This is a genomic window from Paenibacillus allorhizoplanae (assembly GCF_927798215.1).
In the GTDB taxonomy this organism is placed as follows: domain Bacteria; phylum Bacillota; class Bacilli; order Paenibacillales; family NBRC-103111; genus Paenibacillus_E; species Paenibacillus_E allorhizoplanae.
Genome location: NZ_CAKMMW010000016.1, coordinates 115343 through 173013 on the forward strand (window position 1 = coordinate 115343; position 57671 = coordinate 173013).

Here is a 57671-nt window from a genome sequence, read left to right on the forward strand (position 1 = left end):
AATGGCAAACGTTTGAAGCACATGTGCAAAGCTGCCGGATTGTGTAATCGTAACGGTTCTATCCATCGAATTCAGCTCCTTTAGATATAAAGAAATGTACAATCTATCCTATGTATTATACCTGTAATTCATGAAAACCGCTACAGGGTGCGGTTGGACATGAAAACACCCTTCTCTGAGAAGTCAGAAAAGGGTGTTTCGAGCGATGCGATCAAGAGGACTCGAACCTCCACGGGGGTAAGCCCACACGGACCTGAACCGTGCGCGTCTGCCAATTCCGCCATGATCGCGTTTACAAAATTAATATACCATGTGACGCAAAAGCTCGTCAATGAAACTTTTGTCACTAGGTATAATTCGGTGACCACTTCCTAAACCTAATCCCAAAGGAGGTATGACCTATGAATGAAGAAGAAATCAAAGCACTAGAGCCGAAATATACGGGCAATCAGCGTCATTTGACCGAGGGTGAAGCTGAGGGGATCGTTCATGATCCGAATTTCAAAAACGAGAATGAAGATGACGATCTCTCTGACATGGATGCGCTAGCGACAGGCCTCGGATACGGTGTGTTCCGCAGAACGTAACTAAGCCAACTGCATAAACGAGAAGGGTTCCTAACCATCAATGTGGCAGGGGCCCTCTTTTAGCATTAAAAATGCAAAAGTACATCCTTTTTTATCCAAATTAGCCTTTCAAATTAGTCATTTTAAGCCAATTTTCACAAAATAAGTGCACTTTCGCATCTTTCCGCGTTACCCTTGCGAATGCGCCGCAGCGCGCTTGCTCATTTCAAGCTCATATAACTGGCCAGAGGCTAGGATAGCTTCATGCACCGTTCTACCAATCATGTACCCCACCGTCGTTGCTGTACCTGCATAGCGGAATGTTGTTCCTCTGCCCGTAGTCGCAATCAACACGGCATCTGTCGTCGTTCCTGTTGCGATTTGACCATCCACGGTAATATGCAATGACTGCAAAGCGGCAGCTTTCGCTTCCGTCGCGGTAATAACCGCATTTACCATCGCCGCATCCGTCAAACTACCTTCGATGACAATAATCGTATTAATCGTTCCTGGATAGAGCGAAGTAACTGGCAATATGGCACCTGCTCGTGCTTTATTCCCCAGTCCGACAGTCACCCATGCAGCAACACGAAGTGATTCGTCCTCATTTACCGCAGCTACAGGCTGCACATTTTGTTCTTCTTCAAGTGGCCATGCTAACTCACTAAATCCAACATCATTCACCCACGCCGCGGTGAGCATCCCAGCCGTATCTTGAGGCTCCAGCCCTTCTCGAGCAATAAAAGCCTCCATCTCCACCAACGGGTCGGTCTCGTTATATGTCTTGTCCACTTGTCGGTTCATCAACACCCGGTTGTGACCAAAACCACCACCCCACGGAGAGGAATTCAAGGTTCGCAAGGGATTTTCGCTTGTAATCTGCATATATCGTCCGTGTGGCGATACCACTTGCTTCATCTCAACACCAGCAATTAAACTTCTAGCTGAAGTTCCCTCTCTCTCACTCTGCATCATCGGATAGATCATCCGGCGTTATCGTTTCCTGAGGCAACATGAACGCTGGCGGCCTTTCATTCTCATAAGGCTGATACACGTATCCGCGGGCAAGCTTGACGACTCTCCGATTTTTTTTGCGAATAAGAACCGTCTCATCATCCCAAGCCACAACAATGCCACGTACATCGTTCGCTGGGCTGACATCTCGAATGACACGCAGCAGTGTGCTATCTACGCGATATTGATCCAATTGTTCTTCTGTAATCATCTATGTAGCACCTCCATTATAGGCATGGTTAAAATCATCTATCCTTCTTAGCATACACCAATTCGAGATTCGATGAAACTTTACATAAATCCACACATCTTCGGTTAACTTAACGAGGACGAGGCACGCGATAAGGCAAAGGCTAACTCATGCCTACCGTAAGGGGGATATTCCAATGGAGAAGAGAACGTACTACATCAATGTAGGCACGGGAGAAGTACTCGAAGACAGCACGGCACTTGATTATGAATTCGAAATATCCGCAACGGAAGATGATATCGCCAAGCTGCAGGAGCTTTTTGAGGAAACCGACAATTCGTCTCAAGGCAGCTACGCAACTTCCTGGCTTCCCTGGAAAGTATATTACTCCAACGAAACGAATCAGGAATATGATTACTATTTAACCGAAGTGTATCGTACGCTGCACCGGCTTGGTACTGAACAAACGAAGCGGCATATCGAAACCATGAACGTGTTAGAGAATGGCATCTAGCTGGAAACATTGAAAAGGCCAAGAATCCCTATGGAATTCATTGGCCTTTTGTCATATATGGGTTATTTAACTTACATGCTCTTTCGAATCGTTCGTTTCAAACCAGAAATCAAGGACTTTGCTTGACATCACACGTTTCTTAATATAATCCGATTGTGCAACAGAGAACTGCTGCTCCCACTCGATTGTTAGCTCCGTACAAAGCTTTACGATTGTTAACAACTCGGACCAGGCTACATAGCGCTTATACCAGAAAAATTGAGGGTGTTCAATCATATACGGATACAGGTCATCAAACTCTGTATGTTTACAATCAAGCGCACGTTCAAAGTGAGTCTTTGCTTCCCCTAGCTTTGTCATAAAATAGTCAATGGAACCATTTTCGATACCCATAGATGTCAGCCTCCTCTCTTACCTTGTAATCATTATAAAGGATAAATCGGTTTCAGGGAAGTCATTCTCATGATGTAAAATCAGTCAAAAATGATCTTCCCGTTTGCAAGTGAAGCAATCCGAGCAAGTGACTCTACGCGAATACCACGTTCACGAATGGATTTACCGCCATTTTGAAAGGATTTCTCAACAACAATTCCGACTCCTACAAGCTCTGCTTCTGCTTTTTCCACAATGCGAATTAGGCCGCGTGCAGCATCCCCGTTGGCGATAAAGTCGTCAATCAACAGGATTCGCTCCCCTTTTCCCAGCAAATGCGAGGACACCATAATATCAGTAACAATTCCTTTGGTAAAAGAAGGAACACGTTCACTATACGTATCTTGATCCATCGTCAACGTCTTCTTGCGACGAGCAAATACCATAGGAACGCCAAGTTGCAAGGCTGTCGTATACGCAATAGGAATACCGGAAGATTCCACAGTTAACACTTTGTCTGGCTTGGTCTCTCTAAACAATCTTGCAAATTCTTTCCCCATCTCCATGATGAGAACAGGATCTACCTGGTGATTCAGGATAGCATCAAGTTTAAGTACTTGATCAGATGCAACGACACCGACCTCTAAGATCCGCTGTTTTAATAACTCCATGAAATCGGCCCCCTATAGCAGTCTATTATGAGTAAGTTACCATATTGCTCCCGCCTGTTTCAAGTCCATTTAGAAAATAACAAAAAACACTGAAACTTTTTGGTCTTCTATGGTGTCTATATATATATAAGGATTTCATTCAATTGGAATTCGTTCTAGAATTGCTCACATTTGGGCACGAAGATGCATTGAAAACCTTCGATAAAACAGTATCATTAATCTTACTACTATTTTCACAACAATAACTACTCTTCGGAGGAAAGGATAGATGGCAATGAACAACCTAATTAAACCCATTCTTATAGGCTGTATGCCTGTTGCAATTGCATCATTCTTGGTGACTGGATGCCAAGAATCATCTGCTCCTGCTCCAAAGGCTACCATAGACGTAACTTCAACTTATGTACCTTCACAGGTTAACCAGGAATCCTCACCTCCGATTATCGTCGCAACCCCGACAGCCACACCTTCGGTAGACGAGAGCATGAAGCATGAGGCACAAGTAGCTGGTATTACCAAAGTAGATCAAGGCGATACACCCGCATCGCAAGTGTACACAAGTCCAAAACCAACCGCTAAACCGAAGATTAAAGCTGAAGATGCTTACCAGCAAGAAAAGCCGACCTTGATGGGATTAAAGCTAGGCACCCCAAAAGCTTCAGTCTTGGAGCGATTTGGTAAAGTGAAGAAGCAATTCGTCATGGAAGAAGATAACATTGAAGTTTATGATTTCAACGACTTTTCGGTTGGTTTCAATAGCAAAGGAACGCTTGAATTCGTAGATGTGCACTCGATAGATATTGACCCAGGGTTACATGGCTTACGTTTAGGGCAAAGTCAGCAGGATGCAATCGCCATCCTAGGCAAGCCTGATTCGAACTCCACCTATGTGCTTTCTTATAAAGCGCAGGGCACTTTACTTAAGATCGATATCGACCCTCATGACAATACGATCCAATCCATTAAGCTTTTTGCAAATTCGTAGCCACTACATTCAACAAATCAAACAGAAGACCATGAATTCAGCCTTATTGGTTGAAATTCATGGTCTTTTTTTCGGCTTTCGTTTCAGTATAACAATGTGATGTTTGCGAAAACGAAGATAGATCAATACACCAATCGCAGCTAGTATGACCAATATGAATAATGATATACCCATATAGGTATGAAACAAATGTAAAAAACTTTCAAAATTATTGCCGATAAATCGGCCCAGCGTCACAAAGGTTGTACACCAGAGCAGTGCCCCCGTTCCCGCATACAAAATATACTTATAAAACTTCACACCGCTAACACCAGACAAATAACAAGTGAAATGACGTACGCCAGGTACGAAATAACCAAAGAAAACCGTCCAAAGACCGTACTTCTTAAACCAGCCTTCTGCTCTCTCGATTCGGCTCGGTGTCAGCTTTACCCATTTGCCATACCGATTGAGAAATGGTTTACCTACGCGATGACCAATGAAATAACTAACCGTCATGCCTGTCATTGTTCCTGCATAAATAACGGCTAGTGTGGGACCGAAGTCAAACGGACCTCCCAAAGCGGTCAAAGAACCGATAAAGACCATCAAGGTCTCATCAGGAATTGGAACGCCAAGCATCCCAGCGGACAACAAAAGATATAAGGCAACATAGCCATATTGGCTAATAAAATCAAACAGGAATTCCTTCACAACCTACACTCTCCTGAGTTTAACTTCAACTGCCTCTTAGCTGCACAATGGGACTTAAGCAAATCTCGTCCTATGTAACAGTCATGCAAGCTTATGTACAAACATACCTTGTACTATATCAAACGAAAGAAAGCGAGGCAATATATGCGAAATCATGCACAGATTGTCCGTGTCGCCTTCACCTACATCGGAACGGTCGTTGGGGCTGGGTTTGCTTCCGGGCAAGAAATCCTTCAATTTTTCACTCGCTATGGCTCGCTCGCTGCTTTAACGATCGCTTTATCAACCGTGTTGTTCATATGGATTGGCATACAACTTATGCTTATGGCACATGACTTGAAAGCAGAATCCTATGAGGATTTGAATAAAGTTCTTTTTGGAGAAAAAATAGGAAAATGGATTAGTTTATTTATGATGGTTGTTCTTTTTGGCATTACAACTGTCATGTTAGCAGGAGCAGGAACAGTTTTTGAAGAACAGCTCCATCTCTCGTACACCACGGGACTTCTAATCACGCTCGTACTTTCTTATGTCATTCTAACGCGTGGGATCAAAGCCATCATGACCGTAAACTCAATTGTTGTCCCCATTATGCTGCTCTTCAGCTTCATCATTGTCGTGTACACCTGGCATTCACCAACGTCTGGCAACTGGCTGCGCATTTCAAGCGAAGATTCTCTTGTACGCGTTTGGTTTGCACCATTTCTTTACACAGCCTTTAATTTAGCCATGGCACAAGCTGTACTCGTTCCAATGGGAGGCGCGATTCGAGATCGCTCTGTGCTCTATTGGGGTGGTTTGCTTGGAGGTGCAGGAATTGGGTTACTTCTACTAGCGGCACATTATGCACTTTCCGCACAAATGCCGGGCATCGCACAATTTGAAATTCCGATGGGTAATATTATGACCAAACTAGGCTATTTCCCGCAAGTCGCCTATTTGCTCGTTATTTATGGCGAAATTTTCACGACCTTTATCGGAGATGCCTATGGCTTATCCATGCAGCTCCAGCAACGCATCAAGATACCTCCCAAATTGTTGCTCATCGCCATTTTACTTCTCAGCTATGCCATCAGCCACATCGGTTTTAAAACGTTGTTAACCGCTTTATATCCGCTATTTGGCGTGGTGAGTGTCGTTTGGCTCGTCTTGATGATCTGGCGTAATCGCCGGAGTACGCTGTAGGGCATTCCCTGGCGGGAAGCTGAGTACGATAATCAACCGTATGAACAATAGCAGCATTCCCATAGCAGAAAAGATAATACCTGTAAGTAAATAAGCCCAATGGAAATTCGCGATTTCCGTATGATCTCGACCAACAGCTACTAGCATGGCGATCATAAGAAGAAGTCCTATAATAAATAAACCAACGACAGAGTAATCCATGATCGTCCATCTGGAGAAATAGGTAACCGCAATCTGGGCTTGGCCGACAGCTCTTGGCGAGGCAGCTTGCTGCCTCCATAGCTGATGCACCGTCCAAGCGGTATAGATGCTGGCACCCGTCACAAACAGACCGACCACCGCACCTAGAATAGCTAAAAATAAATTCATTCATGTGCCCTCCTTTCATCTGACCTTGAGCTAGTGTTGACGCAAGCCGTAGATGAGCAATAACGTGCAGCCGAAGCTAATGACTGGGAGCGCATAAAGCAACGGAAGGATCATCACATGAGGAAGCTTCATCGCAGGAAACCACAGCACCTGCAGACTTTTCCTCTCCATCTCCCCGTCCTCTTGGTTACTCTTATGAGCTCGTAGTGCGTCTGTCGCTCCCTCATTCCACTGTATCTTGCCTTTTTTCCAACCGACTTGATAGGAAATTTCTCGGTGATCCTTCCTCTTATCGTTTCCTTCCACGTTCGATGCCTCCCATCCCATGTTTCTATAAGAGCGTGTTCAGAAGTCCATTTCGGACAACCTCTATAATTGAATATACAGGTGATCAGGAATTACATGTGCTGCCGCATCGCGAACATGCCCATGACAGGTAAATAGCAGAACCTGATGACGCTTACTCAAATCAGCGAGTACACGCAAACAACTTTCCATCCGTTCCTCATCGAAATTCACGAGAATATCGTCCAAAACCAGCGGTAAAATGGCTTTGCCGCCGTACTCTTCTACAAGCGCAAAACGCATGGATAAATACAATTGCTCAGCTGTCCCGCGACTAAGTTGATTCGTGTCCACTTGTTGTCCATTTGCTCTTACTGCTAGTAATCTTTGCTCTCCGAATGGTGCCTTAACAGCTTCGAATGCTCCGTTCGTCATCATTGCGAAATACGCAGAAGCCCGCAAAAGCACGCCTGGTTGACGATCCTTTTCGTACATATCACGCGCCTTTTTCAATAAAAGCGCAGCAAATGAAGCTACCGCATATTGATTTACTTGCTGAGATAACGTCGTTCGAATCCCTTCCGCCTGCAGTCGCAGATTCGCCGCTTCAGCCCCCTGCTCCAGCTTCTCAATCTGCCCCGTCATCTTGCCAATGACCTCTCTGTGCTCATTCGTTTGCTTGATAGTCTCCGACAGCTTCTGTTGCAGCGAAGCAGCTAGAAGAGCCAGATCTTCTTCTCCCTGTGATTCCATCAACTCTATAAAGCTTGCCATTAATGAACGGGTTACTAACGATTCCAAGGAGGCTTCAAGTATGCTGCTTTCATCTTCAAGCTTCTTGCGTTCCAGCTGTTCCCGTTCCAAAATTCGCAGGTGCTCACCGTCTTGCGCTGATGCATCCTGTAAGAGTTGATGTAGACGCGCCTGTATCCGATCCATATGTTGCTGAGCTAGCAGAAGCATTTGTTCCGTCTCAGCGATCAGCTGTTCTGTTTGTCTGCGTTCCGCGATATGAATGTTCTGCCGTTGCTCATCTTCTTTCCACCGCTTCAATGCAAACAAATAATCTTGATTGGACGTAGGCAATTCAAGCAGTTTTCGAACTGTTTCTTCAAAGGTATGAACGTTTTCCGTTAACATGTCTAACTTGGAAGTCATTTTGTGAAGTTGACGCAGCCCATCTTGAGCTAACTCGATGACCTGAATCGTTTCTAGCAAGGCATCTGTTGATAGATGTGTGCCTACCCCTAGACTGTGCAACCATTCCTCCCAAGCCGTGTGTAACTGAAGAGTGTCTTTTTTGACTTCGTTTGCGTAGCGGATACGCTGCTCAACTTGCTGCTGAAGCAGCTGCAAGTGTTCTCGGGCATCACTTAATTTCTCGAGTTTACGCAGCTGCTCACTATGTACATGCTTACCCTGATCTACCTCACGGAACCAAGCATCCAGATGTGGCTGAAGATCTTGAATCGACACACTCGCATTTCGATAGGATCCATGCTTAGTAAATTCTGTAGCCGCAGCCGCCTCTTGAAGATTAAATTGTTGATAGTGGACTTGCTCAAAATGGCGCAGCTGCTCCTGAATGCGGCGTTCCAGCTGCATGAGTTCCTGCTCCAAGCGATGATCTTGGACAATGGTGGAGGGCATGGCACGAGCTGCTCTGCTCCCTTCCACTTGACGACCCATAAGCCAAATATAGCAAGTCACTCCTGCGAAAATAAGGAAAACACAAGCAGCTGCGAGCCAGTTACCCTGCCATCCGATAAGTAACGGAGTGACAAATGCTAGAAAGCCTGCTGCGATCATCATACGTTGACGAAAAGCACGCGTTGCCTCTCTACCGGTTTTCGTTGCATCTTCGAGACTTTGCAGGTAGAGATTTTGTTCTGCTTGGCGTTCTTGCAGATGTGTAAATTGACTTGTTACTAGCTGCCAACGTCCATAATCAGATGCCAATTTCTGTAATAAAATAAATGGATCAGAGTCAATCATCTCCGAGCTTGCTTGTATTCCTTTGCATGCTGTTTCAAGATGAGCGACCTGCTCTTGTCCACGATTAACTTGCGTATGTAAACTGTCCAGTTCTGCTCCAATGCGCAGTTCAAGTTCGGAGCGATTGCGGAATTGCTCTTTATAAGTACGCACTTGTTCACGAAGTGAAATCGTCACAGCGAATGATGTGACATCGGTTTCATCCCATTGCACATCCAAATTGGCTAGCAGTCTATCCACTTGAGCACGTTGGTGTGCAACCTCAACCTGGAGCTGCTCAATCTGTCGCTTATGCTCCTCATAGCTAGCCGCTTGCTCCAGCAAGTGGTTCAGCTCGATTTGATGCGCGAGTACCTTCGGCTCCAGCAGGAGCGCAGCCAAATCTCCGCGCAAGCTCTGCAAACGCAGCTGCAACTTGTCTCGCTCCGCTTGGAGGCGCTCCTGCTCGGCCTCGAGCGCCTCCAGCCTTGCGGTGGCTTGCTCGGGGAAGCCCGGCCGAGCTGGCAGGCCCTCCAGCTCGCGGCTGATCTGCCGCAAGCGGAGCCAGCCGCTGCGCGCCTTGCCTGCCAGGCCGAGCTTGTGCAGCTCCGCGCGCAGCGCCTCCTGCTGCCCCTCCAGGGCAGCAGCGCGCGCCTCCGCGGCGCGGCGCTCTTCTTGCAGCCGATCATAGTCGGCTGCGCCATCACGGCTGCGGCGCAGCGACTGCTCCAGACCCTCGAGCTCCTTCAGGAGACGGTTCATCTCCTGATTGCGTCCGCGGGGTCTGTACAGGCCGTCGGCCTGCGCCGTCAGCTTGCGCTCGGCCTCCATGATGGCCGAGCCGCTTACACCAAGCCCAGCGCTATACAGATAGCCGCTGAGCTCGTCCGTCTGCAGGGAGCGAAGCTCCTGCAGCTCGGTTAAACCAAAAGCGAACAAGCTGCGATAGAGGTCGGCCGAGAGGCCGCCCAGCAGCGTGTTCAGCAGCTCTTCGCCGCCGGTGGTGCCATCGGCGAGCGTGACCTTGACGAGCCCCGCAGAGGCTCGTTTGCCGCCTGTGGCGGGCGCGTCGTAGCGCTCGACGCGGATGCGCTGACCCTGCTCATCGAGCAGGGTTAGGGCGCCCCCGTGGGCGCCGCCGCCCAGCGGCTCGTAACGCTCCGACCGATTCGTTCGCGTCGGAAAGCCGAACAGCACCGCGCGGACGAAGCCCATGAGCGTGCTCTTGCCCGCTTCGTTGGCGCCATAGAAAACAGCCAAATTACTGTCCGTATGCAGCTGACGATCACGCAAGCTGCCAAATCCATCGACTTGGATGGCGATAATTCTCATCCAGGTCCCCCTCCATCCGTAGTTAGCAGATCAGCGACAAGCACTTCTGCGGAACGCAGCCAATCGCGCAGTTGTTCAGGCGTTGATGCAGCTGGATTCCCCGCGAATTGAGGCAATCCCTGCAGCGCAGCAAGAGCTTCATTTGCGAAGTTCTTCAAGGCGGATTCGTCGATTTGCAGTGTCGCCGCATACCTTAACAGATCGCCTAGGAAGCTCTTCTCTTCCAGAACTGCTGCCAGATCAAGCTCACTAGCCGTTCGATCTTCGATCGATTCGATCCACACGAAGCTGCTCCGCTCCACTTCGTCTTCTCTTAACTCATCCATCAATTCTTGTAAGGCACGGCCTTTACGCAGTCGTTCATGGATTTCGCTACGGCCTTCCAAAACGATGCGTACAATTCCATCTCGGCTGTTAGCGTCTTGACGAAGCCGATCTAATAAATCGCCTAAGCGATCTTTCAATATTTGCTCCGACGGAATTGAGCTCACCGAAAGTGTTTCTTGAAACCACCGAACCGTATCTAACGCGTGAAAAATAAGCTCCGCTCGTCCACTATCATCTATGTCTACGAGATAACAGCCTCGTGGCCCTGTTTCCCGAATACTTCTGCCTTGGATGTTGCCAGGGTACACAATCGCTGGCTGGTTGTTCATAACCTGTCTTGTATGTACATGTCCAAGGGCCCAGTAATCCATGCCAGCATCGATTAAATCCTGCTTGCTGCAAGGGGCATAATTATCATGATGAGGATCTCCATCAACATTCGTATGCAAGAGTCCAATCTGACACACTTGTTCTTGTCCTCTTTTAAATTTCAAAGCAAGATTCTCTGTTACCGCTGAGCTCCCATAGGATATCCCATGAATTTCGGCGATTATGCCGCGATCTTGCTTCACAACCTGTAAGGTCTCCACATGATCAGACGCAAAAAAATGAACGTCTGCCGGCCAAACTAACTTTGCGGCACGTCCATCCTCGGGGTCATGATTACCATGTATGATATAAGCAGGAATGCCCTCAATCGCCAAATGTTCCACTGCTTTTTGAAAACGAATTTGTGCGCGCAGTGAACGATCCGATACGTCATAGACATCCCCGCTAATCAGTACAAAATCCACCTTTTCTTGTTTCGCAAGCGCCACAAGCTCCTTCAACGCTTCGAACGTCGATTCTCGAACTCGCTCTCGAACCCGTTCAGGAAGCGCCGACATGCCTTTAAATGGGCTATCTAAGTGCAAATCGGCAGCATGTATAAACCGCAGTCGTTTCATGGCTCTAACGCCTTCCTATATGAACTTTATTCCTGTTGACCTGCTTCTTCTTTACCTGGTTGCTCCGTTACTTGATAGCGTTCATACACACTTTTCAACTGACGAAGCACACGATTCAATGAGTAGGTTTTTTTTGCCTTTTCCCAAGCAGCTCGTGCTAAATTGTAACGGAAGCTAGGATCTATGACGACTTTCTCCAAAGCATGGCTCAAGGCCATTGCATCCCCGACAGGTACAAGCAATCCATTATGACCATGCTCAATTTGCTCAGCAATCCCGCCAACATTCGTACCGATCAAAGCTAACCAGCACAGCGCTGCTTCTGCAAATACAGACCCGAAAGCTTCGGCACGAGATGGCAAAACAAACACATCGAAGAATGGCATGAATTCTTCTGGATGAAGCATATACCCATAAAAAATTGTATCTTCATAAATATTATGCTCGATAGCTAATTTCTCAAGTTCCTCACGGCTAGGTCCATCACCAATAATATGTAAAACAAAAGGATGTCCGCGTTTCTTCAGCTCGCCACATGCAATCAGCAATGTATCCAAGCCCTTCGCAGGAACTAAACGACAAACCGTAATAAATTGCGTGACTTGATTTTCATGTGAAATCGGACGGAATCGCTTCTCATCAAAGCCATTTGGAATGACGCCAATGCGTTCGCTGTCCTGCACATATTCAGCCATGTACTGCTTAAACGAATTTGAGACCGTGATAATCTGATCCACTTTCGCTTCTAACTCCCCATAGATCTGGGTTAGAAATTGATGTTCCACACCATTCTCAACGATGCGCCCATTTAAAATAAGCTCTCGTTCAAAACTGGAGTGAATGGTCAAAATGACAGGTGTATCTGGATAAATTTGTTTCATAACCAGTGCAGCAATCGGATGATGGGCATGTATAATATCAAATTTCTTAGAAATTCTGAGCTTTGTCCACCATACATAATCTTTATAGGTTTGAATGTATTTATCGATAATTGGGTTTCCGGCATACTTCCGCCAATCGAACGTAGCGAAGGACACGTCCTCAGTTCCCTTGCCGCGAATACGCTTAGGCAGTGAAAACAGTTCCATTTCCCAACCTTTTTTATTGAATCGTTCCAAAATATAGGGAACCATGGATGATACCCCACCCGGTTGTTCCGGGGGGAAAAATAATGCTTGCAATATGTTCATTGCATGAGCCCCTCTCCCAAATCCTTGAGCTTACCACTTCCTATTGTAACCTGTGCCTGGCGAATAGAAAAGAGAACACAACCTCAACAGCACAAATGTTCTATCCCTGCACCGCTTTTTCCTTTATAATAGAGTCTACTTCTGTGGAAAAATAGACCAACTTGGAGGAACTCATGGACATCATGGATTTACTTTTCGGTGAATTAGCTAATTTTTTATCCCATGCTATGATTGTTGTCATGGTTGCGCTCATGTTCGTTATCTCTCTGCGTTTGTTTCTAGACCGACGCAAAAAAGCGTATATGTCCATGACGATATCGCTCATCTTCGTAGGTATCCATTGTTTGCTTCAAATATATTTCATTCTCAGCGGTATCCACACGAGCATCGCTGATTATTCGCAGATCATGCTCAAAATTATTTCATTTGTACTTATAAATATGGGAATTTATCAATTATATAATCGCACGAACCGCAAACAATATACATTTTTCTACGGTTTAATTGTCATGGGATTTGTCGTCTCTACGCTTCACTTCATTGTTCCAAATCTATATAGCGGGACAGATCATCAGGTTCGTCTTCTGCAAAATATTGGACTTGAGTTATATGTATTCGTGCTCATTTTTCTCTGCTTCTATATGATTCCACCCTACATCGGTCAGCAAATGAAATATCAACTGGCTTTAACCGTTTACTTTTTATTTCAGACGTCTCAGCTTCTAAATACGTATGTGTATGATAATGCGCAGCCTGTCCTTATCTTGGCTGTCAATCTACTGCCTGTCATTTATTACTTTCTCTTATTTATGATTCTCTTTGAACGTGTCGTTGAGCTCATGCAAGCCATCTACAATTCATCGATAACGGACGGTTTGACTCGACTCTATAATCGTAAGTTTTTCTACAACCGTGTAACACAGCACGTTCAGCGCCACTTGCCCGTTTACATTTTATTCAGCGATATCGATAATTTCAAAAAGTTAAACGATACCCAAGGACATCAAATGGGTGATAATGTACTCAAGCAGGTTGCGCAAATTATGAAGGACGAAGCCGAAGAATGTGGGATCGCTGGCCGTTATGGCGGTGAAGAAATGGTTATCTTGGTATCCGATCCCAGCGTGAAAATGGATGCGTTCGCAGAGAGAATCCGCAGTCGCATAGAGAAGGAAACGATCGTAACCGCGAGTATCGGGTACAGCAAATATAAGAACGGCTTAAGTGCGGAAGAGCTTATTAAACAAGCTGATGAAGCCATGTATCGCGCCAAAACAACCGGAAAGAACAAAGTTGTGAAGTTTGCTTAATATACTTAGTTGTAAAGTACCGTACCTGGAGGTAAGTAACTCACTTGCTTTTCAGTTCTTATGTCTTCTCGCTCCATGCTTTATAATAGACATGTACAGACAATCCCGTACAAATTATGTTGGAGCAGGAGGCAATACAACCATGCAATATCGGAAACTTGGTAATAGCGGTCTCAAAGTGAGTGAAATTAGTCTAGGCAGTTGGCTTACCTATGGCGGCTATGTAGGGGAAGACCCTGCAGTGCGTTCCATTGAACAAGCATACGATTTAGGTGTTAACTTTTTCGATACAGCCAATGTGTATGAACGAGGTGAAGCCGAGCAGGTTATGGGTAAAGTCCTTTCCGCATATCCTCGGGAATCCTACGTTCTAGCTACAAAAGTTTTTGGTAAAATGGGCGAAGGTCCTAACGACCGTGGACTCTCCCGTAAGCATATTAGAGAACAAGCCGAAGCAAGCCTACGACGCTTGAATGCGGACTACATTGACATTTATTACTGTCACCGTTTTGACACAGAAACGCCGTTGGAAGAAACTTTGCGCGCTCTAGATGACCTAGTAACACAAGGGAAAGTGCTTTATATCGGCGTTAGTGAGTGGACTCCAGCCCAAATTGTGGAGGCTTATGCGCTTGCTGATAAGTTATTGCTTGATAAACTGATCGTAAATCAGCCCGTATACAATATGTTCAATCGCTACATTGAAAAAGATATCATTCCGCTCGGCGAAACGAAGGGCTTCGGCCAGGTCGTGTTCTCTCCACTTGCACAGGGCCTCCTGACAGGCAAATACCGTGCAGGGCAGCCAATCGCCGCCGATAGCCGGGCTAGCAGCAAAAATTGGGATGAAAATCAGCTGAATGAAGCTTCTTTACATAAAGTAGCCCAACTGTCCAGTATTGCGGATGAACTTGGCATTAAGGTATCTCAGCTGGCGATCGCTTGGATTCTGCGTCAAAACAACGTATCCAGTGCCCTTGTCGGTGCGAGCCGACCGGAGCAAGTTGTTGAGAATTGCAGCGCAAGCGGCATTCATTTGACAGATGATGTGCTTAGCAGCATTGAGACGATTCTACAAGGATAAGTGAAACTACAGCTTCTTTTGAGATATGAGTGTCATGGGAAACCTGCCGTTGAGCAGGTTTTTTTGTGTGTTTGAATGGTTTAGTGAGGGTTGGTTGGGTTGGTGTTGACATCTTGTGGTATTGGCGTGGCTAAGTAGACAAAAAAAAGAAGAGCAATCGCTCCTCCTTATTCATTTCCTTCCGAGTAATGCTCCTTACAGAACGCTTCCACGACGGCGACTTCATCGTCCTCTAGGTCGAAATCCAGATAAAGCTCAGTCGTTTTCTCATACAATTCGTATTTCATGAGTGCTGATGTTTCTTCGGTCACATTGTAGATCGCTCGGATATATAGGCCGCTCTCGGAATATAGCTCATCATCTTCCTCGACTTCGATATCGATGATAAATTCATAACGTTGCCCCGTCAAAATCTTAAAAGGATCTCTAATCAATTCTACTGTGTAAGTTGTAATCGTAAACATAGTACCGCCCCTTTCTCTTCTGCACCTGTTAGTATAACCGAAATGCGAGCAAAAGAAAAAAGGCATCCCCAGATTGCTCTAGAAAATACCCCTATCGGTATTCCACACGCGATATACCTACCTTTACTTCACACCTAAAGCATCCAAGTTACGCCCAATTTGCAGCAAATGCGTTTGCACATGACGAATAAATCCTTGAAACAAATCAGCGATGGAGATTTCTTTGCCGTTGTTATTCCCCTTACGTTCCCACTGCTCATCTGTCAAACGCCCGTAGAACAGCGCATTATAGGCAAGTATGGCATCAAACGCAAGTAGAATATCATTCAACTCCGACTGGTTTGCACGCGAGCTCGCAACCCATGCATCTTGATCATAGAGTAGAAATTCATTGCCATTTTCTGCAACAATTTTACGAATGCGGACAGCATGTACGAAGCTGGCATCCACGAGATGAGCTATGATTTCTTTGATGCTCCACTTCTCGGGAGCAGGCTTCCATTCCAATTGTTCACGTGAAAGCTGACTAACGCGTTGTTTAATTAATTCCGAAGTTGCAAGGTAAATATCAATATGAAGCCTTGTTGTCTCACTCACGTTCTATACACCCCATTCTTGAAAAATTTCTTCTGTGTGCTCACCTTTAAGCGGCGGTTTGCGATAAATCTGAAACTCGTAGTCCGTTAGCTTAACAGGATAGCCTACGGTCGTAGTTTGCGTATGATTCGGGAGCGCTAGCTCGTGAATCAAGCCACTTTCCTTCACTGCGGGATCATGCAAAATGTCCTCAAACGTATTAATTGGCGCACACGGGACACCTCGTCCATCAAAAATGTCGAGCCATTCTGCAGCGGTTTTCAGGCTGAATGCTTCCTGCAGAAGCAGGGCCAGTTCCTTCTGATGCTTTGCGCGCAGCGTTTGATTCTGAAAACGTGGATCGTCCGCTAACGCCGGTAGTTCCACCGCATCCACCACCTCACGCCACAGCTTCTCGTTGCCAGCTGCTATAACGAATGGCTTATCACTGCCGTGATAACCTTGATACGGTGCATTACGCGGATGAGCGCTGCCCAAACGCTTCGGTGCCACACCGTTGCCGTAATACTCGCTAGTCTGCAAGGCGGATATCCCAAGCACACTAGCTAACATGGAGCAATCAATGTAGCTGCCTTTCCCGATTCGAGATGCTTGATGAACCGCTGCAACAACTGTGTAGGCACCATAGAGCCCTGCCACGAAATCAGCCACAGGAACCCCGCATTTGACAGGCCCGCCATCCTCTTCACCCGTCACACTCATCAATCCGCTAATGGCTTGAATGGTTACGTCGAAGGCGCCTTTTTGTGCGTAAGCACCCTTTTGCCCGTATCCAGAAATGGAACAATACACGAGCTTCGGGTTCACTTCCACTAATCGGTCATAGCTTAGGCCGAATTTCGCCAATACGCCAGGCCGATAATTTTCCACGATGACATCGGCTTGCGCACATAAATCACGCAATCGTTCAAGGTCCGCAGGGGATTTAAAGTCAATCGCTATACTGCGTTTATTTCGATTTAACGAACTGAAATTGGAGCTGTAGCTCTCTCCTTCTTCGTTCGTGATAAATGGCGGCCATTCTCGCATACTGTCCCCCACATCAGGTCGTTCCACTTTGACCACATCCGCACCCAAATCAGCGAACAACATTCCCGCGAAGGGACCTGCCGCTATTTGACCGAATTCAATAACTTTGATGCCTGCAAGAGGGCCGTGATTGTTCTTGCTCATATGCGCTTCGCTCCTCTTTGTTTGGTAGTTAGTAATCGTTCCTTCTCTTTAGCTAAAAACAGGGATAGTATTATCATGCTTCGTAATCACATCTCGTGCGTTCCCAGAAGCCACGTCATGAATATGCCTAGGCTGTTTGCCGATATCCGTCCCATAAATATGAATCGTAATGGCGGCCTCATTAAATGGATTCGCAACACCGTGGATATCATAATCCGGCGGGTAGACAAAAGAGATGTCACCTTGCGTAGCTGTGACCTCCGATACCTCACGAATGGTGTAGCGTGGCTCAGCAGATTCGCCGTGATCTTCACGACGATACCGTTTTTCCACAATTGACCCGCGGTAAACGCCGACTAACCCCCAAACCAAATGATCGTGAACCGGGGCAACTTGACCCGCTCCCCATACGAATGCGATGACGGCGAAGGATTCGTTCTCCGGCCTATACAGCAAATACTGCGCATATTTATTCGGCAGCGGCACTTGTAAGTCCTCAGGAACCAACTGCTCATTGGTCAGCAATTCTTGCAAATGCGGCCGCACATGATCAATGATTGTCCGATAATCCTGATGACTAGCTAGAATACCTGAAATATTCGCTTCCAACTGATGAAATGCTTGGTTCGCACTCATGGCCATCCCTCTTTCTATGATTGAACTACTGCACTTTTCAAATAAGCACCGAAGTGTTGCTTCACAAACAATGGATAGATGCGTCTCAATTCATGACTTACCTCATATCGAAGTGTCGCTAACTCGATAGTTGAAGGGGGTTCAAGGTTTGGAATCGATGTATCATCTTCGTTGCTCAAACCTAGATCAAAACCAGTTTTCCCCTGTACCTCAGCTGGCTTTACACCTGGAACGGTTGCTGCTAGCTTTAATCTGCCATCGGGCCCGATCGGTTTCATTACCCCCAGCGGTGTATACACACCAACTAATCCGTTTTGATGATAAATGCCTTTCCCCGAAGAAGGTATCGACGTAACGAAATCGAGCGTTTCAGGGAATCCTTTGAGTCCATGATCTGTTTTAAATAAGAAAATGCGTTTGCATGTAAAATAAACAACCCCTGAGCCTGCTCCTCCAGGGAGTCTCACCTTCGGCTTGCCATAATCGCCAATCGTATGCAGATTGATGCGTCCGTAGCTGTCGATTTGAGCACCGCTTAGAAAGAACACATCCATTTCTCCCCGCTGCATGAGATCAAAGAACTCTTTCGTTCCTTGAAAAGGCCAATCACACTGCCCGAGAATATAAACGGAGGCTTGCTTCGCATGCCTCGCTTTGGCAAGTAATGCAGCCGCAGCAGGGATAGGTGAGTTATTGCCGACACCGATAACCTCGTGATTGCGCAGCTCTCTAGCCAAGTAACAAATCATGGCTTCCTCCATGGAATAGGAAGACAACCTAATCTGCTCCATACGACTCATATGATACCTCCCCTCACTACGTGTTAATTAAGCTCTTCACATATTCTTCAAAAGAAACATCCGATCTAGAAGCTTCCATATAAATGGAAATTTCGTCATCATCTACCTCATAGTAACCTGAACAAGCCGTTGGTACAGCACCACCAGGTGCATGAATGACACCGCTGAGAAACAACGATGGGATGAACGCTACACCATGGTTAGCTTCACTTAGCAGCTCCTCAGGAGACACGATCTCTTCCACCGAAGCAAATGATTTCATTGAAGCTTGTGCGAGTAGTCGATTGTTCTGCGCGGGGTGAGCAATTACATTGCCGAGCGTATCCGCCTTATAGCCGTGAAAAATCGCCACATCTGGTCGAATTGCCGGCACAATGGCGATGCGCTCCTCCGCATTGTACGGATTCTTGATTTCGTGGAAATCTGGCCGAATTTGCATATAATCCGTCCCAAGCAGCCCACGCACCGGCGTGAAGGGGATACCTGAAGCACCTGCCCCTATCGCTGCACTCAGCGTTGGACAAGCATGCTCGAATCCCTCAATTGCACCTTGCTCGAATTTGCGCCGGAAGTTCAGTCCAAACCCATACTCTCCCATCGAAATCTGTGAGAATTCAACAGTCGAGACCACACCCGCTCCGATCAGGAGATCGGCATTCACTGCCGCAGCCCCCGCACAAACTAGATATAACTCACGTCGCTTGGCACGGATGATTTCACGAATAAGGGCCATCGGGGACATTTCCATATTGCCGCTAATAGCAAGCTTCGTACCATCCGGAATCTGTGCAACAGCCTCTTGGATGGAAATTATTGTGGATGGCACATCCCCCACTCCTTCTAGTCCACTTTTGATCACGAAGTAGTCCAGGAAGCATATTCGACATGGAATATTGAATTCAACCGGACTTTTTGAACACACAATTCAAGTAAACTCCCCTTCTTACAATGGATAATGACAAGCCGCATAATGACCAGGTGCAATCGGCGCTAATTCAGGCACAACTTCTCGGCACAGTGCCGTCGCCGCCGGGCAGCGCGTATGAAAGCGGCAGCCGGAAGGCGGCCTCGCAGGTGATGGCATTTCGCCTTCCAGAGGTACGAAACTCCGCTTACGTTTGGGGTCTGGCACTGGGATGGCGGATAGAAGCGCCTTCGTATAGTGATGTGCAGGATGCCTAAACAGCTCATCTGTTGGTGCAATTTCAACTAGCTTTCCTAAGTACATAACGCCAATACGATCCGAAATGTAGCGAACAATATTCAGGCCATGTGCGATGAACAAATACGTCAAATTCATGCGTTGCTGAATATCTTGCATCAGATTGACGATCTGGGATTGGACAGAAACATCTAAAGCCGATACCGCTTCATCAGCTAAAATAAACTTCGGATTCAGAGCAATCGCACGAGCAATCCCAATTCGTTGACGCTGCCCGCCTGAGAATTCATGCGGCAACCGATCGTACCAGGATGGATTCAATCCAACAAGCTCCATGACGGACTCTACTTTGGCTCTTTTGGCAGACCCACGTAAAGACTCGTGCACCCAGAAGGGTTCACCAATGATATCTCCCACTTTCCAGCGGGGATTAATGGAGCCATACGGATCCTGAAACACAATTTGCATGTCACGTCGTGTTTCCTTCCACCCCTGTGAACCTGATTGAGTGAGATCTCTCCCTTCAAAATGAATACTGCCCGCTGTCGCTTTCTCCAGCTGAAGAAGTACACGGCCTAGCGTAGATTTCCCGCAACCGGATTCTCCGACAAGACCGAAAGTCTCCCCTTTGCGAATGTCAAAAGACACATCATCAACCGCTTTAATGGAGGAGCGTCCTCGCCCAAACCATCCTTGACGAATCGGAAAATATTTCTTCACGTTCTTCACTTGGAGTAGCGGCGTTTCCGAGCCCAGCAACCAGGCATCATCACGGACCCCCTCGTTGCCAAGCAGCTCGACAGGAGCGGTCGTTACCGCATCTCCAAAAAACTCAGCTGCCAAATGATCAATCCGCTCCGCATTCCAACAAGCGACTTCACGGCCGTGAAGCTCCTGCAGTGGCGGGTCTTCACTCAAACAGCGATCCGTTGCATAAGGGCAACGGGGATGGAATCGGCAGCCTGTCGGCAACTGAGATAAGCTGGGAATTGTGCCTTTGATCGTATACAGCTTCAAGCCACGAACATTGTCCAGTGTGACTATGGAATGTAGAAGCCCTTGGGTATAAGGATGGGCTGGATTTTCAAACAATTGATGCACGGGAGATTGCTCAACAACTTTTCCCGCATACATGACCACGACGCGATCCGCCATTTCAGCCGCAATACCGAGATCATGGGTAATCAATAGAATCGACATCTGGAATTCATCTTTCAGCTCACGGAGCAAGCTCAAAATTTGCGCTTGGATCGTAACATCCAAAGCAGTGGTAGGTTCATCAGCAATGAGCAGCTCAGGTCCGCAAGCTAGGGCCATGGCGATCATCGCCCTTTGGCGCATGCCTCCTGAAAGCTCATACGGATATTGTCCCATCCGAATTTCCGGTTCGGGAATGCCCACTCTGCGCAGTAAGGAAATCGCCTTTTCCTTAGCTCCCAGCTTCGAAATTCGCTCATGACGAACAATGACTTCGATGATTTGGCTTCCAATTGTGAAAATGGGATCTAGCGCCGTCATCGGCTCTTGGAAAATCATCGCGATTTTCTTCCCACGTAGATCACTGATTTCCTTCTGTGACAGTCCCACTAAACTTTGCCCATCGAGCTTGATATCCCCATGTGAAATATAACCGCCATCATAGTTAATCAGACGCATAATCGACAAAGAGGTTATCGTCTTTCCGCTCCCAGACTCCCCGACCAAGCACACAATTTCGCCTGTTCCGATCTGTAAACTAATCTTGTTTATCGCATTGAGTGAACCGCTGGCTGTTTGAAAATCAACGGACAATGCATCTATTTCGAGTAATGGTTTCATACGCTATGCCCTCGATTTCTTTGGATCCATGCGATCACGAATTTCGTCTCCGATGAGATTAACCACAATGACCAGCAAGGTAATAGCCAGCCCTGGGAACGTAGCTACCCACCAAGCTACTGTCATATAACTGCGTCCTTGGGAGAGCATATAGCCCCAATCCGGAATTTCCTTCACCACGCCAAGTCCAAGGAAGCTTAGACCTGTACCTACTAGAATGGAGCTCCCTACACCGATCGTCATCATGACGAGCAACGGTGAGAAACAATTCGGTAATATATGCCGCAGCATGATTTCGAGATGTGAAGTCCCCACCGCGCGCGCAGCATCAATGAAAGGCCGATTGCGAATCGAGATCACTTGGCTGCGCACGACTCTTGCTTTTCCAGGTATCGTAGCCACACTAATGGCCAATATCACGTTAAAAAAGCTAGGTCCGAGGGCAACCGATATCGCTATCGCCAACAGAATCCCCGGGATCGTCATCAAAATATCATTGAAACGCATAAACAACGAATCAACTGTACCGCCCCAATACCCCGCAATAAGTCCGAATAATGTCCCAATACAACCACCAATTACGACGGACACGACCCCCATAACGAGCGACTGTCTGCTGCCATAGATGACGAGTGTCCATACATCACGACCGAATTGGTCCGTTCCAAGCGGATGCGACAAACTTGGCGATTTCAAGAGTTGATCCGTCAGCATTTCCGTTGGCGAGTAAGGAGCAATCCAGGAGGGAACGATGGCACACAAGATCAGAAAAGCTAGAATAAATAGCGACAGGCTTAGCAGTGCCTTGGATAAATTAAGCTTTTTGAACCGAAATCGAAAACTTAGAAGCTCCTGCCTCTTCCGCAGCAGCCTTTCTGTGGTTACCGTGTTGAACAGCACTAGCGCCAACTCCTTTCATCATTATCCTGACTTACGGACACGCGGATCCACATAGGAATAGGACACATCCACCATCAAGTTGACCAAAATATTAAAAAGTCCTGTAATCAGAATTGCCGCCTGAATCACCGGAATATCTTTCTGATTAATCGCATCTACCACTAATTTCCCTAAGCCTTGCCTGGAAAAAACAGTCTCCGTCACAACAGCTCCCGAGAGCATCTCCCCCACTAACAAACCAAGAATCGTAACCGCAGGTAGTAAAGCATTCCGCAGCACGTGCTTATAGAGCACGATTTTTTCGGACAGTCCCTTCGCCCGCAGTGTCACGACAAAAGGTTCATGTATGACCTCTAGCACACTGTTTCTCACCATCCGAGTTAACATCCCAGCGCCTGTCACCCCTAAAGCGAACGACGGTAGAATCAGCTGTTTGAAGCTGCCATTCCCAATTGCAGGCAAGAGCTGTAAATGCACTGAAAAGACGAGGATAAGCAGGATACCTAGCCAAAACTTGGGCATGGAAACGCCTAACAAACTGATGACACGTACGATATAGTCCAATACACGATTTTGATACACGGCTGATAACACACCTAGAATGAACCCCACGATGATGGCAAAAATAGTGCTTAATAAGGCAAGAGAAAGCGTTGCGGGCAACTGAGCCAACAGTCGATCTATAACCGGCTGGCTGTTTGCGAAGGAATGCCCGAAATCTCCCCGAATACTTTTCCATAAATACACGGCATATTGCTGCCAAAGCGGCTGATCTAAGCCAAATTGCTTTCTTAAATAGTCGATGCGCTCAGGTGAGGCGTCCTCACCTGCAATCATCTGGGCCGGATCTCCGGGAAGCCAGTGAATGATTAAGAAAACAAGCGTCAACGAACCTAGAATGACTGGAATAGAGACGATGAGCCTGTTCAAGATATACTTCACCATCCGTGACTCCCCCTCGTGATTTTATTTTTGAATCCAAGCATCGTAGAACACAGGCCATGCCGGTGAATCGAACGTAATCCCTTTCACTTCTTTCGTGGAAGCAACAGAGTAGTTGAACACATAGGCTGGAATCCCGTAAACATTATCAATAATGTACTCTTGGGCGTTCTGATAGATCGTTTTCCGTTTCTCAGGATCTGTTTCCAAGTAACCCTGCTCCAAAAACTCATCTAATTTAGGATCATTCGTTTTGGCAATATTATTTGCCTTAGAGGGACCTTTGGTCGAGTAAAGTTGTCTAAGCACATCCGGATCACCTGAGAATTGGCTGCCCGCGATCAGGTCATAATCCCCTTTATTGCGGCGGTCCGTGTACGTCCCTGATGGCAACGAAATCACTTTCAGTTCGATCCCTACTTGTTTCAGCTGCTGGGTGAATATCGCAATCAAATCAAGCCGCTTCTCGCGGTTTCCTTGTGTATCAATGACTTCGACCGTGAGTCGTTTACCGTCCTTGGAACGGTAGCCATCTGCTCCTTTAATCCAACCCGCTTCTTCCAGCGTTTGATTCGACTTGGCTGCATCTACTTTGTAGGCATTCTCCCTAGTCGCTGAGTAGCCGAACTGCTGTGGAGAAAGCGGCGACCAGCCTTGCTTCGAGGTACCTAAGTAAATCGTCTTCACAGCCGAGTCGATATCCAACGCCGAGCGGAACGCTTGTCGTATTTTCAGATCATTCCAAGGTGCTTTCTGAATATTTAAATAGAGTGTATAGTTGGCCTGCAGCAGCTCTGTTTCCTGTACATTAAAATTACGATCCGCCTTCAAAGCCACGAGATTCTGCGGAGGAATAATATCCGCCACTTGGACTTGTTTGCTTTGCAGAACGCTTACGCGCGTTGCTTCTTCTTCCACGTATTTCACCGTTAATTTATCTAAATAGGCAGGACCTTGATGCTTCGCATTGGAAGGGCCCCAGTTGTAGTCCGGATTTTTCTCGAGCTCAACTTGTGAGCTTGGTGTGATTTTCTTCAGCTTAAAAGGTCCCGTTCCCACTGGGTTTTGCGGGAATGCATCGCCATACTTCTTCACAGCTGTCGGAGAAACGAAGCCTAAATCGACTTTGGCTGCGTTGCTTAGGAACGGCGCGAAGGTTGTCTTAAAATTCACCTTCACGGTGAATTCATCGATGACTTCCGTGGATTGATACGAGCCAAGCTCGTTCAATGCGATGGACGCTTTGGTCGCAGGATCGATAATCCGATCAAAGTTAAATTTCACAGCTTCCGCATTAAACGGCGTGCCATCATGGAATTTCACATCCTTGCGCAGGTGGAACGTATAACTCTTTTTGTCCGGGGAAAGCTCCCAAGATGTTGCTAACCACGGCTTAATCGTGTGATCAGGAAGCTCCACAACTAAGCTGTCATAGATCGAACGCATGACTCTAGTCGTTGGGGCGAAGCCCGCTTTGTGCGCGTCTAAGCTGTCAGATGTCACCGTACCTGCAAGTGCCCACACAAGCTCACCACCTGGCGTCACCGTACCCGCTTCTTGTGCTGCACCTTCCTTGGCTCCTCCATTCTTCGAGGCTTCCCCACAACCTGTTACGATCAAAGTAGTAATAAGTAAACCGCCAATAATAGATCCGATTCTCTTTTTCATATCATTTCTCCCTCTAAGCTTATGCTTGGGCTATTCTCTGTTTGGTATAGCGGTTTACTGGGATTTCAAGCCCTAAATTGCCTCGTAACGTATCACTTTCGTACTCTTCCCGATAAATACCGCGTTCCTGAAGGATGGGCACAACGAGTTCCACGAAATCCTTAAGCACACTAGGTATGCCCGTATGAATAATGAAACCGTCAGCTGCGCCTTCTTCGAACCATTGTTGAACAGTATCTGCGATCTGCTCAGGCGTACCAACAAAGCTGCTTCTCGGCGTTGCAAAGCGCAGTGCCGTTTGACGAAGCGTCAAATTCTCTTCCTTTGCAATGCGCTTAATACGATCCGTTGAGCTGCGGTAGCTATTGCTGCCAAGATCGCCGAGATCCGGGAAAGGCTCATCCAATGGATACTGTTTGAAATCGTGGTAGGTGAATGGACGACCCAGCTGATCAAGCGCATCCTCCAACGTCACTAACCCTGCAATTGCCTGATATTTGCTCTCTGCTTCTTCTTCTGTTCGTCCTATGATTGGACTGATGCCTGGGAACACGAGGATTTCCTCACTCGCCCGGCCATAAGCAGCCGCACGTGTTTTAATATCTTGATAAAAAGCTTTCGCTTCCTTAATCGATTCATGTCCTGTAAATATCGCATTCGCACTCTTCGCCGCTAAATTGCGCCCATCGTCCGACCCGCCTGCTTGGAAAATAACCGGCTGACCTTGCTGCGAACGGGCAATGTTCAATGGCCCCTGCACGGAGAAATGCTTGCCTTTATGATTCAACGCATGCAGCTTGCTCGGATCGAAGAACTGACCGGTTGATTTATCTCGTGTGAATGCATCATCTTCCCAAGAGTCCCATAGACCACGTACAACTTCTAAATGCTCCTCTGCGATCCGATAACGCTCATCATGAGCATAGTGCTCATCCCTGCTATAATTGCGAGCTGCACCTTCAAGCCCCGTCGTCACGACGTTCCATCCTGCACGCCCGCTACTAATATGATCCAGCGAAGCAAACTGTCTTGCCACAGTAAACGGTTGTGTGAAAGACGCAGTTAGCGTCCCCACCAGACCAATCTTCGAGGTAACAGCTCCAAGGGCTGATAACACCGTTAATGGCTCCAGCCTGTTTAAATAATGCGGTGCTGATTTCTCCGTAATATAGGTGCTATCGACGATAAAAACAAAATCAAATTTCCCTTCCTCCGCTTGTAACGCCTGCCCGGCATAATAATCAAAATCCACACTGGCATCCCCCGGAATTTCTGGATTTCGCCATGTATATTTGGAAGTTCCTACGCCTGTAATAGTAGCTCCGAGTTTAAGTTTTCTTTGTTTGGACATGTGTTTTTCCCCCTTATGAGTTCAGCACTTTGGCTTTGCTATTCCGATTAACCGGTACTTCCAGACCTAGATGACCACGCAATGTGTCATGTTCATATTCTGTTCGATATAAGCCGCGTTCTTGTAAAATCGGCACAACCAGCTCCACGAAATCTTGCAATGCTCCCGGTATCCCCACACCAATAATGAACCCGTCAGAGGCTCCTTCTTCGACCCATTGCTGAATCGTATCCGCGATCTTCTCCGGGGTACCTACGAAATTCCCTTTCGGTGTTGCAAAACGTAGAGCCACTTGGCGCAATGTCAAATTGTGTTCTTTCGCCAATCGCTTGATCTTCGCTGAACCGCCTTGCTGGCTGTTAGCCCCCAAATCTCCGAGGTCTGGGAAAGGTTCATCCAACGGGTATACGCTAAAGTCAAAATCATTGAATGGACGACCTAATGCGATAATCGCTTTGTCGATCGATACAAGATTGACCGTTTCGAGGTACTTACGTTCAGCTTCTTCTTCCGTGCGGCCAATGATTGGTCGAATACCCGGAAGGATCGAAACATCATCAGGGTTGCGACCGAAGGAAGCCGCTCTGCGTTTAATATCCGCATAATAAGTCTTAGCTTCTTCGATATTCTCGTGTCCAACGAAGATCGCATCTGCATTCTTGGATGCAAAATTGCGACCATCCTCTGAGGTTCCTGCTTGGAAAATGACAGGCTGCCCTTGCTTTGAACGGGCAATGTTTAGCGGCCCCTGTACGGAGAAGAACTCACCTTTGTGATTCAAGGTATGTAGCTTCGCTGGGTCAAAAAACTGACCTGTCTCTTTATTCCGCGTAAATGCATCATCCTCCCAGGAATCCCACAAGCCTTTCACCACATCCACATGCTCTTGTGCAATGCGGTAGCGCTTCTCGTGCGGAGGATGCTCATCCTTGCTGTAATTGTTCGCACTGCCCGATAACCATGAGGTAACTACGTTCCAACCTGCGCGCCCTTTGCTAATCAAGTCCAGTGAAGCGAATTGCCTAGCCACAGTGAAAGGCTCGCTATAGCTGACGGTCACTGTCGCAACAAGGCCGATCCGTTTCGTGACGGCTGCAAGTGCTGATAGAATGGTCAGCGGTTCAAAACGATTCAAGTAGTGCGGGCTTGACTTTTCAGTGATATGAACACTATCTGCGATGAACGCAAAATCAAATTTCCCAGCTTCCGCTGTTTGCGCTTGATGTTTATAAAATTGAAAGTTCGTGCTCGCATCCGTGATGGCATCAGGATGCTTCCAATCTTCCCAGCCTCCGCCTACACCATGAATCATTGCACCTAGTTTAATTTTCTTACCCTTTGCCATTCGAATCAGCCTCCGTTTATTTATATTTGATTATTCCGATGCACTTAATGGTATTTATCATAAAACAGGATCTTTCTCTTGTACAATTCAAAAAGATGAACGCTTGATTCAGTTTTTATGAATATACGAGTAAACCACTTGGATTAATTAGATTTCATGTTATGATAGATGTAATACTTTGTAAAATTGGAAATTCCGATCGTATACTTCACAAATCATGAACTAAATCTTAGGAGAGGACGAGGGTTCCTATGGATATTCGAAATATCAAAACCTTTCAAACCATCATCAGGCTCGGTAGCTTTCAGCGTGCAGCTGAGGAACTGCAATACGGTCAATCGACCGTAACGATGCATATACAAAAGCTCGAGAGCGATCTAGGGGTTAAACTATTGGAACGTGGGAAAAAGCTGACTCTTACGGAGGCTGGCAGACTATTTCATCAGAATGCCGATCTGTTGCTGAAGGATTATGATTATCTACAAGCTTCGATGGATGAACTCGTCAAAGGGGATGCCGGCATCATTCGTCTCGGCGTCATGGAACCCACAGCCAGCTATCGACTGCCACAGTTGCTTGGCCCCTTCCTGCGTCAGCATCCCAAAGTGAAGATCAGCATTCACATTGGCAACACGACGGTACTAGGCCAGATGCTCCATGAGGGGAGCATTGATATGGCTATTTGCTCGACGCCCAATACGGGATTGGACCATTCTTTTGAGCCTTTTTTCATGGAAAGACTCGCACTGCTCGTTCCGGAAACCCATTGGTTAGCATCGAAACCTTCTATTCGCCTACGAGATTTACAGCATGAGCACTTACTTATCACAAACTCGCAATGCCCTTATCGTCAAAAGCTAGAGAATGCCTTGCTCGAAAATGGCGGCAGTCCCTACTCCGGCATGGAGATCGGCAATATGGCAGCACTTAAATACTACGTCCAAGCGGATTTCGGTATCGCGGTGGTTCCAGTCATATCTGCAACGCCTACTCCGCAGGGCACTGTACTTAAAGCAATTGATGATCTGGATTCAGGTTTAGTCACAGGATTGCTGCGCAAAATGAATGCCAGCACCTTCAGCTTAGCGACCGAGAGCCTTGTCGAGATTTTCCGTAAGGAGCTGAAAAGCGCCGTATCCTCGGCCTCTTGAGGTTGAGAAAAGATAGAAAAAGCAGTATTCCTGAGTTAGGAATACTGCTTTTTCATACATCGTCTTGTTTGATAGAAGCCTGATCTGGCTTGACTGGCACGTTCTTCCGTTTCCAGTTTTTCGGATTGAGGTAGCTCCTGTATTTCTTGGCAACCTCTTTGCCTAATAAAATGCCGCCCGTCCAGAAGGTAACCTCACTGAAAATAAGCAGCCCCGCAATCCACTTGGCCATGCCGCCTCCCGTATGTACGAAAAATGGAATGGTAAAAGCACTTATAAAAGCGAGTGTCGATAAAATTAACAAGGTGATGCCTAGTTTTTTGGCCACATCATGTCCCCCTTATGTTTCAAATGAAACCTGACCCTACAGATCGATGCCTCCTCCTATCATAAGCGCAAGACCTACGTAATTCAAACCCTTACCCGCCGCCCGTTTGCATTCACCTAACTCCTACTTTATCCATCTCAATCAATCTTCAATTGATTTCCCAGGAAATTAGATGTCCTTTTTACAGTTCATCTCGCCACCACACACGGCAAAAACCACCTCGTCCTCAATGGGATAGGTGGCCTATCATTTCAACTACTTGACATCCGCCGCGCATCGAAACCCGATGTTTCCGGTTGAACTGTCTGGCGTATTTTTGCTGCGTGCCGCAACACGATAGCGATTGCAGTATGAACGGTGGCACAAGTATGAGCCGCCTCGAAGTACTCGCGTGTCTCCGGATGGAGGGCCGACAGGGTTGTCCCTTTTGCCCTTCACATGATAATTCGGGCTGAACCAATCGGAGCACCACTCCCATACGTTGCCGGCCACGTTGTACAAACCGTAAGCATTCGGCTCGAATGCTTTGACGGGTGCGGTGCCTGCGTAGCCGTCACTTTGATTGTTTTTGTCCGGAAACTTCCCCTGCCAAATGTTACACATATGTTTTCCGCCTGGCTTAAGCTCGTCTCCCCACGGATACCGCTTCTGGGCTAGTCCACCGCGAGCGGCATATTCCCATTCGGCTTCTGTAGGTAGACGTTTGCCTGCCCATTTGCAATAGGCCATCGCATCGCTCCATGAAACATGGATAACTGGGTGATCACAACGATCTTCGATATGGGAATCGGGTCCCTCAGGATGCAACCAATCTGCTCCCTCGACCACCCACCACCATGGGGTTTGTTGTACTTTATTCTGCACTTGTGCTGCCGTCGCTTCCGATACAAACAAATGAAAAACAAATGACCAGCCAAAGGATTCCGCCTCTGTTTGGTAATTCGTCGCATCAACAAATTGCTTGAAATCAGCATTCGTTACAGCACAAGTGTCTATGTAGAAGGGCTTAACGTTAATCTCACGTACCGGCCCTTCGCCATCCGCAGGGAAACCTTCACGATCATCTGTTCCCATCAAAAATTTCCCGCCTGGAATAAGTACCATGCCTTCTTTACCAATTGGAGCAGCTGCCTCTGGTATTTCAACTGAAATTAACGCTTCCGGATGTGCCGCTGGTTGATTGGATGACGCACGGCTGGCTGAACAGCAAGTTGGTTTATTCGGTTCCATAACGGTCGTCCTCTCACTTTCGTTCTATCAATTGCATGCTATTAACTAAATATAGCAATTCCGACGAGTGCCGACAATATAATGGTTGCAAGTGGATGCCATTTGTACTTATGTACAACGATAAACACGCCCGCCGCGATTAAAAGAGTGAATAATACCTGCCACGAAAATAGTTGTTGCGTACGCTCTGAGAAGCCAAAATGGATAGCCGCATAGACGATTAATCCGGTTACAATCGGTCTTAACCCATAAAAAGTGGTGTGGACCGCTTTACTTTGAACGATTTTATAAAAGAAAGATGAAATAATAAGGACAATAATTAGCGACGGCAATACGATGCCAATCGTTGAAATCACAGCACCAAGAATGCCATTTGCTTGATAGCCAATTATTGTTGCTGTGTTCGTTGCAATCGGCCCAGGCGCCATCCCTGCTGTAGCCACACTCTGAGCAAAATGCTCTGTTGTCATCCATTCATGCTGCTCGACCTCATGTTGAATGATCGGGATCATCGCGTAACCGCCACCGAATGACATGAATCCTATTTTCAAAAATGTAATAAACAGCTCCCACAACACCATCTACCTCACCGCCTTTCTCATATCCCATCCGCGATATAATAGTCGTAGTAGGCGTACCCATTATAGGAAGTGTGTACAGGTTCTTTGCCTTTTTCCAAGCTAATTGTGAAGCCAAACGTTTCTTTCACTTTGACAAAAACAAATCCAATAAACAAACCAATGAGAATCATGAAGAGCGGATTAATGGGAAGCAGCAACAGAATCGCTACAGTGCCAATTGCCGTAATTAATGTAGTTTTATCAAAAATAGCCGAACGTGCCATATTGTATGCTGCCAACACAATGAGTCCAATGATTGCTCCATGAATGCCTTTGAATGCGGCCACGACTTTCGGATCTGCCTGCATGAATAGTAAGAAAAAGCTAAGTACTAATGCGATTAAAAAGGTTGGCAATGCAATGCCGATGACGGCTGCTGCAGCACCAGGTATTCGCGCTAAGCGGTAGCCAATAAATGCCGATGCATTTACACCGATCCCGCCGGGCGCTGAGCCTGCAATCGCAAAAATATTGGATATTTCGTCTTCTGCGATCCAAGCTTTTTTTTCAACAACTTCCCTCTCAATAACGGGAATCATGGCATATCCCCCGCCAAACGTGGAAGGTCCGATCTTGAGAAATGTCCAGAATATATCCAAACAAAGATGTAATTGATGTTTCTGCATATGGATTCCCCCTCTAGCCCATTTGTATGGTAACTCAATTATACTCCACTTTAGTCCAAAATGGAATAAACAATTAAAGATAGTGGGGATATCCGAAATTAACCAGTGGTATTAACGTGAAATCAATTCCTTTAATCCGATCGAATCACTTAGTTTAAATCAATGTGATTTTAAGTATATGGCTAGACGAGGATCGCGTAAGTCGATTATTTCGACTTACAGCCGCTAGGCGGCGCTTTCGGGTTCGCGCAAGTCGATTATTTCGACTTACAGCCGCAAGGCGGCGCTTTCGGACTCGTGTACGTCTCAAACAACTTTCACGCGAAGAAAATGGCTAATTAGTCTGGCAGAATCGAACTATTGACACTTTTTTACTCGTAATCATCGTTTTAGTTCGGTAATATCGGACTAATTTAGTTTCAGGTGAAGAGCTACTGTGATTAGCGACGCTAGAGTGAAGATAAGCAGTTTGCGTTGCTATACATCTACCCTGTGAAAGCATAAATAGCCAAGAGATGGATATCCATCTCTCGGCCTCATCAGTTACTTGTCACCAATCACTCATCACTTTTTCTTATGACCTGTGAGTTAGCACCTGTCACATACCTCTCACGCACGCAATCATTCACTTCCCTACGCCACTTGTTTATGAAAGACGAAGTTGGAGGCTTCCATGCTGACAACGATATCCAGTGCACATATTTGCTCATATGCGGCAATCAGCTTCTCATGCTTTGGACATCTCAAGCTAAAAACCAAGTGCATAACGGGGAGCTCCCCCACTTTCCCTACAAAAGGAGAAGAAGCACTCTCAGGCATCATTTTGAGATGAATCACCTGTATGCCCTGTTCCCCGAAACGAGCGCTTAACGAGCTGAGGAAGCCTGGATGCTCATTAATCGTAATTTCGACTTCATGCGTACGTCGGTGCCTGATGATATGCTTTTCGAACTTATTTAAGACATACAGACTGATGAGTACTAGAAAGGTACAAACCAGCGCTCCGGTAATAAAGCCGGCCCCGACGCTTAAACCAATGGCCGCAACCAGCCATACGGAAGCAGCGGTCGTCAATCCTTTAATAACATTGCCGTTTCGCAAAATTGCGCCAGCACCTAGAAATCCAATGCCGCTGACAACCTGTGCAGCTAACCGTGAAGGATCAATGCGGACATTGGCTTCATTGACAAAATCAGAGAAGCCATACTCCGACAACAGCATAATAGTGGCCGATCCCAAGCAAACTAGAATATGGGTTCGGAAGCCTGCCGCATGATTGTTCCATTCCCTTTCAAGACCGATCAAACCGCCTAGAATGACTGCTAACACCATGCGAATAATTAAGTCCAAATGACTAATTTGCCACACACTATTAGCGGCGTCTATCATTGCGTGACCTCAAGCGGTTCTGCCAGCCATTGGTTCAACTTCACAACTTCCGAACCAGCAAGCATCATAATGCCAACGCCATGATTGTCATTTTTAACGGTAAGCAGATCTTTTTTATAATAGTCAGCCGTAAACGCATACCTCGAGCCACTGCATACACCATGCACATTCCCTTGCGCATCGATCGCGATGCGAGTCAGACCATCCCACGCCTTCAATGCCGCTTCAATGAACTGCTGCGGCTCCTTGAGCCAACCAAAGCGAACACCTCGTGCAAATGAATAAGCGAACATCGCTGTACACGAAGCTTCCTCATACGCATCTGTATCGTTTAACACCTGATGCCATAAACCGCTATCCGCTTGAAGATCAGCATATCCCCCGCACAGGTCATTGAAGAAATCCACAAGCGCCGGTCGTGCTTCATGTGAAGCTGGCAATGCTTCCAACACCTCTGTTAACGAAAAGAGTGTCCAACCATTGCCACGGCCCCATGGGATGCCCGTCGGCATGCCATATTTAAAATCAAACACGTGCGACATAATACGTTCTTCCGGCATATATAAGTACTTGCGGAACAGCAAGAATTGCTTTGCTGCTTCATCAAGCGCTTCAGATACGCCAGTAATCCGAGCATAACGGCACAGAAACGGTGTGCTCATGTAGAGATCATCTGCCCACATCGTATTTTCAGAGTATTCATCCTGACATATCCGATAAAATGCGCCATCTTCCTTGCGTTCCAACCCGTGTAAGATGAAATTTGCGATGCGATTCGCAATGGCCATGAAGCCCTGATCCTCATCTTCCTGATACGCCTCCAACATCGCGGAGCCAAAGGAACCGCAGTTGTCCAGCATTTTCATCATAACCAATTGTTGATTAATCGCTGGAAACCCATATTGCTCACGATCCCATAGGGAATACGCGAACATATCTGTACAGCTTTGTACATGATCCAGTGCATACTTAGTAATGTCAGAACGCTCCAATAATCGGCCTGTTTGCAACAGCCCATAAATCGTAACACCAAGCGGGTAATCCCACCGTGCATAATTCGTCACATTGCCAACTGTCCATTTATTGCTCAACATCGCATTCTCATAGTAAGGGCGAATCCATGTGTTAGGACGATCCAAGCGCCAATAGGTTTTCTCTTCAGCATTCACATCGATTGTGTACACGCGATCTGTCTGTACCAAATCCTCGTAAGCTAAGGAAATGTTGGCAGACAGAGGGCCAAGATGCAACCAAGGGTCTGCAGCACCATGAACTTGCTTCGGTAAACTGAACGGGACAACCTCATCATCGATATATGCCTCAAGCGTGAACCCCCAAGTGTTATTACCACAAATATTCCGAATGAGTAGATGATGCTGACCATAAGCAAGCGGAACCTCGACATGAAAGTTGCCTGCTTCCGTAAGCTCCAGCACTAGCTTGCCTTCCAGCCAAACCGTTAGCGCTCCTGATGCATGCCCCTTGATTACGCAGGTTTCTCTACCTGGTCTTACATTGTTCAGCTGCGTCCAAGCAAATGCCTGTTTACCTGGCTGTCTCCCAAACAATCGCTCGAAGACGGGCAGTGAGAGCTCATTCTCATCCCATTCACGGTTTGGCAGCCAACGTAAGCCATTATTCTTCTCTGAAGACATGGCATCAGGTAAGGAACGCCCCTCGAAAACATCGTTGTCAATTGGCGAGGAAAACACCCAACCCGCTTGTCCTTTACGTTCTGTGAACGGAGCTAGCACATTCAGAATGCGCACCTTCGCCTCATCGGAACCGAATAAGCAGCCAAAACCAGCAGCCGTATGCTTCGCTTTGATAAAGAGACGATTCCAGCCTTTGACGAAGTCCAGATTTAACTTCACAGTGGCATCTGGCTTAATCTCATCAATGACCGTTGAACGATACGTCAGCTCATCATTGAAATAAAACTGAATCGGACCCAAACAATTGAACAAGACATCCAGGTTACGTTCACCATCACTCCAAACTAAGGCATAGGCATAGGAGAATTGACCTGGTTTTGCGTCAGGAAATCTGCTGCCCAAATCGAGATCAAACATCCCTTTTTCATTTTGCAAAACGCCTGCTCGGCTGAATACTCGAAATGCGAAGGGTACAGGTGGGTTCGCACCAATGTAGCGATCAGCAAGCACTTTCAATGTTTGTTTATTATCATTCCCTAAACGGGTTTGTATACTTTCTTGTTCATTGAAATAGATCGTCATAACGTACTTCCTTTCTACAGTAGACGGATCTTGAATGTCCGATCATAAGGTGTAACCAAGTTGACATGGACATATTGGCATCCAGATGGATGGTGATCTTCACGAACGATAGGCAGGATATGTTCATAGCTACCTGAAGATATTTCAATAACATCTCCCTCTGCTTCGTACTTCATAGAACCGCTTCGCAGGAAGTACTTGCCTTCTTCCCCAGCTAGCAAATCATCGCCACTCACCGAACCTTCATTTCCAAAAATGAAAGTTACTTGCGTGAAGACATCCTCACGCTCATCAGACGATACGTGGATTGTCCATTCCGAATCTCCAGAAGTAATCTCTGCTTGCAGCTCAAGCTTCTGCAAATGGGTCATCGGCCGATGCTGATGCGGCAGCAAATACCACGGACTGAGTGTTGAACCCTCCGTCCCTGAAGGCAGCAAATGACGCGGGATCGGACCGTTGTAGCCTTTTTCCAATACCGTATCCAGTTTATACCCGCCTTCGCTCGCTATCAGATTCGTGAACTTCACAATGCCTGGGGAGAACGAAGTGGAAAGTTTAACACCGAGTAACCTTGCTTTCCCATGGCGTAACGAGAAGAAGGAAGGTGTCTGCGACATGATCGTTACACTTTGATCCAGCTCACGGATCCGAACCAACGGAGCACCGAAAGAGAGATGCATGCTGCTATGCTGAATGTGCATATGATGGCCAACCTCATCAATACGCTGCAAATGTTCCTTCATCGGATGCTCTGCATTTAAGACTTTCACATATCGATCAAGCAGTGGTGCTCGTTCAATATGTGAGATATTTGCTTCGGGATGAACGAGAATGCTCATCAATGGATGGTTGTTCACACCTTCATGAAAACCTGTGATGTAGGATCCCGCATAATCGGCCATTGCAGCAAAGATCGGATCCTGATCATGCGCCGCCATTAAGCGGTAAATCGGGAAGTAGTTCGCCATCGTAGCCGTCTGACCGAAATCCTGACGTCCAGAGTAATCCGTTACCACTTCGCCAGACGGGTGAATTAAGTACATCATCATACGTAGATTACTCCGCACACATTCGATCAGTTCAGGACGGTTCATCAAACGACCCGTATGATAAAGAGCAATATTGCTAACTGCGTTATAAATTCCGTTGCTGCGTTCTGTCCATTCCCCATCTTCGGTTATATCTAATCCTTCAGCTAACCAGTCTTCCGCTCGTGCAAGCAACTCGGGCTGTGGGAAAATTTCATATAGTAAACATAGTGCAGCGGTAAGCACCCAACGATGATTCGGCGTGTGACAACCACCTGTCAACATCGCTGGTATTGTGCGTTCCAAGAAGAGCTTCAGCTTGGCTGTCACAGGCTCAAGTTGGGCCCATTCGTGCTTGTTAAGCAATTGGTATATTTGTGTTACCCCACCGACTACGAACGCCGTATCTGGGGGAGAATTATAATTTGTAGAGCCCAATGAAACGGTACCATCCGCATGCTGTCTGTTCAGCATGAACGCGACAGCTTTATCCAATGCGTTCAATAGAGAGCTATCCTGATAATACCGAGAATCCGGATTCACCAGGGCAGATGCCCAGCCAGCTATCATACGAGGTGTACTCATGTGATTAGCTCGGGCAATGCCCGTTTCATCTACAATACCACCGTAATATTTGGATTGCGGATCAAGAATCTGCCCCAGAAGCGTAGCTTCTGTTAATTGATCATTTAAGTTAACTAAGCGATTATAAATAGCATCCACGTTAGTCACCTTACCCTTTCCTAGCTGCAATTTTACTGGTGATGAGGTTGTGACTCTCATGAATTTCATTCGGCTCGCATAGCGCTTTTAATTCATATACTTTTACTTTGGCATAATCGATGGCTTCAAGGAAATGGTCGAAATAGTGCAGGTCCTTGCTGTGAACATAGGGACACCAGTGATCGGCAAGTTCTAGCGTTTCATGGATGTGAACACCATAAATATATTTCTTCACTTCTTGCAACTCTTTGAGATTATCATATAAGCCCATTCGGTCCATCATCATCGCATGGCCGATATCGTACCATAAGTACACAGGGCTGCCCGCCAGGTTTTCGCAAATTGTCTTCGCTTCCATCAAAGAAGGCATCTGATACGATCTGGAGCGAGTTTCAATACCAATCGCGATATCCCAGCCTTTTCGAGCAGCATGCTCGCTTACAATCTCCAAACTTTCTTGAATTCTTTGCGTATACAGAGGACTCAACCGATCCCGTCTTTCAATCATGATGCTCCACAATTTCTGATACTCCGGTGAATCCTTACCGTGATCTCGATAAAGCTTTTTCAAATCCACATCAATGTTATAGTCAAAAGGCACTTCACCTGGATGCACGACCACAGCTTTGGCCCCATATCGGTTGGCATATTCCATAGAACGGATTAGTAACTCTACGGAACGCTTACGCTTCGCTTCATCATCAAACCCCAGCATGACGGAATCCGTATCATAATCCTTGTCATTGATGAATGGGAATACATTATGCACACTGGATACACCAATCTCACCTTTTTCAATCATCGGTTCAATCGTTGTCATCATGTCTTCCGTAACGTTATAGTTAAGCTCGACATTGCGAAAGCCCAGCTCTTTAATTTCCTCAATCATGCCACGTCCTACCGTGTGCTTCTTAATGTTCCAACAGGTTGAAAAGGAATATTCGCCTTTATCGATCATGTCTATCTTCCTCCTATATCTATTATGAAAGAAAGGTCAGAATTCCCTCACTGCTCTGAAGGGGATGCTCTGGCCTTTCCTTGGGGGTACGGTTTTATAGGTCACTCAGCTTTATCACAGCACCATAACGGGCAGATAAAGTCGATGCTTCCATTAAACGGGTCAAATCAAAGGCAAGCTCAATATTCTCTGTCGCCGTCGTTCCCTGCTGAATATGGGATACCCATTGCTCGAAAGCGGAAGGCAGCTTGGGTAAATCGGTCACTTCTTGCCACCCTGTAGCTGCTTCACCTGACATTTTGGAGCTGCGGATGCGTAATTTATCATCCGTTCGGGCATACATAAGGTTACCTTCCGTTCCTTGAATCTCCATATCAAATTGCGAGTAGCTGTTAACAAATCCAGCTTCCACAATGCCCAGTGCACCGCTTGGATAACGTAAGGTGACTACGGCACTATCTTCGACCTCGCGATCGGTGATGAAGCCGAAGCTTGCACTAACGCTTTCTGGTAATCCCAGAAACAAACGAGTTAAGTACATCGGATGACAACCCAGATCCATCAGCGCTCCACCACCGCATTGCTCTAAGTTGAAGAAGTGGGCTGGAAGTGCTCCGTCTGGATGTTTCTCTGTTCGCAGCGCACCATTATGTGCAAGTCGAATCCGTACAGTAGTAATCGTGCCTAGAAGATCTTCGCGGATACACGTTAACGCCGCTTGTACAAAGCCCATGTAGAGACGCGGTAAGGACACAGTTAGCTTGACCCCGGTTTCCTCTACTACGGCAAGTATTTCTTTGCATTCTTTAGTAGTCGTAGCTACAACTTTTTCCGTGAATATGTGTTTACCTGCTCTGGCCGCTGCAATAATAACCTCATGATGTCGATTCGTTGGAGTACCCACAATGACAGCGTCAATCTCAGGATTTCTCAACAGCTCATCCAAGTTTCCGTAAAAAGGAACACCGAGTTCTTCGGCCTTTTCCCGGCCTCTATCCTGGATTTCATCCCAAACAGCAACAATTTCGGTATCCGTATGTTCGGCAGCTAGACGTGCATAATCTTTGGCATGGACATGCCAGAAGCTCAACATCGCTACTTTCAGCATAGTTCGACTGCCTCTTTTCTAATTGGTTTAGTCAAAATAGACAGCTTTACCCGTTCGATTCGATTCATAGATCGCTTCAAGAATCTCAGAAACGACACAGGATTGTTCTGGTGTTACGACTGGCTCTGTATCGTTGATAATGGCATTAATCCATAACCGAATTTCTTTATCCTGCATCGTTTCTTTCTTACCTTCATAGAAATCTGCGCCTTTCGCTTCGAACTGCATTTGGTTCACATAGAGGCGGCTATGCTTTTCGCCATTAATACGTAAGCCATCCTGCATATCAGCACCGCCTTCTGTACCGCAAAGCGTACATTTGGCTTCCTTCGTATCCAGTGTATTAAGCGCCCAGCTTGCTTCCACCATAATCGTGGCACCATTTTTCATAACGATCATAGCAAAAGCTGAATCCTCAACCTTAAACTTCTCTGGATCCCAAGGCCCCCAAGAATTTGCTGCGTTTTCCTTACGTGAAAGTTTATGATAAGCGGTGCCCAGCACCACCTTAGGTTCATAGTTATTCATTAACCAAAGCGTTAAATCGAGAGCATGCGTTCCAATATCAATCAGCGGCCCGCCGCCTTGTTTCTCTTCATCCAAGAAAACACCCCAAGTGGGAACACCACGTCTGCGAACAGCATGTGCTTTTGCAAAATAAATGTCACCTAAATCGCCATCTTCAATAACTCGTTTCAAATGTTGACTGTCTGCACGGAACCGATTGTTATACCCAATTGTTAATTTTTTACCCGTACGTTTCGCAGCTTCCACCATGCGGCGACCATCTGCGGCTGTTTTGGCCATCGGTTTCTCACACATCACATGCTTGCCTGCTTCCAATGCAGCAATGGAGATTTCCGCATGTGTATCATTCGGTGTACAGATGTGAACCACATCAATCGTTGGGTCTGCGAGTAATTCGCGGTAATCATCATAAACTCTGGCTCCAGGTGCGCCAAATTTCTCAGCTGCCTTCTGTGCACTTGCCGGAAAAATATCAAAAAATCCGATAATTTCGACTTGCTCAATTTTGCTCAAGCTGGGTAAGTGCTTCCCCGTTGCAATGCCGCCACAACCGATGATGGCTACGTTCACCTTGTTCACTGTTAGTTCCTCCCATGATGTAAAGCTGATATCTTCCTATTTAAAGAAGATGCTGGACATCGAGAAGCTCCCTGACATGCAGGCAGTCCTACTCGATATCCAGCTTCTCTAAGGTACGATTACTTCACAAACTCCATTTGTTGTTTAATGATTTCCTTAACATCTTTGGCAAGGAAAGCTGTATTTTTATTTTCTGCATACCATTTGTTCATGAAATCTTCAAGTTGCTTACCGCCTGCTTTTTCCCAAGCAGCTTGTGAATCTTTAATCGCTTGTTCTGCCGAGTATTTAGCACCGCTAAGGATGGCTTTTACGAAAAGATCGTTCTTCTCTTTAAGAATGGTTGTATTAATAACTTGAAGATCGGCAGGATATACTGGCATATGATCTCCTAATGTGATCCCAGGGTACTCTCTTGCTGGATCGAAATAAATTTTCTGAGCAGCTTTGAACAACTCCAATTGAGCTTTCTGTTCAGGCAACAAATCAGGATTGGATAGAGGAGCCAATGCATAGTTACATTTATCAACACCTGATGAGAAGAACATCACGTAATCCAAAGCGTATAAAACCTCATTTTTGTGCTTCTCCGGATCAAGAATTTGCGGACAGCCGTTTACGCCTTTCTTCCAGTGCGTGCCTTCGTCGCCGGAGATTATTTTACGCGCAGTTTCCGGCTTCATCATGAAGTCAAGATAGCGGCCTACCGCTTCTGGGTCCTTTGCCTTGGCATTCACAACGGTTGTCATTTGAATTGGATTATCAATAGCACCCGTGAATGTTCCCATCGGTGATTTCGGATAGCCTAATGGCGCCACTTCTGCTCCAGGAACGTTCTTCTTTAATGTAACTAACTCAACGTCTGCGGAGAATCTAACAAAGATCCCCATTTTTCCACTATGAAAGTCCTGTCTTGCCTTATTGCCATCTTTATCATTAATATAGTCTTTATCTATAATGCCTGCATCGTAAAGCATCTTCTTATAGGTAAGGGAAGCTAATTCCTTGTCCCACGCTCGGACAACCTTGCCATCCTTAATATCCCAAGCGAGCAAAGATGCCGAAGAACTTTCGCCGAATATTTCATTAATGGCTTGCTCCGAATACGTACTCATATTCATACCGTACGTATCTTTCTTGCCATTGCCATCTGGATCTTGTTCCACAAACGCCTTCGCTACATTGTATAATTCTTCCGTTGTTGTCGGCATACTAAGATTCAGCTTTTTCAACCAATCGGTGCGAATGTATAGTATATGCGCAGCGGTCGCTTCTTTTACTTTGCCAATCTCGTAGATCTTGCCATCTGGTTTGGTTCCCGCTTTTTTCAATTGCGGATATTGGGTTAATAACTTCTGATATTCGGGCATGTATTGCAAGATGTTGTCGATCGGCATCAGTTGTTTCTGATCATACAGGCTTCCTCGGAATGGTGTATTATACTCGTTGATGATATCAGGAGCAGAACCGGAAGCAAACAAGACGTTCAATTTCTTTGTAGAGTCGCTTCGCAGAATAGGAACGAACTTCACATTGGCAGGTCCATTTTGATTAATGAATTTGGTCCAGCGATTCTCTTCATAGGAACCTTCAGAAGCCGGTACGCTTCCCCGATCATACATGGAAACTGTAACATCACCGCGTTTAGCTGGTGTTACCGTGGCAGACTTAGTTGCAGACGCTGACGATGTTGTTACTGGCGCTTCTTTCTTGTCACTGCTACAACCAACTAATGTTGCCCCTAATGCGACAACCCCTAGTGAAACTCCAAGCCATAATTTCTTGTTTTCCATGTGCCTTTTCCCCCTACAATTTTTTATATTAACGTCTTGAAAAACGGGAACACCAGTTTCATTACCCCTTAACCGATCCTAACATAACTCCCTTGACAAAATACTTTTGCAAGAATGGATATACGACCAGCATCGGTACTACCATAACTACGACACCGACTGCTTTCACCATCTCTGTAGCCACTGTAGCTTGTTCCTCCAAATTAAGCGTAGGAGAGTTCAACAAGTCATTTTTCTGCAACATCCCTTGGACAACTACAGTTAAGTTCTGCAGCTCGCTTTTATTAATGTACATGAGTACGTTCATAAACGAATTCCAGAAGCCAATTCCATAGAATAACGCGAGCGTAGCTAGCATGGGTAGTGAAAGCGGCAAGATGACTCGAATAAGTAGCGAAGTATCGTTACAGCCATCAATCCGTGCTGCTTCCTGCACTTCATGTGGAATATTCTCAAAATAACTTTTCATCAACAGCATGTTGTAGGTACTGATGAATCCAGACAGCCATAAGGCCCAATAGGAGTCAATAAGATGCATGCTCTTAATCACGAGATAGGTGGGAATCAACCCCCCCGAGAACAGCATAGTGAACACCATACCTAGAACCAGATACCGTCTACCCATCAGATAGGATCTTGACAACGGATACGCAGCTAAAATGGTACCCAATAAACTTAACACCACACCAATCACCGTGATGATCACACTATTTTTAAAAGCACTCATTGCAGGGCTGGCGAGGAAGAATATTTTATAGGCTGTAAACTCTATACCAACAGGCCAGAAGAAGACATGACCAGATTCAACAGCCGAACGCTCACTTAGAGATAGCGCTATGATATGAATAAATGGCAGAACACAAGTTAAGGCGATTAATCCCAGTACTAAATAATTGATTGCATAAAATATTTTTTCGCCGTTTGTCGCTTTCATACAAATCCTCCTTCCACGGATGTTGAACTTGATGTATACATGATGCTAGAAAAGTGCCTGATCGAATTTCCTAGCGATCCGATTTGCAATAAGTACAAGACTGCAACTAATGATGGATTCAAAGAATCCCATGGCTGTTGTTAAACTAAATTGCGCATTGCCCAAGCCAATTTTATAAATATACGTACTTATGACTTCTGAAACATCCGAAACCCCAGCGTTCTGTAAGTTATAGACTTGGTCAAAGCCTACTTCCATAATCTTGCCCATTGCTAAGATGAGTAATAAGATGATCGTGTGACGAATACCTGGGATTGTTACGTGCCACATTTGACGCCATTTTGCAGCCCCATCCATAGCAGCAGATTCGTAGAGAGAGGGATCAATGGTCGTAAGTGCCGCTAGATAAATAATGGTGCTGAAACCCATTTCCTTCCAAACCCCTGATCCAACAAAAATGGCTAGCCAAGATTTGGACTCATACAAGAAAGTAATCGGTTCAATACCAAAGAGGCCTAGCACCTTATTGATTGAACCGTAATCGGTTGCGAATAGTTCTAATACGATACCGGAAACAATAACCCATGAGAAGAAATGAGGTAGATAGACAATCGTTTGCACCCATCGTTTAAACCAAGATTTCCTAACCTCATTCAGCAAAATAGCAAGGAATATCGGCATTGGGAAGCCAAATATCAAACTCAGAAAACTCAACCAAAACGTATTCCACAAAATTTGGAGCGTATTGGAGCTCGAAAATAGGAGATGAAAATTTTTCAAACCAACCCATGGGCTATGTAAGATCCCATCTGCAAAATTGTAGTTTTTGAAAGCGATAACAAGTCCGCCCATAGGCCAATATTTAAATAAAATATAATAAGCAATAACAGGAACCAGCATGATAAACAAAGGAATGTTCTGCTTCAGCCTTCTTCGTCGTTTTAGTCGCAAGGCATCTAACTCACTTTGAGTCATCCGGATGTCAGGAGTTTTAATAATATTCCCATTCATGTTTGCTTCACTCCTTTACTTTAATCTTATAACCCTATGATATAAGTTTTTATAGGAAAAACCCTTAAAATATTATAGAAGAAACTATAAATTCATTGGGTCATTACTCGCTTTTCCTTCTTTTTTTACGATGGCTGACAAGCACACAAAAGGCGAACTTCCCCCATACCTCGCAGGGGGAGTTCGCCTTTGCCTCAAGCATGTAAACTTCAGACAAATTGCTTCAATTCTTGCAATGATCTCAATCGTTGGAAACCGATTGCGGTACGATTCTGTACCTAGATCCAGCATATGTTGTAAACGTCATGCAACCTGAGTATTCCAATGAATTACAAGTAACTTGTCGGCCCTCCTCATCCAACACCAGTACCGGTATGCGAGAATAAATCGTACACGGTTCGCCGTTCAAAGAATCGATCATCGCTTCGCTCAGAATGCCGCTGTCCCAGCGTAAACTGACCGTGAACCCTCCACGCGCCCGCAACCCGTTAATAGAACCGGAAATCCACGTTTCGGGAAGCGCTGGCAGCAAGTGGAGAAACCCTTTATGAGACTGCAGCAACAATTCCGCTATGCCTGCTGTAGCAGCAAAATTGCCATCGATTTGAAATGGCGGGTGCGCACCAAACATATTGGCATAAACGCCGCCCCTCTGTGATTTCCACTTGTCCGGCTTCACGAGCTGCAACATGTTATAGATAAGCCGTTCCGCGCGATTACCATCTTGGAAACGGGCCCATAAGCCTACTTTCCAACCAAGACTCCAGCCCGTCCCCTCGTCTCCGCGTCTATTTAATGATGTTTGTGCCGCCGCAAACAAATCCGGCGTAACCTCTCCATTAATTTGGCGTCCTGGATATACTCCGAACAAATGTGAGACGTGACGGTGATTCTTGTCCTCCTCCTCGAAATCGCTATACCATTCCTGAAGCTGGCCGTACTGTCCAATTTTCAGCGGGAATAGCTTACTTCTCGCCATCATGAGCTCGGATCTGAAATCCTCATCGACACGCAGCACTTCAGCAGCTTCGAGGCAATTCGTAAACAAATCCCAGATCAATGATAAGTCCATCGTTGAAGCTACGCTTACAGCTGCTTTCTCACCGTCACTACTAGTAAATTTATGTTCCGGCGAAGTGGATGGGGCTGTGACAAGATATCCTTCCTGATCCTCAATGAGCCAATCCAAACAAAACAGAGCGGCTTCCTTCATGATTGGATATGCTTTCTCACTTAGATACGCCTTGTCTCTGCCAAAGGCGTAATGCTCCCAGAGATGCTGACAAAGCCAGACACCGCCCATTGGCCAGTATGCCCAAACCGGGTCGCCATGTCCATAATCGCCTACAGGTGCACTCTGAGCCCAAATGTCTGAGTTGTGATGCGCTGTCCATCCACGGACGCCGTAATTGATATCTGCGGTACTCCTCCCGTTAACCGATAAATTCCCAATAAAATCGAGCAGCGGTTGATGGCATTCAGGTAGGTTGCAGGTTTCTGCGAGCCAATAGTTCATCTCCGTATTGATGTTCAATGTATAATTGCTGCTCCAAGGCGGTCTTGTCTCCTTATTCCAAATACCTTGCAGGTTAGCGGGCTGCGTCCCCTCGCGTGAGCTGGCGATCATCAAATATCGGCCATACTGAAATAGTAGTTCTACTAAGCCCGGATCCTGAGCCCCAAACTCAGAAATCCGTTGGTCTGTCGGCATATCTGCAGGGCTGATCGTCTTCCCAAGTTGAATGTTGACTCTACCAAACAAGCTGCGATAGTCGTTGACATGACTATCGCGAAGCTCCGTATAAGAATACTTCATCGCCTCTGCCAGGTATGTTTCTGTGATCGCTAGTGGATCCTTACCTTCTCTGCCCGGGGAGCGATTAAAGCCATTAAAGCTTGTTGCCGCACTGAAGTAAAGCGTCACACTCGTGGCTCCTCGAACATGCAAACCTGCTTGATCTGCATGCAGGTAACCGTCATCCAAAACAATCGCGAGTCGACCTACGAAAGTCATCGCCTCTCCGTCCTCTTGATCTTCGTATACAATCGGTTGGTCAACATGATAATAGCTTGGCGCCACCTGCACTGGTGCCTTCCCACGAATGATCCATTGACCATTCTCTTGGATCATACTAGCACGCAATAGGCTATCTAGACGCGCGGTAAAATGTAGTGATCCGGGTTGACTGGACTTCAGACGAACAGCAATAACCTGACTGGGATTGGAAGCAAACATCTCTCGCGTGTACAAAACATTACCGATCTGGTACTCGACGCAGGATACCCCTTCTTGCAAATCCAACTCTCGTTTATATGAATGCGCGATATCCCCATGCTCAAATACGAGTGTGAGATCGCCAAACGGCAAATAGGATTGCGTGTAGGGCCCTAACATCTCCTTACACATTCGGTCGGCATCCGCATATCTACCTTTCGCCAAGAGACGTCGCACCTCCGGCAGTACTTCCTTGGCACGAGGGCTATTACAATTTTTTGGCCCACCCGACCAGAGTGTATCTTCGTTTAATTGAATTTTTTCTACTTCGATTCCACCGAAAATCATGGCACCCATTCGACCGTTGCCAATTGGCAGCGCTTCAGTCCATTCCTTAGCGGGACTTTGAAATAAAAGCCTCATTTCTCATCAACCCTTCAGTTACTTTTTTTAACTAAATTCACTTTTATTATATCTATGCGCTGCACTAAGATATGAAAAACTGCCTCCCCCTAAGGGAAAGCAGTCTTCGCTTCCTTCTACGATCACTTTGCCGGAGCTGCTGTTGATTGCCTGATGATGAGTTCTGGACGCATAACGATGCGTTGCTTAGCTTGTGATTTCTTCTTCAGTTCGAGAATGAGCAGATCGACAACTTGCTTGCCCATCTGCTCAATCGGCTGTGCAATTGTGGTAAGTGGTGGATCCGTCACGGAAGCTAGAATCGTATTATCGAAACCGATCACGGAAATATCTTCAGGAACACGCAGCTTTAACTGCTTAGCAGCCTGCAAGGCACCGATCGCGAGCATATCATTACAGCAGAAAAGCGCAGTCGGCCTCTCGGCGGCAGGCTTCTCTAGAAGTTCAATCGCCTCGCGTTTGCCGTCTTCTACGGTATAACTACAATTCCGAACCCTCGCTTCAGGGAGCCCGATACCGGCTTCCTCTAGCGTGGTCACGAAACCTTTTACCCGTTCACGACTACTTGTAACTTTGGTATGTTCAGCAAGAATCGCCATGCGTGTATGACCAAGCTCCAAGAGATGTTTAGCAGATAATGTGCCACCAACGAAATCGTCAACAACAACGGTATGTACAGCCATATCCGGCATCTCCCGTGCGATCATGACAACAGGAATCGATCGCTCCATGAGTGGTGTAAGCATGTCCTTATTATCCATCCCTGTCCCGATAATCATCCCATCCACACTTTTTTGCTGGAGTAAGTTCAGATACCGTTCTACACGTTCGTCTTTATTATCCGTACTGCAGATAACGAGACTGTATCCTAGATTATGACCTTGGTCTTCAACAGCCCTTGCGATTTCAGCAAAGAACGGATTGGAGATATCAGGGACAAGCAGGCCTAACGTATATGTCTTCTTCCCTGTAAGTGCTGATGCGATGACACTTGGCTGGTAATTGAGCTTTTCCATCACTTTCAGAATTTCAGTGCGCCGTTCTTCGCTTATTTTCCCTTTACCGTTCATGACTTGCGATACCGCTGCAATCGATACACCGGCTTCCCTAGCCACATCGTAAATGGTTGCCTTCATCGTACTACCCCATTTTTCTTGAAGAATACAGTTATTCCCCCATTATGACGGGGCTTTCCAGAACTTGCAACCGCCTTACGATTCGCTCGGCTTCGTCATGATCCAGGCATGGTCGGGGTCATTATGAAATTTCCATATCCGCGTAGGTCCCGCCATGACATTCAAATAATACACATCATAGCCTGGAGGCGCAGATACAGGGTGATAACCACGCGGAACTAGCACAGCTTCCCCGTTCTTAACAATTAATGTCTCATCAAGTGAACGATCATCCGTGTATACCCGTTGAATCGCAAAGCCTTGCTCCGGCTGAACACGGAAATAATACGTTTCTTCCAAAAAGGATTCATCAGGAAGCGCATCACGATCATGCTTGTGCGGCGGATAACTGGACCAATGGCCATTCGGTGTAAATACTTCGACAACAAGCAAACTATCCGCAGGCTCGCTCTCAGGTAAAATATTATGAATGTACCGCTCGATATTCCCATACCCGCGGGTCTCAACGCCTACTTGTGCAGGAGCAATTAATCGTGAACGATGATTTCCCGCGCCAGGAGCTGAGCAAACAGCAAGTTGTAGCGAGGTTAACGCCGTTACTTCATAGCTATCATGGCTAGTTACATAGACAGAATACGGCGGAATCTGCTCAAACACACTCATGCGCTGACCGATCCCTTGCCATTTCTCTTCGTTCGTTTGAACATCCGCTTTGCCGCTCAACAGAACGAGGCATACCTCTTGATCGACGGTTTCACGTTTTAAGGTTTCTCCTGCTGCCAATTGGACAACCTCGAAGCCAACATACTGCCAACCTGCCGATTCCGGCGTCACTTGTAATAGGCTGCCTTCTTCATTCGGAGAAGATGCAGGTGTTACAATTAATTTGGACATCGTAACGTCTCCTTCTTTCCCTTAAACTACAGAAGATTGCTTAAGCAATTCCAAGGCTTCGCTAACTTTCACGGGTCTGCCCAAACGGGAAGACAACTTCGCAGCCAGCGCAATCCGTTCGGCTTGAACGCCGTCATCCCCACTAACAGGCACACATTTATCATTCAAAATCGCATCAATAAACATTTGCGTTTCTTCTATATAAGCTGCTTGATAACGCTCAAGGAAGAAATGCAGCGGCTTATCACTCACAATCGAATCTGCTGTGGAGATCACAGCTGTATTCGGATGATCATTCGCAACGACCACACTGCCCTTAGAGCCAAACACTTCAACACGCTGGTCATAGCCATAGACGGCTTGACGGCTGTTATCAATGACACCCAATGCGCCATTCGCAAAGCGAAGTGTCACAACCGCTGTATCCACATCGCCATGCTGGGCAAAATCCGGGTTGATCAGAACATTGCCAACCGCGTACACTTCTTCAACCTCGCTGCCTGAAACGAACCGAGCCATATCAAAATCATGAATCATCATATCCATGAAAATACCGCCAGAAACTTTAACATAATCAATATGAGGCGGATTCGGGTCACGAGAAGTAATTTTAATAATATGCGGATCACCAATCCCCCCGCCTTGCACGACTTCTTGTACACGCTTGAAATTATGATCAAATCGACGGTTAAACCCAATTTGCAGCTTCACGCCAGCTTTTTTAACTTCATCAATGGCTGATACCGTTTTCGTGATATCCATCGAGATTGGTTTTTCACAGAAAATATGTTTCCCTGCACGCGCGGCTTGCCCAATCAACGGAACATGTGTATCAGTAGACGAACAAATGAAAATGGCATCGATATCTGGATGAGAAATAAGTTCGTTGCTATCTTTGGTTACGATGGAAATATTGCGTTCTGCCGCCCAAGCTTCCAACTCAGGACCTGCAAACAGATCACTTACGGCCACAATTTCTACTTGCGGGTTCCGCAATAAATTGTCCGCATGGATTTTACCAATTCGGCCTGTGCCGATAATACCGATTCTGATCTTTTTCATCCTAGGTTCCCTCCCGCTTTACCTGCACTTCCGAATAACTGAATTTTGGCTCTCACAGATGCAATGATGGCTTCCCGAGCTGGAATTAGATAATTCCTAGGATCATAGGCATCCGGATGATCATTCAAAAACGTGCGAATCGTTGCTGTACATGCAATTTGATTATCTGTATTCACGTTGATTTTGGCTGTACCGCACGCAATCGCTTGACGAATTTCGTCATCTGGCAGACCGCTTCCTCCATGAAGCACAAGAGGTACACCTGTCAGCTCTTTAATTTCTGCCATCCGTTCAAAACCAAGCTTGGGCTGTCCGCGATACGGGCCATGAACCGAACCAAGCGCAGGTGCTAAGCAATCGATGCTTGTTTCCTGAACCATTTTCACGCAATCCTCAGCCACCGCATACATCCCATCTGCATCATCTACAACCAGATCATCTTCACGTCCTGTGATTCGACCTAGCTCAGACTCTACAGAAACACCAAGCACGTGCGCAGCTTGCGTCACTTGACGCGTAACTTCGATATTGTGCTCTAAGGAATGATGGGAAGCATCGATCATCACTGAGGTAAATCCAGCGTGAATCGCTTTGATACATACTTCATACGAGCTGCCATGGTCCAAGTGAAGAGCTACCGGCACAGTAATGCCATAATGCTCGATCAAGGCTTTCACCATGCCTGCAATACAGGGTAATCCACCCATATAAGGAATGTAAGCCTCACTTACACCAAGAATCACAGGTGCCTGTTCAAGTTGAGCCGCTTGTAAGATCGCTTGTGTGAATTCAAGATTATTCAAATTAAATTGACCAACGGCATATTTACCATCTAACGCTGTCAGCAGCATCTCTTTCATCGAAACCAATACCATGAAATTCTCTCCTTTCTAACGGAAACTCGCTGTTACCAGCGAGCAGTTACCATCTTTTTACGTGTATAGAATTCCACGCCATCCGTACCATTGGCATGCAAATCACCGTAGAAGGATTTTTTCCAGCCAGAGAATGGGAAGAATGCCATCGGCGCAGGTACACCAAGATTAACGCCGAGCATCCCAGCATCAATCGTTTCACGGAATTGGCGTACGTTGCTGCCATCTTGCGTAAACAGGCATGCGCCATTCGCGAATTCAGAACGGTTGGAAAGCTCAATCGCTTCTTCCAGTGTGTCAACACGAACGATGGAAAGCACAGGAGCAAAAATTTCATCTTCCCAAATTTTCATCTCGCATTGTACTTGATCGAAGATTGTTGGGCCAACGAAGTAGCCTGATTGCCCAGTCGCGACGTCTTTACGTCCATCACGGATCATAATGGCGCCTTCCTTTTCACCGATGTCGATATATTTCAATGTACGATCCTTGTGTCCGCCACGAATGACAGGACCTAAGAACACGCCTTCATCATTTCCGTTGCCAATCGTAATCGCATCTGCCGCTTCAAGCAGCTTGCTAACTAGCGTATCCGCTACATCGCCTACAGCAACCACGACGGAACATGCCATACAGCGCTCACCCGCAGAACCGAATGCTGCGTTCGTGATCTCTTTCACCGCAATGGATAAGTTCGCATCCGGCATGACGATGGAGTGATTTTTCGCGCCAGCTAGTGCTTGTACGCGTTTCCCGTTAGCTGCTGCTGTTGTGTACACATATTCAGCCACTGGCTGGGAGCCAACGAACGAAATAGCTTTAATATCTTTGTGCTCAAGAAGGCCATTCACCACATCATGCGCACCATGAACGATGTTGAGGACACCAGCTGGTAATCCAGCTTCGTGGAACAATTCCGCAAGGCGATTAGCCAAATGTGGCGTACGCTCCGACGGCTTCAATACGAATGTATTGCCGCATGCGATCGCGAGTGGGAACATCCAGCAAGGTACCATCATCGGGAAATTGAATGGCGTGATGCCGCCAATAACTCCGATTGGGTAACGGTACATACCCGACTCAAGATTGGAAGCAATATCCGGAAGCTGTTTACCCATCATAAGTGTAGGAGCACCAGCGGCGAACTCCACACACTCGATGCCGCGAAGTACTTCGCCATATGCTTCGGAGTAGCTTTTACCGTTTTCTTTCGTCACGATACGAGCCAGCTCTTCCCAATGATCAACGAGAAGCTGTTGGTATTTGAATAAAACTCTTGCTCTCTTCGGTACAGGTGTACGGCTCCATGATTGAAACGCTTCTTGCGAATTACGAACTGCTTGATCAACTTCTTCTTTTGTGGAAATGGGAATATATGCAAGGATCTCTTCTGTTGCAGGATTATAAACAGGCTCTGTTTGTGTTGCGGATGATGCGACCCATTCGCCGCCAATCCAGTTTTTCAATGTATGTGTCATAGCAATTTCGCTCCTTTAGGTTGATAAGTCATTATGACGCTGTGATTTCTCCACGATTGCAACGTTCAATATAATCATCCACTGCAGCCGCAGTTGGCATCGCATCCGAGCAGCTATGACTGGAAATCACGATACAAGCAGCTGCGCTTCCGTATTCCATACTTTTTTCCAACGTCCAACCTTGCATAACCCCATAGATAAAGCCCGCTGCATAAGAATCACCAGCTCCAAAAGTCTTAACAACCTTCGCTGGGAAGCTCTTCGCGCGATGACCGACACCATCAGGTGTGTAGGCGATAGAACCGTCTTTGCCATGCTTGATAATGACAATCTTAGCGGAATAGTCGAACCATTTTGCCGCTGTGATATGATCATCTTTTTCCGGATTATGTTCAAACTTCTCCATCATGTCGAACTCTTCGCGCGTACCGAGAATAATATCGCATTTCTCAGCAGCCAGATTATAGTACACTGCCGTCTCTTCAGGAGATATCCATGTGTATGGACGATAATCGAGATCAAATACGATGATGGCCCCATGCTTCTTCGCATAATTCAGTGCTTGGAACACCGCTTCGCGTGATGGACTTTGAGCTAGAGCCGTTCCGGAGATTAGCAATACTTTTGCGTTTGCGATCAGGGATTCTTGAACCTCATCTGGTGTTAACTTCAAATCAGCCACGTTATCGCGATACATCAGGATACTGCAATCTGTCGGGCTTTTAATTTCTGTAAAAGCGAGTCCAGTCACAGCGCCTGTGCGATCCGTCACGACATTGCTTGTATCAATCGCGTTACGTTCTAAATAGGTAGCAATGAAACGACCCATTTGATCATTCGCGATTTTGCCTATAAACGCTGTTTTCATCCCTAATCGGGACATACCAATCGTGATGTTTGCTGGGGACCCGCCAACATACTTCGTGAACGTCATCGTTTCTTCCATTGGACGGTGAATTTCGTTCGCATTCAAGTCGATACATAATCTGCCGATAGCTACAAAATCAAGTGATTTCTCTTGCGGGAATGTCACATAGGTCATGGCCTCATTACCTGCTTTCTTTGATTAATAAAGAATGTATATAGTTCAGTGCGTTTTTCGCATATTCGTAAGCGTTATGGGTTGCAGGGTCTTGCTCGCCTTCGAGCATCGCCCATCCTGTGTATTTACGATCCAATAACTCTTTGAAAATCGGTGCAAAATCAAGGCAGCCATCCCCTGGTACGGTAAACACACCTTTGCGAATACAAGTTACGAAATCAACCTGCTCCGCGCGCGCTTCATCCAGTACAGCTTGGCGAATATCTTTCAAATGAATGTAAGCAATTCGGTTGTAATGTTTGCGCAATACCGTCAACGGATCTCCACCACCGTAGTAGGTATGCCCAGTATCAAACAGCAGGTAGACCAAGGAAGGATCGGTTAGTTCCATCAATCGATCGATCTCTTCCGGTGATTCAATTACCGTTCCTCCGTGATGATGATAGGTCAGCTTCAGCCCGTGTTCCGCTGCAATAGCTCCCGCACGGTTTAGTCCTTCTGCTAAGCTCTGCCAGCCTGCTTCATCGAGGCGAAGCACCTCTTTCTCGTTCGGTGTACGACGCGGATCAAAATGGAGTGAACCCCCGACTTCCGCTGTAGAAATGACCGTGCTGCCCATTTCTTTCAGAAATAGCACATGCTTACGGTAAGCTTCCAGTTCTTCTTCTCGGTAAGCAGGATCCGAGAACAGGACCGATTTCCATTGGGATACGAGACTGATACCACGTTCTGATAGTTCTTTCTTCAGCTCATTACTATCGGTCGGATATTTGCGCCCCATCTCCGTCCCGGTTAATCCCAGCTTCTGGATCTCATCTACGATCTGTTCAAATGTGGTATCAGCGCCATGTTCCTTGACGTCCTCTCCCACCCAATTAATCGGATGTATGCCTAGCTTAAACGGTAGTTCTTCCATCGTTAGGTCACCTCTTCTTAGTTAAATGGGTTTAGCCGCTTGTATGTTTTTCTTCATCTCTTCATGGGCTGCTAACACTTTGGCACTCTCCGAAACCTCAGGTACGCCAACTTGCCACCAAGACTCATAACCGCCTGTGTTCGTGCCAGGTACGACAGGGATTTCAATCAAGGTTGTCACCGTTTCTGCTTTCGCTTGCAGCAGCGCTGCCTTCAGCTCTTCGGGATTAGTCGCCTTATATGACTTCGCTCCCAAACTGCGCGCATGTGCTGCGAAATCAATCGGCATATAGTTGCCAGTCAGCTTACGCGTCCCCGATTCCCGGTAACGGAATTCATTCCCGAAGCCTTCGCTTCCTTGACTGCGCTGCAGATTATGAATGCATTGGAAGCCATGGTTATCAAATAGCAGAATCGTGAATTTCTGCCCCTCTTGCAAGCTCGTCACTAATTCCGAGTGAAGCATTAAGTAACTGCCATCCCCGACGATCGCGTACACCTCACGCCCCGGTTCCGCCAAAGCTGCGCCGAAGGCACCGCTTACTTCATATCCCATACAAGAGAAGCCGTATTCCATATGGTACGTTTTGGGCTCCGTTGAACGCCATAAACGGTGTAAATCGCCAGGTAAACTTCCCGCTGCGCAAACAACAACCGAGGAAGCGTCAATTGTTTCATTGATCACACCAAGCGCGTGTGTTTGAGCAAAGCCTTCTGCACACTCTGCTTGGTACAAACGATCCACTTCTCGATCCCATTCGTCTTTCAAAGTTGCTATGTAACCTGTCTCGTAGTTGCTCGAATAATCAAGGAAAGTCAGTGCTTCGCGCAGTAAGCTTAGTGCTTCCTTCGCATCAGCTGTAATCGAAATACCGCCTAATTTCGAAGAATCGAAGCCGCTGATATTGATATTAATAAATTGCACATCGTCATTCTCAAAAGCTGATTTGGATGCTGTCGTAAAGTCGGAATACCGCGTACCCAAACCGATAATCAAATCTGCTTGTTTCGCTAGCTTGTTCGCAGCCAGTGCTCCTGTCACGCCAATCGCACCGACATGCAGTGCATGATTCCAAGGCATCGAGCTTTTCCCTGCTTGCGTTTCCGCAACCGGGATGCCGAACGTTTCTGCAAATTCCGCTAGTTCCTTCGTCGCTTCCGCATATAGTACGCCGCCGCCTGCAATAATTAGCGGACGCTTCTTACCTAAGATCACTGCTGCCGCTCTTTGGACAGCTTCCTGCGCCGCTGGTCGGCGATCGATATAATGAACTTTCTTATCGAAAAAGGCTTCCGGATAGTCGTAGGCTTCCGTCTGCACATCTTGGGGAAGCGCTAAGGTCACCGCGCCAGTTTCCGCTGGATCCGTTAACACCCGCATCGCTTGCGTCGCTGCACTTATCAACTGCTCAGGACGAACGATCCGATCCCAGTATTTGCTCACTGACTTGAATGGGTCGGTCGCAGATATCGTATAATCGTTCGTGACTTCAAGCTGCTGCAGGACGGGATCGGGCTGCCTCGAAGCAAAATTATCTCCCGGCAGCAGCAGTACCGGTATGCGGTTGACAGTCGCTGTTGCCGCAGCCGTTACCATATTGAGTGCGCCTGGCCCGATAGAGGTTGTGCAGGCATAAATTTGTTTGCGGTTCTTTTGCTTCGCGTAAGCGGTTGCAGCGTGGACCATTCCTTGCTCGTTCTTGCCTTGTATATACGTAAGGTCACCCGCGCTATACTCCAACGCTTCTCCAATCCCAGTTACATTGCCATGTCCGAAAATCCCCATGACACCTTGAACAAATTTAGTCTCCTGTCCATCGATGGAAATGTACTGCTGGTCTAGAAAGCGAAGTAATGCTTGTGCCATTGTAAGTCGAATTGTACGCATGTAAATCTCCCTTCCTTTCAGAGGTTAAGCGCTTAATCTTCCAATCTTTAAGCGCTCGCCCCTGTACGGGTTAAGCGCTTAATCCGATCATACAGCATTTTTATTTTACTCGCAATGCTTTTTTTGAAACCACTAACTCGAGCTCCGGATCACGAGATGTCCAGTAAGTGTTCGCCAGCTAATTCCCAACAAAAAAACTTGCTCATATTTTGAGCAAGTTTTTCATTTATTTGTGATCATACACGTAAGATTACTTACTGCTTCTGTATTCCTTCGGTGACATTTGAAACTGCTGCTTGAAGACATTCGTAAAATAATTGGGTTCATCAAACCCAATCGCGCAAGCAATTTCAAATATTTTCATATCCGTATTCCTCAGAAGCAAGGCCGCTTTATCCATACGGACCCGGGTAACGAATCGTGTAAAACTTTCTCCCGTTGTTTTTTTGAAAACAACACTGAAGTAACTTGGATTTAAATGAATATGAGCAGCCACATCCGTCAATCGGCATTCCTCGTTGTAGTGTTCCTCAATATATTTAATAGCCCGCTCAACCACATTATCACTTTTGGACGCTTGCCATTGATTGAATTGAAGCAGGAATTGCTTCACTTGCTCAGCTGCCCAATCCAGCACCTCTTTCGGAGTCCAGTGGATCTGCGGCATTTCGTTCGGCAGCCTAGTCAGCGCATTCTGATCGTCAGGATCAAACTGCTTCTGGATCGTCCCGTGCATCGCAATAGACAGTGACAACGCGCCAAGTCGCATCTCCTCAGGCGATGTGAGGCTTAGCTCCTGTATCACGCGATTCAACAGCACGTGCAGGCTATCCTCTTGTCCCACTAGAATGGCTGACATGAGCTGAACTTCCATCTCTCTGACCCTTGCCTGATTAAGGGAGAGCATGATCCCCGATCCCGCTTCACTTCCGCTTAAAGAAGGAAGTTTAATGGGATCTGAGACAGCCTCTTTCGTTAACAGATACAATTGTGCCAAGTCAATTGCGGAAGGCGCTAGCCCCATTGAAACTATGCTTGTACGAATTTTCAAATATTCAAAGGAGGCCGTTGGAATACTGCTTTGCAAAGTTTCATCGACCTGGTGTAGTCCAGCCACTAAGAGGAATGTGTCATGTTCCACTAATAAGAGGCGGGCTTCCAGACCTGCTCCTTTCACAAGCTCTTCCACAATGTTGGAGAAAGCAAATTGCAGCAAGCTCATGTCCCTTTTACCATTCGATCGATTCGCCATATCCTCATTATTCATATGCAATAACCACAATTCTTTACCAGACAACGCTTGGTTCAAGCCAGGCAATGTGCTCATTTCATAGGGGAGATCCAGTAATACAGCACGAAGCTCTTGATCTTGTTGCAGCTGTCTTTGCAAGAGTTGTTTCTGCTGATGCGAATACTTCTCATAGAATCGTTCTGATGCTTTGTTCATGATCTGACGAACGTCGTCTTCCGTGCACGGCTTGATTAGAATATCTAACGCTCCCAGCCTTACAGCGGCTTGTGCGTATTCAAAATTTTTGTATCCTGTCAAAATAATCACGATCATCTCCGGATAATTCTTCCGCAGATGCCCTACGAATTCAATACCATCCATGATGGGCATCCGAATATCCGT

Annotated in this window: 53 protein-coding genes and 1 tRNA gene (2 of these 54 running past the window's edge); 7 read left to right on the top strand and 47 right to left on the bottom strand. The window is 46.5% G+C overall.

Annotated elements, in window-relative coordinates; translation table 11 throughout:
- Together L6I86_RS23230 and L6I86_RS23235 are read right to left on the bottom strand one after the other, a co-directional pair.
- Nucleotides 1–66: the 5' end (the start) of a Bax inhibitor-1/YccA family protein gene (locus tag L6I86_RS23230; protein WP_236290811.1), read on the bottom strand. Its footprint begins 588 nt before the window's first position; 66 of the gene's 654 nt are visible here — the first part of the coding sequence; the start codon lies at nt 64–66; its stop codon lies off the left edge, out of view.
- Between the two features lie 140 nt (nt 67–206).
- Nucleotides 207–290, bottom strand: a tRNA-Leu gene (locus L6I86_RS23235).
- Nucleotides 291–401: 111 nt separating this feature from the next.
- Between L6I86_RS23235 and L6I86_RS23240 the strand changes: the two genes are divergently transcribed.
- Complete coding sequence (locus L6I86_RS23240) at nt 402–587, top strand: hypothetical protein (protein WP_236290812.1); 186 nt, start codon at nt 402–404, stop codon at nt 585–587.
- Between the two features lie 168 nt (nt 588–755).
- Here L6I86_RS23240 and L6I86_RS23245 read toward each other — a convergent pair whose 3' ends face one another.
- Together L6I86_RS23245 and L6I86_RS23250 are read right to left on the bottom strand one after the other, a co-directional pair.
- Nucleotides 756–1553 carry an adenosylcobinamide amidohydrolase gene (locus tag L6I86_RS23245; RefSeq protein ID WP_236290813.1) on the bottom strand — a complete coding sequence of 266 codons (798 nt, stop codon included), beginning with the start codon at nt 1551–1553 and terminating at the stop codon, nt 756–758.
- Nucleotides 1528–1791 carry a hypothetical protein gene (locus tag L6I86_RS23250; protein WP_236290814.1) on the bottom strand — a complete coding sequence of 88 codons (264 nt, stop codon included), beginning with the start codon at nt 1789–1791 and terminating at the stop codon, nt 1528–1530. Before L6I86_RS23250 ends, L6I86_RS23245 begins: the two co-directional genes overlap by 26 nt.
- A 175-nt stretch (nt 1792–1966) precedes the next feature.
- On the opposite strand from L6I86_RS23250, the gene L6I86_RS23255 reads away from it, so the two are divergent.
- Nucleotides 1967–2284 carry a hypothetical protein gene (locus L6I86_RS23255; protein ID WP_236290815.1) on the top strand — a complete coding sequence of 106 codons (318 nt, stop codon included), beginning with the start codon at nt 1967–1969 and terminating at the stop codon, nt 2282–2284.
- A 66-nt stretch (nt 2285–2350) separates the two neighbouring features.
- Here L6I86_RS23255 and L6I86_RS23260 read toward each other — a convergent pair whose 3' ends face one another.
- Nucleotides 2351–2677: a hypothetical protein gene (locus L6I86_RS23260; RefSeq protein WP_056615938.1), complete on the bottom strand. Its 327-nt coding sequence runs from the start codon at nt 2675–2677 to the stop codon at nt 2351–2353.
- An 80-nt stretch (nt 2678–2757) separates the two neighbouring features.
- Complete coding sequence (locus L6I86_RS23265) at nt 2758–3327, bottom strand: xanthine phosphoribosyltransferase (RefSeq protein ID WP_236290816.1); 570 nt, start codon at nt 3325–3327, stop codon at nt 2758–2760.
- A gap of 268 nt (nt 3328–3595) precedes the next feature.
- On the opposite strand from L6I86_RS23265, the gene L6I86_RS23270 reads away from it, so the two are divergent.
- Complete coding sequence (locus L6I86_RS23270) at nt 3596–4312, top strand: DUF4309 domain-containing protein (RefSeq protein WP_236290817.1); 717 nt, start codon at nt 3596–3598, stop codon at nt 4310–4312.
- 57 nt (nt 4313–4369) lie between these two features.
- Here L6I86_RS23270 and L6I86_RS23275 read toward each other — a convergent pair whose 3' ends face one another.
- Nucleotides 4370–5005 (bottom strand): DedA family protein, encoded by a 636-nt coding sequence (locus L6I86_RS23275; protein WP_338113434.1) that lies wholly within the window; start codon nt 5003–5005, stop codon nt 4370–4372.
- 144 nt (nt 5006–5149) lie between these two features.
- Between L6I86_RS23275 and L6I86_RS23280 the strand changes: the two genes are divergently transcribed.
- Complete coding sequence (locus L6I86_RS23280) at nt 5150–6190, top strand: YkvI family membrane protein (protein ID WP_236290818.1); 1041 nt, start codon at nt 5150–5152, stop codon at nt 6188–6190.
- On the opposite strand, the gene L6I86_RS23285 is transcribed toward L6I86_RS23280, so the two are convergent.
- The 5 genes from L6I86_RS23285 to L6I86_RS23305 form a co-directional block, all read right to left on the bottom strand.
- Nucleotides 6122–6559: a hypothetical protein gene (locus L6I86_RS23285; RefSeq protein WP_236290819.1), complete on the bottom strand. Its 438-nt coding sequence runs from the start codon at nt 6557–6559 to the stop codon at nt 6122–6124. The two genes, L6I86_RS23280 and L6I86_RS23285, sit on opposite strands and share 69 nt — an antisense overlap.
- A gap of 30 nt (nt 6560–6589) precedes the next feature.
- Nucleotides 6590–6865: a hypothetical protein gene (locus L6I86_RS23290; protein ID WP_236290820.1), complete on the bottom strand. Its 276-nt coding sequence runs from the start codon at nt 6863–6865 to the stop codon at nt 6590–6592.
- 63 nt (nt 6866–6928) lie between these two features.
- Nucleotides 6929–10150 (bottom strand): AAA family ATPase, encoded by a 3222-nt coding sequence (locus L6I86_RS23295; protein ID WP_236290821.1) that lies wholly within the window; start codon nt 10148–10150, stop codon nt 6929–6931.
- On the bottom strand, nt 10147–11424 hold the full coding sequence (locus L6I86_RS23300; protein WP_236290822.1) for a metallophosphoesterase family protein: 1278 nt from the start codon (nt 11422–11424) through the stop codon (nt 10147–10149). The genes L6I86_RS23295 and L6I86_RS23300 overlap by 4 nt, the downstream gene beginning before the upstream one ends.
- Nucleotides 11425–11450: 26 nt before the next feature.
- Complete coding sequence (locus tag L6I86_RS23305) at nt 11451–12614, bottom strand: glycosyltransferase family 4 protein (protein WP_236290823.1); 1164 nt, start codon at nt 12612–12614, stop codon at nt 11451–11453.
- 173 nt (nt 12615–12787) lie between these two features.
- Here L6I86_RS23305 and L6I86_RS23310 point away from each other — a divergent pair, with 173 nt between their 5' ends.
- Together L6I86_RS23310 and L6I86_RS23315 are read left to right on the top strand one after the other, a co-directional pair.
- Nucleotides 12788–13924 carry a GGDEF domain-containing protein gene (locus L6I86_RS23310; protein WP_236290824.1) on the top strand — a complete coding sequence of 379 codons (1137 nt, stop codon included), beginning with the start codon at nt 12788–12790 and terminating at the stop codon, nt 13922–13924.
- A gap of 142 nt (nt 13925–14066) precedes the next feature.
- Entirely contained in the window at nt 14067–15008 is a 942-nt protein-coding gene (locus L6I86_RS23315; RefSeq protein ID WP_236290825.1) for an aldo/keto reductase family protein, read from the top strand.
- Nucleotides 15009–15175: 167 nt separating this feature from the next.
- Here L6I86_RS23315 and L6I86_RS23320 read toward each other — a convergent pair whose 3' ends face one another.
- From L6I86_RS23320 to L6I86_RS23375, 12 genes are all read right to left on the bottom strand, one after another.
- Nucleotides 15176–15472, bottom strand: a complete 297-nt coding sequence (locus L6I86_RS23320; protein WP_056615967.1) for a DUF6509 family protein — start codon at nt 15470–15472, stop codon at nt 15176–15178.
- A gap of 123 nt (nt 15473–15595) precedes the next feature.
- A complete protein-coding gene (locus tag L6I86_RS23325) occupies nt 15596–16069 on the bottom strand; it encodes a DinB family protein (RefSeq protein WP_236290826.1) in 474 nt (157 codons plus the stop codon).
- Nucleotides 16070–16072: 3 nt separating this feature from the next.
- Nucleotides 16073–17242, bottom strand: a complete 1170-nt coding sequence (locus L6I86_RS23330) for a CaiB/BaiF CoA transferase family protein (RefSeq protein ID WP_236290827.1) — start codon at nt 17240–17242, stop codon at nt 16073–16075.
- Between the two features lie 48 nt (nt 17243–17290).
- On the bottom strand, nt 17291–17878 hold the full coding sequence (locus L6I86_RS23335) for a cysteine dioxygenase family protein (RefSeq protein WP_236290828.1): 588 nt from the start codon (nt 17876–17878) through the stop codon (nt 17291–17293).
- Nucleotides 17879–17892: 14 nt separating this feature from the next.
- A complete protein-coding gene (locus L6I86_RS23340; protein ID WP_236290829.1) occupies nt 17893–18678 on the bottom strand; it encodes a CoA-transferase in 786 nt (261 codons plus the stop codon).
- Nucleotides 18679–18694: 16 nt separating this feature from the next.
- A complete protein-coding gene (locus tag L6I86_RS23345) occupies nt 18695–19504 on the bottom strand; it encodes a CoA transferase subunit A (RefSeq protein ID WP_236290830.1) in 810 nt (269 codons plus the stop codon).
- Nucleotides 19505–19621: 117 nt separating this feature from the next.
- Nucleotides 19622–21658 (bottom strand): ABC transporter ATP-binding protein, encoded by a 2037-nt coding sequence (locus tag L6I86_RS23350; protein WP_236290831.1) that lies wholly within the window; start codon nt 21656–21658, stop codon nt 19622–19624.
- 3 nt (nt 21659–21661) lie between these two features.
- The gene (locus L6I86_RS23355) at nt 21662–22558 is read right to left on the bottom strand and encodes an ABC transporter permease (RefSeq protein WP_338113435.1); all 897 of its coding nucleotides are present in this window, start codon (nt 22556–22558) and stop codon (nt 21662–21664) included.
- A 21-nt stretch (nt 22559–22579) separates the two neighbouring features.
- Entirely contained in the window at nt 22580–23503 is a 924-nt protein-coding gene (locus L6I86_RS23360) for an ABC transporter permease (protein ID WP_236290832.1), read from the bottom strand.
- A 21-nt stretch (nt 23504–23524) separates the two neighbouring features.
- Nucleotides 23525–25168 carry an ABC transporter substrate-binding protein gene (locus L6I86_RS23365; protein WP_236290833.1) on the bottom strand — a complete coding sequence of 548 codons (1644 nt, stop codon included), beginning with the start codon at nt 25166–25168 and terminating at the stop codon, nt 23525–23527.
- Nucleotides 25169–25187: 19 nt separating this feature from the next.
- Nucleotides 25188–26519, bottom strand: a complete 1332-nt coding sequence (locus L6I86_RS23370; protein ID WP_236290834.1) for an LLM class flavin-dependent oxidoreductase — start codon at nt 26517–26519, stop codon at nt 25188–25190.
- Nucleotides 26520–26532: 13 nt separating this feature from the next.
- Nucleotides 26533–27864 carry an LLM class flavin-dependent oxidoreductase gene (locus tag L6I86_RS23375; protein ID WP_236290835.1) on the bottom strand — a complete coding sequence of 444 codons (1332 nt, stop codon included), beginning with the start codon at nt 27862–27864 and terminating at the stop codon, nt 26533–26535.
- Between the two features lie 251 nt (nt 27865–28115).
- Here L6I86_RS23375 and L6I86_RS23380 point away from each other — a divergent pair, with 251 nt between their 5' ends.
- Entirely contained in the window at nt 28116–29015 is a 900-nt protein-coding gene (locus tag L6I86_RS23380; RefSeq protein ID WP_173116676.1) for a LysR family transcriptional regulator, read from the top strand.
- 52 nt (nt 29016–29067) lie between these two features.
- On the opposite strand, the gene L6I86_RS23385 is transcribed toward L6I86_RS23380, so the two are convergent.
- The 23 genes from L6I86_RS23385 to L6I86_RS23495 all read right to left on the bottom strand — a co-directional run.
- Entirely contained in the window at nt 29068–29343 is a 276-nt protein-coding gene (locus L6I86_RS23385; protein WP_236290836.1) for a transporter suffix domain-containing protein, read from the bottom strand.
- 255 nt (nt 29344–29598) lie between these two features.
- A complete protein-coding gene (locus tag L6I86_RS23390) occupies nt 29599–30573 on the bottom strand; it encodes a formylglycine-generating enzyme family protein (protein WP_236290837.1) in 975 nt (324 codons plus the stop codon).
- Nucleotides 30574–30614: 41 nt separating this feature from the next.
- A complete protein-coding gene (locus L6I86_RS23395) occupies nt 30615–31154 on the bottom strand; it encodes a chromate transporter (RefSeq protein WP_236290838.1) in 540 nt (179 codons plus the stop codon).
- 17 nt (nt 31155–31171) lie between these two features.
- The gene (locus L6I86_RS23400; protein ID WP_236290839.1) at nt 31172–31819 is read right to left on the bottom strand and encodes a chromate transporter; all 648 of its coding nucleotides are present in this window, start codon (nt 31817–31819) and stop codon (nt 31172–31174) included.
- A gap of 633 nt (nt 31820–32452) precedes the next feature.
- Nucleotides 32453–33208: an MgtC/SapB family protein gene (locus L6I86_RS23405; protein ID WP_236290840.1), complete on the bottom strand. Its 756-nt coding sequence runs from the start codon at nt 33206–33208 to the stop codon at nt 32453–32455.
- Complete coding sequence (locus tag L6I86_RS23410; protein WP_236290841.1) at nt 33205–35445, bottom strand: glycoside hydrolase family 88/105 protein; 2241 nt, start codon at nt 35443–35445, stop codon at nt 33205–33207. Before L6I86_RS23410 ends, L6I86_RS23405 begins: the two co-directional genes overlap by 4 nt.
- A 14-nt stretch (nt 35446–35459) precedes the next feature.
- Nucleotides 35460–37208: a hypothetical protein gene (locus L6I86_RS23415; RefSeq protein WP_236290842.1), complete on the bottom strand. Its 1749-nt coding sequence runs from the start codon at nt 37206–37208 to the stop codon at nt 35460–35462.
- 1 nt (nt 37209) lies between these two features.
- Nucleotides 37210–38157: a sugar phosphate isomerase/epimerase family protein gene (locus tag L6I86_RS23420; protein WP_236290843.1), complete on the bottom strand. Its 948-nt coding sequence runs from the start codon at nt 38155–38157 to the stop codon at nt 37210–37212.
- A gap of 94 nt (nt 38158–38251) precedes the next feature.
- Entirely contained in the window at nt 38252–39265 is a 1014-nt protein-coding gene (locus tag L6I86_RS23425) for a Gfo/Idh/MocA family protein (protein ID WP_236290844.1), read from the bottom strand.
- Nucleotides 39266–39292: 27 nt separating this feature from the next.
- The gene (locus L6I86_RS23430) at nt 39293–40372 is read right to left on the bottom strand and encodes a Gfo/Idh/MocA family protein (protein ID WP_236290845.1); all 1080 of its coding nucleotides are present in this window, start codon (nt 40370–40372) and stop codon (nt 39293–39295) included.
- Nucleotides 40373–40491: 119 nt separating this feature from the next.
- On the bottom strand, nt 40492–42165 hold the full coding sequence (locus tag L6I86_RS23435) for an extracellular solute-binding protein (RefSeq protein ID WP_236290846.1): 1674 nt from the start codon (nt 42163–42165) through the stop codon (nt 40492–40494).
- Nucleotides 42166–42226: 61 nt separating this feature from the next.
- Nucleotides 42227–43099: a carbohydrate ABC transporter permease gene (locus tag L6I86_RS23440; RefSeq protein WP_236290847.1), complete on the bottom strand. Its 873-nt coding sequence runs from the start codon at nt 43097–43099 to the stop codon at nt 42227–42229.
- Between the two features lie 45 nt (nt 43100–43144).
- On the bottom strand, nt 43145–44074 hold the full coding sequence (locus L6I86_RS23445; RefSeq protein ID WP_236290868.1) for an ABC transporter permease: 930 nt from the start codon (nt 44072–44074) through the stop codon (nt 43145–43147).
- Between the two features lie 277 nt (nt 44075–44351).
- A complete protein-coding gene (locus L6I86_RS23450) occupies nt 44352–46748 on the bottom strand; it encodes a glycoside hydrolase family 95 protein (protein WP_236290848.1) in 2397 nt (798 codons plus the stop codon).
- A gap of 122 nt (nt 46749–46870) precedes the next feature.
- Entirely contained in the window at nt 46871–47884 is a 1014-nt protein-coding gene (locus L6I86_RS23455; protein WP_236290849.1) for a LacI family DNA-binding transcriptional regulator, read from the bottom strand.
- A gap of 75 nt (nt 47885–47959) precedes the next feature.
- Nucleotides 47960–48778: a 5-deoxy-glucuronate isomerase gene (gene iolB, locus L6I86_RS23460; RefSeq protein ID WP_236290850.1), complete on the bottom strand. Its 819-nt coding sequence runs from the start codon at nt 48776–48778 to the stop codon at nt 47960–47962.
- Between the two features lie 21 nt (nt 48779–48799).
- Nucleotides 48800–49840 carry an inositol 2-dehydrogenase gene (gene iolG / locus L6I86_RS23465; RefSeq protein WP_236290851.1) on the bottom strand — a complete coding sequence of 347 codons (1041 nt, stop codon included), beginning with the start codon at nt 49838–49840 and terminating at the stop codon, nt 48800–48802.
- The gene (gene fba, locus L6I86_RS23470) at nt 49837–50715 is read right to left on the bottom strand and encodes a class II fructose-1,6-bisphosphate aldolase (protein WP_236290852.1); all 879 of its coding nucleotides are present in this window, start codon (nt 50713–50715) and stop codon (nt 49837–49839) included. The genes iolG and fba overlap by 4 nt, the downstream gene beginning before the upstream one ends.
- A gap of 32 nt (nt 50716–50747) precedes the next feature.
- On the bottom strand, nt 50748–52193 hold the full coding sequence (locus L6I86_RS23475; protein WP_236290853.1) for a CoA-acylating methylmalonate-semialdehyde dehydrogenase: 1446 nt from the start codon (nt 52191–52193) through the stop codon (nt 50748–50750).
- 31 nt (nt 52194–52224) lie between these two features.
- Nucleotides 52225–53235 (bottom strand): 5-dehydro-2-deoxygluconokinase, encoded by a 1011-nt coding sequence (gene iolC, locus L6I86_RS23480; RefSeq protein ID WP_236290854.1) that lies wholly within the window; start codon nt 53233–53235, stop codon nt 52225–52227.
- A 7-nt stretch (nt 53236–53242) separates the two neighbouring features.
- Complete coding sequence (gene iolE, locus L6I86_RS23485) at nt 53243–54151, bottom strand: myo-inosose-2 dehydratase (RefSeq protein WP_236290855.1); 909 nt, start codon at nt 54149–54151, stop codon at nt 53243–53245.
- A gap of 21 nt (nt 54152–54172) precedes the next feature.
- Nucleotides 54173–56038 (bottom strand): 3D-(3,5/4)-trihydroxycyclohexane-1,2-dione acylhydrolase (decyclizing), encoded by a 1866-nt coding sequence (gene iolD, locus L6I86_RS23490; protein WP_236290856.1) that lies wholly within the window; start codon nt 56036–56038, stop codon nt 54173–54175.
- Nucleotides 56039–56288: 250 nt separating this feature from the next.
- On the bottom strand, nt 56289–57671 hold the 3' portion of the coding sequence (locus L6I86_RS23495; RefSeq protein ID WP_236290857.1) for a response regulator transcription factor. Its footprint extends 165 nt past the window's final position; only the last 1383 of its 1548 coding nucleotides appear in the window; its start codon lies beyond the right edge, outside the window; it ends in the stop codon at nt 56289–56291.

What these genes read in the sequence shown, in the direction of transcription:
- L6I86_RS23240 (WP_236290812.1), top strand. Translation starts at nt 402, where the DNA reads ATGAATGAAGAAGAAATCAAAGCACTAGAGCCGAAATATACGGGCAAT.
- L6I86_RS23245 (WP_236290813.1), bottom strand. Translation starts at nt 1,553, where the DNA reads ATGATCTATCCGATGATGCAGAGTGAGAGAGAGGGAACTTCAGCTAGA.
- L6I86_RS23250 (WP_236290814.1), bottom strand. Translation starts at nt 1,791, where the DNA reads ATGATTACAGAAGAACAATTGGATCAATATCGCGTAGATAGCACACTG.
- L6I86_RS23255 (WP_236290815.1), top strand. Translation starts at nt 1,967, where the DNA reads ATGGAGAAGAGAACGTACTACATCAATGTAGGCACGGGAGAAGTACTC.
- L6I86_RS23260 (WP_056615938.1), bottom strand. Translation starts at nt 2,677, where the DNA reads ATGGGTATCGAAAATGGTTCCATTGACTATTTTATGACAAAGCTAGGG.
- L6I86_RS23265 (WP_236290816.1), bottom strand. Translation starts at nt 3,327, where the DNA reads ATGGAGTTATTAAAACAGCGGATCTTAGAGGTCGGTGTCGTTGCATCT.
- L6I86_RS23270 (WP_236290817.1), top strand. Translation starts at nt 3,596, where the DNA reads ATGGCAATGAACAACCTAATTAAACCCATTCTTATAGGCTGTATGCCT.
- L6I86_RS23280 (WP_236290818.1), top strand. Translation starts at nt 5,150, where the DNA reads ATGCGAAATCATGCACAGATTGTCCGTGTCGCCTTCACCTACATCGGA.
- L6I86_RS23285 (WP_236290819.1), bottom strand. Translation starts at nt 6,559, where the DNA reads ATGAATTTATTTTTAGCTATTCTAGGTGCGGTGGTCGGTCTGTTTGTG.
- L6I86_RS23295 (WP_236290821.1), bottom strand. Translation starts at nt 10,150, where the DNA reads ATGAGAATTATCGCCATCCAAGTCGATGGATTTGGCAGCTTGCGTGAT.
- L6I86_RS23300 (WP_236290822.1), bottom strand. Translation starts at nt 11,424, where the DNA reads ATGAAACGACTGCGGTTTATACATGCTGCCGATTTGCACTTAGATAGC.
- L6I86_RS23305 (WP_236290823.1), bottom strand. Translation starts at nt 12,614, where the DNA reads ATGAACATATTGCAAGCATTATTTTTCCCCCCGGAACAACCGGGTGGG.
- L6I86_RS23310 (WP_236290824.1), top strand. Translation starts at nt 12,788, where the DNA reads ATGGACATCATGGATTTACTTTTCGGTGAATTAGCTAATTTTTTATCC.
- L6I86_RS23315 (WP_236290825.1), top strand. Translation starts at nt 14,067, where the DNA reads ATGCAATATCGGAAACTTGGTAATAGCGGTCTCAAAGTGAGTGAAATT.
- L6I86_RS23320 (WP_056615967.1), bottom strand. Translation starts at nt 15,472, where the DNA reads ATGTTTACGATTACAACTTACACAGTAGAATTGATTAGAGATCCTTTT.
- L6I86_RS23330 (WP_236290827.1), bottom strand. Translation starts at nt 17,242, where the DNA reads ATGAGCAAGAACAATCACGGCCCTCTTGCAGGCATCAAAGTTATTGAA.
- L6I86_RS23335 (WP_236290828.1), bottom strand. Translation starts at nt 17,878, where the DNA reads ATGAGTGCGAACCAAGCATTTCATCAGTTGGAAGCGAATATTTCAGGT.
- L6I86_RS23340 (WP_236290829.1), bottom strand. Translation starts at nt 18,678, where the DNA reads ATGAGTCGTATGGAGCAGATTAGGTTGTCTTCCTATTCCATGGAGGAA.
- L6I86_RS23350 (WP_236290831.1), bottom strand. Translation starts at nt 21,658, where the DNA reads ATGAAACCATTACTCGAAATAGATGCATTGTCCGTTGATTTTCAAACA.
- L6I86_RS23360 (WP_236290832.1), bottom strand. Translation starts at nt 23,503, where the DNA reads ATGGTGAAGTATATCTTGAACAGGCTCATCGTCTCTATTCCAGTCATT.
- L6I86_RS23365 (WP_236290833.1), bottom strand. Translation starts at nt 25,168, where the DNA reads ATGAAAAAGAGAATCGGATCTATTATTGGCGGTTTACTTATTACTACT.
- L6I86_RS23370 (WP_236290834.1), bottom strand. Translation starts at nt 26,519, where the DNA reads ATGTCCAAACAAAGAAAACTTAAACTCGGAGCTACTATTACAGGCGTA.
- L6I86_RS23375 (WP_236290835.1), bottom strand. Translation starts at nt 27,864, where the DNA reads ATGGCAAAGGGTAAGAAAATTAAACTAGGTGCAATGATTCATGGTGTA.
- L6I86_RS23380 (WP_173116676.1), top strand. Translation starts at nt 28,116, where the DNA reads ATGGATATTCGAAATATCAAAACCTTTCAAACCATCATCAGGCTCGGT.
- L6I86_RS23390 (WP_236290837.1), bottom strand. Translation starts at nt 30,573, where the DNA reads ATGGAACCGAATAAACCAACTTGCTGTTCAGCCAGCCGTGCGTCATCC.
- L6I86_RS23395 (WP_236290838.1), bottom strand. Translation starts at nt 31,154, where the DNA reads ATGGTGTTGTGGGAGCTGTTTATTACATTTTTGAAAATAGGATTCATG.
- L6I86_RS23400 (WP_236290839.1), bottom strand. Translation starts at nt 31,819, where the DNA reads ATGCAGAAACATCAATTACATCTTTGTTTGGATATATTCTGGACATTT.
- L6I86_RS23405 (WP_236290840.1), bottom strand. Translation starts at nt 33,208, where the DNA reads ATGATAGACGCCGCTAATAGTGTGTGGCAAATTAGTCATTTGGACTTA.
- L6I86_RS23410 (WP_236290841.1), bottom strand. Translation starts at nt 35,445, where the DNA reads ATGACGATCTATTTCAATGAACAAGAAAGTATACAAACCCGTTTAGGG.
- L6I86_RS23420 (WP_236290843.1), bottom strand. Translation starts at nt 38,157, where the DNA reads ATGATCGATAAAGGCGAATATTCCTTTTCAACCTGTTGGAACATTAAG.
- L6I86_RS23425 (WP_236290844.1), bottom strand. Translation starts at nt 39,265, where the DNA reads ATGCTGAAAGTAGCGATGTTGAGCTTCTGGCATGTCCATGCCAAAGAT.
- L6I86_RS23435 (WP_236290846.1), bottom strand. Translation starts at nt 42,165, where the DNA reads ATGGAAAACAAGAAATTATGGCTTGGAGTTTCACTAGGGGTTGTCGCA.
- L6I86_RS23440 (WP_236290847.1), bottom strand. Translation starts at nt 43,099, where the DNA reads ATGAAAGCGACAAACGGCGAAAAAATATTTTATGCAATCAATTATTTA.
- L6I86_RS23445 (WP_236290868.1), bottom strand. Translation starts at nt 44,074, where the DNA reads ATGACTCAAAGTGAGTTAGATGCCTTGCGACTAAAACGACGAAGAAGG.
- L6I86_RS23450 (WP_236290848.1), bottom strand. Translation starts at nt 46,748, where the DNA reads ATGAGGCTTTTATTTCAAAGTCCCGCTAAGGAATGGACTGAAGCGCTG.
- L6I86_RS23455 (WP_236290849.1), bottom strand. Translation starts at nt 47,884, where the DNA reads ATGAAGGCAACCATTTACGATGTGGCTAGGGAAGCCGGTGTATCGATT.
- iolB (WP_236290850.1), bottom strand. Translation starts at nt 48,778, where the DNA reads ATGTCCAAATTAATTGTAACACCTGCATCTTCTCCGAATGAAGAAGGC.
- iolG (WP_236290851.1), bottom strand. Translation starts at nt 49,840, where the DNA reads ATGAAAAAGATCAGAATCGGTATTATCGGCACAGGCCGAATTGGTAAA.
- fba (WP_236290852.1), bottom strand. Translation starts at nt 50,715, where the DNA reads ATGGTATTGGTTTCGATGAAAGAGATGCTGCTGACAGCGTTAGATGGT.
- L6I86_RS23475 (WP_236290853.1), bottom strand. Translation starts at nt 52,193, where the DNA reads ATGACACATACATTGAAAAACTGGATTGGCGGCGAATGGGTCGCATCA.
- iolC (WP_236290854.1), bottom strand. Translation starts at nt 53,235, where the DNA reads ATGACCTATGTGACATTCCCGCAAGAGAAATCACTTGATTTTGTAGCT.
- iolE (WP_236290855.1), bottom strand. Translation starts at nt 54,151, where the DNA reads ATGGAAGAACTACCGTTTAAGCTAGGCATACATCCGATTAATTGGGTG.
- iolD (WP_236290856.1), bottom strand. Translation starts at nt 56,038, where the DNA reads ATGCGTACAATTCGACTTACAATGGCACAAGCATTACTTCGCTTTCTA.